This window comes from Pseudarthrobacter sp. CC12 (genome assembly GCF_039907755.1).
In the GTDB taxonomy this organism is placed as follows: domain Bacteria; phylum Actinomycetota; class Actinomycetes; order Actinomycetales; family Micrococcaceae; genus Arthrobacter; species Arthrobacter niigatensis.
Window position 1 is genome coordinate 1 of record NZ_JARDJH010000014.1, and the last position, 57,083, is coordinate 57,083.

A 57,083-nucleotide genomic window follows, 5' to 3' on the forward strand; every position below is an offset into this window, starting at 1 on the left:
CCACTCCACCCGGAGGTCTTCTTCATGTCACCAAACCACGCCGGGCGTCACTAACGTCTGTGGTCAATACAGCTAGCAGGAACCTTCGGCGCCCAAGTGGACCTAATTGAGAAGCATCTTCAGGAGCTATCCGCCGGGTTCCAATGTCCTGTTACCGACCTCAGGAACCCAGACCATGAGGACGCGCACTCGTCCGAATCGCCGTTCCACTCCTGCGAATGCCCAGGAACGTCGGAGGAAACCAGCTGAACAAGGTCGGATCGATTTTTTGAGGATTGCTCTGAAACTTCAAAAATGGAGTCGTCTGTTTCCGGCGCCATAGAGGATGAGAGTGGAGTCGCAAGCTCGCCGGCACGTGCCACCCGACGGTCGAGCGATCATTAGGATGCTCGACCCGCGGCTCGGGCGCCTACTTTGCCACTTAGTACATGCAAGCCCACCGGGCCATTGACGCATCCAAGGACCAGGCAGACAGGACCATGCTTTCAGCGCCGTTACACAGACAGAAATGAATGGCAGGATCTACCAACTGCCTGAAGTACGAAGGCAGGTACAGCTATTGGCGGAGACTTCAGAGGTAGTGCAACCATGACGTGTACCAAGCGGTTCTTGTTTAGTCTAGGAAGTTCACGCGTCCCTGGCGCGTCACATAGGGACTTGAACCGCCAGGCCCCACTTATCGCGGCGAGGCATCCCGGGCATTCCCGGTTATTGCCGCCGCACCTTGATGTCGGGGTGGTTCTCCTCGACCCAGTCGGCCATCCGGTTGCCCCGCAACGCTATGAACTTCAGCGAGGGTTCCCGAACCCTGATGTACTCGTCTTTTGTGACCGGGACGCCGGAGCGCGTGAAGACCTTGTCCTCGTCATCCTCCTCGAGGAAGAAGGCGATCTTCCCCTCCGGCGTCACGAGATCCTGGAAATGGAAGAACTCCACGAACTTCTCGAACGTGCCGAAGAGTTCGAAGAAGTCCCAATAGTTAGTGATGACGTCGGCGAGGGGGCTGTCTGGTTCCTTGGCGTAGTGGCGCCGGATGCACTCCAGCGTCAGGTCCATCCGGTCCGCAATCTTTGCTCGCATTCCCCTGGCGGTGTTGAGGGTGGGCAGGTGTATTCCCCTGACGGGCCAGATCATGGCGCTGCCGATCGTGTACGGCGGGTCGAAATAGCGGCGCTTCTGCTCCTCATTCAACTGGGCCTTAGCCTCGACCAAGGCCTTGGGCTTCACCCACCTGGTGTAGGAGTTCGTGATGGCGTCACTGCCGAACGTGATCGATTTGTCGGGCGTCTGCTCGAACATCAGGTAGTTTTTCCGACGCACCTTGGGAATTTCCGAGACCGCCAGTTCGAACAGCTGGCCCCCGCATAGCTCCTTCGTCCAGAGCAGCTGATGGTCAGCCTTGAGCCGCGGACTATTGGAGTCCGCGTCCGTTCCCGGAGGCGTGGTGTCGAGAAGGTAGTCGAAGGCGCGCATGGAAGGAAGTCTAGGTGGCCGCCTATTGCGAACCGCGGAACCTGCGGCTGAAACAAGCTTGTCTCCCGCGGGCGGTCGCGGATGTCCCTCTGAGGGTAGACGAATTGTTAATTTACTGGCGGAAAGCACGGGCTTCCGATTGTTAAGGTCCGCCCAGAAACCCCGCAAACATAAGGACTGATTGTAAATTTTCGGGCCGAGTGGACTGTTATTATGAGTGTCGTTAAGGTATAGGCGTGGTCTTTAACGCGTCGCTGACAAAAGCTCGGCGCCGACGGACACAACCGGAGAGGTCTGCAGGATCTTGCCTTGTCCCTGCTCCGGTTCGACTCGCGCGTTGGCGGAGTCAGCTCATGTACAGTCGCGAGACCGCCCCTTGCACACGGCGTGCCGCACTGTCCCTTACCTGGGCGATGCTATTCCTGAGGCGACTGAACTGCTCGGCAACCACGGCATCGGTCTGGGCGATCGATTCTTCGTTCCGGAATTCCCACAAGACGCGCTCTCCGCTCATGGGCGGATTCTGGTCTCACACTTCGCGGAAGGGTTCGCAACTCTTTACCGGGCGACTACTCCAGAATCCATTACGTGAACGAGTTGATCGATGTGCTACGCGGCGCCCTCGGCGACACAGATGTGCAAGCGCTTGTGCACGCGGCGACGGCGGGGGGATTCCTTGTGGCAGCCCACACCACTGATACCCGTGATAAACCCAAACGCTACGCTACGAAGCCGAATTTGAAGGCCGCGCACCGGCGGTCACGCCGTGCTCCTAACGGTCACCGCACGCCGGCTGCGGCGACATCCGGCTATGCCGAAGGTGTCGGATATTCTGACCGTAAAAAGGCGAGGTGGGGCAAATTGACGAACAGCAGGCAATAGCGGCCGTAGCGAAGGCATTGAAGAGTATTCCCGAAAAGAATTTCAGCGCGTGGCCGGGCGGGTGGCCTGACCAAATCGGTTTGTCTCTCGTCGATGCCGTGTTCTCCATCCGAGCCGTCTATAAGACGAAGCACCCGGCCAAAGGCGTCCTCGGCAGGGCGAAGTTATTCCGAGACGCCTACCCCGACGCCGCAAACGACCTTGAGTGCTTGCGCAACCTAGGCGAGAAGCGAATAAGGGAGGTCATGGGGAACGGTAAAACCGTCGGACGCTTCAAGAGCGAGTGCATCATCCAAGCGGCCGACAACTTTCTTTCTCTCACTCCCCCAGTTCGCAGCGCGACGCACCTCCATGCACTCGACCCGGACCACAGAAGTGCCTACACGGAGGTAAAGGGCCTCGGCGACGTGACATACGAGTACCTCACCATGCTGCTTGGCCAGCCCGGGATCAAGGCAGACCGAATGATCCGTGGCTTTGTCGATGCCGCACTCAAAGAACAACATCTGGCGCCTGTGAAGGCGGAAACTGCTAGGCGAATTGTCGCCGCCGTGCATGCCGCGGAGCGCCCCGATGTTGAGCTTCAGAAGTTCGACCACGCGATCTGGAAATCACCACATCGGCTTGCCTGTTAGCGCAATGCCAGCTCGACTCGTCCGATTACAGAGTTGCTTAGAACCGCCAAGAGGTCAAAGGTCGTCAGCATTGGAATGGCCTCGGCTCAGCACAGCGATCGGCTAAGGGCCCCCGACAGGATTAAAGGCAGTTCTTCAGGACGCCGACAATGACGTCATGCTCGGGTTGGGTGACCCAAAGCGCGTACTTGGCCTTGACGTCAGTTTGCCGCTCGACATATTCACACCGAAAAGCTTTGTTCGGGGGAAGCCATGTTGCGGCGTCTTTGTCGCCTTTGGCGCTGTTAGTAGGGCCGTCGGCGGCCATGAGGTTCAGTGGGTCGTTCGCGAGCTCTTTGCGCTGATCTGCGCTCAGCTGCTGGGCACCTTTCTGCCACGCGTCGCTAAGCGGGACAATGTGGTCAATTTGGATGTCGGAGCTGGCGTCCTGCCCGCGGACGAAGTTGATCGTGGTGCCCGTGTACTTGTCGGCCAGTGTGCCTGTCGCGACGACGCAGTTGTTGGTACCGGGTTTGAACGTCTCCTCGGTCAGGTCGCGGGCGAGGATGTCATTACGTGTGTCGCAGCCGTTGTGGTCTGTGTCGGCCCAGGCGGGTCCGAACTCATCGCGGGTGTAACCAGTCTTTGGGGCTCGGCCCTTGACCGGGATGGTCTCAAGCTGGACGAGGGCTTGTCCTGCCTCTCGGGCAGCGCCACCGCCCGAAGACTGACCAGCAGAGGTACTTGGAGCGGTTCCGATGCCCTCTATGGCATGGGCGGCAGCGTCACAGCCGGCAAGCGGGCCGACCAGCAAGAGGGCGGCAGCGACTGTCAAGGCTGGGGCAATCGAGCGAATGATTTGAACGGCCCTTCCGTATTGAGGCGAGTTGCTTCACACTAACTTCGGCCACCTTGTGCAAGCGGTAAGAGGACATGTCGTGCCCGCCACACCGGAGCAAGTGTAAGGACTGAACCAGGAAGCCCCTGGCAGGCCGAATCAATTCACCGTGGCCAGGCGGGCCTTGGAACGGGTCCCTATCAGCCGCTGCTTGGTCAGGGGTTGCTCCGTTGATTGCTTGGACTCCGCGCCACCAGGAAGGATCTCGCTCAATCTCGCAATTTCCCGGATGTGCTCTGAGGTAAAGATGATCTTTCCCTTGCCCCAGCAGGCGTGAGGGAACTTTCCGCTGGTCGCGCCGTCACGCAGCCAAGACTCAGTGCAGCGCATCAACGCTGCTGCTTCGGCAGGCTCAAAAAATTCGATATCCACAGCGTCTCCCAGGAATAGGTGCACGTTTCCCAGTTCATGCACCCGGCAGGACTCGCCAACATGACCGAGATCCGTAGTCGCCGGCGCCGACTCCCTTAAGGCTCGCTACAGCCGCTGGAAAGCCGTCACGGACCGCTCAGTGGCGTCGGCACCCACCTGCAATGCCTCAGGCATCAAGTGCCCGTAAACCTGCTCCGTGGTCTTCGTGGAAGCGTGCCCGAGCCGGCGCGAGATAGTGAACAGGGGGACGCCGTCCTGGATCAGCCAGGACGCGTGCGTGTGGCGCAGGTCGTGGATTCGCGGGCTTTTGGTCAAGCCGATTGCCTGGGCCGTGCGAACGGCAGGCACCCAGTAGTCACCCCAGTAGAGCTTGTGGACGATCCGGCCGCCCGTGGGCGTCGTGAACACCAGTTCCTTTCCTGGCCTGCTTGCCACGAGCGGGATCAACAGCTCCACCAACGCCGGGTTCAGCCCTATGGTCCTCTTGCCAGCTCCGGTCTTGGTCGCGCCAACATAGAACTGATTTTGACCATCCCGCTTCCAAGCCTTGTTGATCCGGGCAGTAGGTGGTTTGGAAAGCAGGTCTACATCCGCCACGGTCAAGGCTGTCGCTTCTCCAAAGCGCGTACCGGTCATGACCAAGAAGTCCGTGAAGGCCCTGTACCTCTCCCCCATCCCCTCCATGATGAGTCTGTACTCGGCATGAGTCAGGAACATGGCCTCATCTTCAGCCTTCTCAATGTTCGGCAACTGCACCCCGCGGCAGGGATTGCGGCCGATGTAGCCGAGCATCTCGGCGGTGTTCATCGCAGCCGATATCAGACCATGGATGTTGTGGATTGTCTTGGGTGCCTTGCCCTTAGCCATCATGGACTTCACCCAGTGCGCGATGACGCGGTAGTCGAGCTTGTCCACGGGAACATGACCGATGACTGGCCGGATGTGGAGGTCCAGCATGGTCTGGTACGTCTTGACCGTTCCGCTCGATGGGCGGACTAGCAGGTCGATGTGTTCCTGGATGACTTCCGCCACAGTGGGCGGACGTTTCTCATTCGTCAGGATGGCGTGCTGAGCGATCTCAAAGGACTGGCCGTTGGCGTCCAACAGCCGCTTAAGGGTTTCCGCCTCGGTAAGAGTGGCTACGGTAAGGCCTTGGGCGGTCTTGGACTTCTTGTCCCGCCAGCGAACCATGTAGGACTTCGAACCGTCCTTTTTGGTGCGAGTACTGATGCTGGCCACACACAAAACGGTACGCTCGTGTACACACTTCGGCGGATTTTGTACACGCACATTCCTTCAACAGGCCCTTGACCTGCGGAAACGCTGTGCCCGAGGTGGGACTCGAACCCACACACCTTTCGATACCGCATTTTGAGTGCGGCGCGTCTGCCAATTCCGCCACTCGGGCGCGGATTACGTGAACCGAAAGTAAGCCCACAGCTGACTGTGAGCAACGCGATCGCTTCACGTACGCGGAATTACTCTACATGCAGATAGGCTGAATTCCAGAATCGCGCCGCCGTCGCCGCAAACGAACCCTGCAAGCCAAGTACAGCCGCGGTGGCACCTAAGATAGTGATGTCCCGCCGTACCTTTTCAAGGAGATCCCGTGACTGAACAGACGGAGTCCAAGCCCACGTCCCAGCCGGCGCGCCGCGTCATTGTGGCAGAGGATGAAACCCTCATCCGCCTCGACATCATCGAGATCCTGCGCGGTGAAGGCTATGACGTCGTGGGCGAGGCGGACAACGGCGAGAAGGCCGTCCAGCTCGCCGAGGAACTGAAGCCGGACCTGGTCCTGATGGACGTGAAGATGCCCGTCATGGACGGCATTTCCGCGGCCGAGAAGATCGTCAAGGCCCGCATCGCCCCCGTGGTGCTGCTGACCGCATTCAGTCAGAAGGAGCTGGTGGAGCGTGCCCGCGACGCCGGCGCCATGGCTTACGTGGTCAAGCCCTTCACACCCGCTGACCTCATCCCGGCCCTCGAGATCGCACTCTCCCGCCATGAGGAAATCAAGGCCCTCGAAAGCGAAGTTTCCGACCTCCAGGAGCAGTTCGCCACCCGGAAGCTCGTCGAACGCGCCAAGAGCCTGCTGACCACCAAGATGGGCCTGACGGAACCGGAAGCGTTCCGCTGGATCCAGAAGACTTCCATGGACCGCCGCCTCAGCATGCGCGAGGTCGCCGAAACCATCATCAACCAGGTCAACTAGCGCCCCGGCCGGGCCGGGATAGTACGACGACGGCCCGGCCCCAGGGCTCGAACGGTCACCAAACGGCCAGCACAACGAAAAGGACCCCTGAACGGCGGGTTCTAGCGGTCGTTGCAACACCCAGATCTTTCGGGAGTTGCAACGACCGTGTCGGCTTTAAGGTCAAAATCGGGTCCTTCCTTAAGGGAAAAGTCGAGTTCGTCGAAGGACCGCAGAGCCTACTCGCGGGAGGAGAAGGACGCTTTCTTCTCCGTACTTGACCGGCTTGGAAATGTCACTGCGGCTGCTATCGAGCTTGGCTTGAACCGGAATACCTGTTTCGGCTGGGCACGGAACGCCGGGGTTGCTCCGAGGAAGGCATTGAGCAGACAGGTTCAGAAGCGGAAGTACACCCCGGAAGAGAAAGAGCAGTTCTTCGCCGTGCTCGATCGCGTCGGCAGTGTGACGATGGCTGCCGCGGAGCTCGGGTTGAACCGGATGACGTGTTACCAGTGGGCCTCTAAGGCTGGAATCGCCAACATTCGCCGGGGCGCCGGCAAGCGCGAAGAGTTCCTCCGGCTGCGCAGGAATGGAGAAACCCGGCGCGAGGCGGCCAAGGCCGTGGGCGTCCATCCCCGGACCGCGCAGGAGTGGGATCAGGGCGTCAGGAAGGTCGGCAGCCGACGCATTTACCCCGATGGGCGCATCGTCGATTACAAACGGGGAGTGACTGCCCTGACCAACCCTCCCGGCCTGGCCACGCCAACTGCCGGGGCGCCGCTGGCCATGTCCGCACTGGAGAAGCCAGTGGACCCGAGGTTTCTCTCGCTCCAGGAGCGGGAATCGATCAGGGACATGCGGGCCGCCGGTTCCTCCATGCGGGCGATCGCGGCGTCCCTGGGCAGGCCCGCGTCGACGGTCAGCCGGGAACTCGCGCGGAACAGCCGGCCCGTGCTGGGCTACCAGCCCTACGCCGCCCAACGGAAGGCGGTTGCCCGACGGGCACGGCCCAAGCCCGCCAAGCTCGCTGGCGAGTCCAAGCTGCGGGACTACGTGAAAGCAAAACTCCTCATACGCTGGTCTCCGGAACAGATCAGCAACACCCTGGTCGACGAGTTCCCCGACATACCGGAGATGCGTGTGAGCCCAGAGACGATTTATCAAGCCCTCTACATCCAAGCCCGGGGCGGCCTCAAACGTGAGGTCGCAACCGCACTGCGGACAGGCAGAGCACGCCGCAAACCCCACAAGGATCCACAACAACGCCAGTCACGGTTCGTGGATCCAATGGTCATGATCTCCGAACGCCCGTCCGAAATCGAAGACAGAGCCGTTCCCGGGCACTGGGAAGGCGATCTCATCACCGGGGCGAACAACCAGTCCGCGATCGGGAGGCTCGTGGAACGCACCACCCGCTACGTGATGCTCGTCCATCTGCCCGGTGACCACACGGCCGAAACCGTGCGTGACGGGCTCATCAAAACCATGGCGACCCTGCCGGCGCACCTGCGCGGCTCCCTGACCTGGGACCAGGGCGCCGAAATGGCAGCCCACAAATCGTTCACCCTGGCCACCGACATGCAGGTCTACTTCTGCGACCCCGCCAGCCCCTGGCAACGCGGCTCCAATGAAAACACAAACGGGCTGCGCCAATACTTCCCCAAAGGAACCGACCTGTCCGCCTACGGCCCCGAAGACCTCGAACACGTCGCACAGGAACTCAACGCCCGACCACGCAAAACGCTCGACTGGAATACCCCAGCCGAGCGTCTGCGTGATTTACTACTAACCACCTAACCAACAGGTGTTGCAACGACCCCTAAAATCCGCCAACCGGCAGGGTTCCTTTTCGTTGAAGCCTAGGCCTGGGTGGCCTGGTTCTTCTTCTTCTTTTCCGGCCAGGGGCCGAGCTTCTCACGGTTGCTGCCGGGCTCGCCGCCCTGGCTGCCGGCGTCGGCGAGGTCGCCCACCTTGTGGACCTTCAGCATGTTCGTGGAGCCGGCTTTTCCGGGAGGGGAACCGGCGGCAATGACCACCAGGTCGCCGTCGTCCACCAGGTCCATTTCCAGCAGGCTGCGGTCAACCTGGGACGTCATCTCGTCGGTGTGCCCCACCATGGGGACCAGCACCGGCTGGATGCCCCAGGTCAGCGCCAACTGGTTCCACACGTGCTCCACCGGGGTGAAGGCAAACACGGCCTTGATGGGCCGCAGGCGGGAAAGGCGCCGGGCGGAGTCGCCGGACTGGGTGAAGGTACAGATGTACTTGGCATCCAGCTGGTCGGCAATTTCGACGGCGGCACGCGTGATGGCGCCACCACGCGTCTTGGGCTTCGTCCCCAGCGGAGGAACGCGCTCCAGGCCATGGACCTCGGTGGACTCGATGATCCGGGCCATGGTCTTGACCGTCTCGATGGGGTACTTGCCCACGCTGGTCTCACCCGAAAGCATCACGGCGTCAGCACCGTCCAGCACGGCATTGGCGCAGTCGGATGCCTCTGCACGGGTCGGGCGGGGGTTGTCGATCATGGACTCCAGGACCTGGGTGGCCACGATGACCGGCTTGGCCCAGCGGCGTGCCAGCTCCACGGCGCGCTTCTGGACGATCGGCACTTCCTCCAGCGGCAGTTCCACACCGAGGTCGCCACGCGCCACCATGATGGCGTCGAACGCGTCGATGATCTCGGGCAGCTGCTCCACGGCCTGCGGCTTTTCGATCTTGGCGATGACCGGCACGCGGCGGCCTTCCTCGTCCATGATCTCGTGCACGCGGGTGATGTCCGAGGCATCCCGGACGAATGACAGCGCCACCAGGTCAACGCCGCGGCGGATGGCCCAGCGGAGGTCGTCCTCGTCTTTTTCGCTCAGCGCGGGGACGTTGACTGCCACACCGGGGAGGTTGATGCCCTTGTTGTTGGACACCATGCCGCCGACGGTGACCTCGGCGACCACCTTGACGTCGTCAACCTCGATGGCGCGAAGTGCCACCTTGCCGTCGTCGATCAGCAGGGCGTCGCCCACATTGACGTCCTCGGTGAGGCTCTTCAGTGTGGTGGAGCAGATGTCCTTCGTACCCGGAACGTCCTCGGTGGTGATGGTGAAGATGTCACCAACAGCGAGGGCGTGCGGGCCGTCAACGAAGCGGCCCAGGCGGATCTTGGGGCCCTGCAGGTCGGCCATGATAGCCACTGCCTTGCTCAGGTCGGACGCGGCCTTGCGGACGTTCTCGTAGGTGTTGTCATGCACGGTGTAGTCACCGTGGCTCATGTTCATGCGGGCGACGTCAACGCCGGCTTCCAGCACCGCGAGGGTGTTTTCGTAGCTGGCAATTGCCGGGCCGAACGTAGCCACAATTTTTGCGCGTCTCATATACCTACCCTATTGGTCTCTTGCATTGGTTAAGTTGTCTGCGAGGTGAACCCTCGATGCATCCCCCGGGACAGCGGTCAGAGGACGGCGATGGCGCGGTCCGTTGGCGCTACAGGCGCAGGAAGGATGGTGCTTCCCATCAGGTACTTGTCCACCGCGGCCGCGGCGGCGCGGCCCTCGGCGATGGCCCACACGATCAGGGACTGCCCGCGGCCGGCGTCACCGGCAACGAACACACCTTCGGTGTTGGTCATGTAGTAGCCATCGCGCGCCACGTTTCCGCGGCCGTCGAATTCAGCGCTTACCTGCTCGGTGATTCCGGCCGGTTCAGCGCCGGTGAAGCCGAGGGACAGGAACACCAGGTCGGCGGGAATGATCCGCTCGGTGCCGGCCTTGGGGAGCCGCTTGCCATCCACGAACTCGGTCTCGGCCACCTTCACCCCGGTAAGCCTGCCGTTTTCGCCCACGAACTCGACGGTGGAGGCGAGGTAGGTGCGTTCGCCGCCTTCCTCGTGGGCACTGGCAACCTCGAACAGGGTCGGGAACGTCGGCCACGGCTGGTGGCTGGCCCGCTCAGCCGGGGGCTGCTTGCCAATCGCCAGCGTAGTCACGGACGCGGCGCCATGCCTGTGCGCTGTGCCCAGGCAGTCGGCACCGGTATCGCCGCCACCCAGGATCACCACGTGCTTGCCGTGGGCGTTGATCTGGTTCTCGATGGTTTCCCCGGCCACCGCGCGGTTGGCGGGCACCAGATAATCCATGGCGAAGTGGACGCCGTCCAGGTCGCGGCCCGGGATGGGCAGGTCCCGTGGCACGGTGGCACCCGTGCAGACCACGACGGCGTCGTAGCGCCTGCGCAGCTGCTCCCAGGTGACGTCCGTCCCCACGGACACGCCGGTCCGGAAGCGGGTGCCTTCCGCCTTCATCTGCTCGACCCGGCGGTCCACCTGCTCCTTTTCCATCTTGAAGTCGGGGATGCCGTACCGCAGCAGGCCGCCGATCTTGTCGTCCCGCTCGTAGACGGCAACGGTGTGGCCCACGCGGGTGAGCTGCTGGGCGACGGCCAGGCCGGCAGGACCGGAGCCGACCACCGCAACAGTCTTGCCGGTGAGGCGCGCCGGCGGCAGCGGGTTGACCCAGCCGTTGTCCCAGGCCTCGTCAATGATCGAAACCTCCACCTGCTTGATGGTGACGGCGGGCTGGTTGATTCCCAGCACGCAGGACGCCTCGCAGGGTGCCGGGCAGAGCCGGCCCGTGAACTCGGGGAAGTTGTTCGTGGCGTGCAGGCGCTCGATTGCTTCATCGCCCTTGTCCCGCCACATGAGGTCGTTCCACTCGGGAATAAGGTTTCCCAAGGGGCAGCCCTGGTGGCAGAACGGAACACCACAGTCCATGCAGCGTCCGGCCTGGGCCTTCAGCGTGCCCTTTTCCTGCGCCTCGTAGACCTCTTTCCAGTCCATGATGCGGACGGGAACGGGACGGCGCGGCTGGGTTTCACGCTGGCGTACTTTCAGAAATCCGCGTGGATCAGCCACCGGTAACCTCCAGGATTCGAGACCATACTTCTTCGCCGTCGGGGTCAAGGCCCTCTTCGATGGCGTCGAGACGGGTTTGCAGCACGGCCGCGTAATCGCGCGGCAGCACCTTGGTGATGCGGGCAGCGGTGTCATCGAAGTTTTCGAGGAGGCGTGCCGCCAGCTGGGAGTCAGTTTCTTCCACGTGCTTGACCAGCAGGTTGTGGACGATGTCGCGGTCCTCCGAGTCCAGCTCGCGCAGCTGCAGCTCGCCGGACTCCAGCGCCTGCTTGTTGACGCGGGTGGTCCGCAGGTCCAGGACGTAGGCGGTTCCGCCGGACATGCCCGCACCGAAGTTGCGGCCGGTGCGGCCGATGATCAGCGTCTGGCCGCCGGTCATGTACTCGCAGCCGTGGTCGCCGATGCCTTCGACGACGGCGGTGGCACCGGAGTTGCGGACCAGGAAGCGTTCGCCCACCTGGCCGCGCAGGAACATCTCGCCGCTGGTGGCGCCGTAGCCGATCACGTTGCCGGCGATGACGTTGGTCTCCGCCTTGAACACGTTGGTGCGGTCCGGGCGGACGATGATCCGGCCGCCGGACAGGCCCTTGCCCACGTAGTCGTTCGAGTCGCCGTACAGCCGCAGCGTGATGCCCGCGGGCAGGAAGGCGCCCAGGGACTGGCCGGCGGTGCCGTTGAGCGTCACGTCGATGGTGTCGGTGGCCAGGACGTCGGTACCAAAGGTCTTGGTAACCACGTGGCCCAGCATGGTGCCCACCGAGCGGTCGGTGTTGATGACGTCCACGGTAATCTTGACCGGGCTACGGTCCGTCAGCGCCTCGGTGGCCATGGTGATCAGGCGCTGGTCAAAGTGCTTGTCCAGCTCGTGGTTCTGCCCGGTCATGTTCCGCAGCGGCGCGTCGTCGTCGAACTCCAGGCCATGCAGGATCGGGTCCAGGTCCAGGCCGTCGGCCTTCCAGTGGTCCACCGCGTCGCGGGTGTCCAGGACCTCGGCGTGGCCGATGGCCTCCTCAAGGCTCCGGAACCCAAGCTCAGCCAGGATTTCGCGGACTTCCTCGGCCAGGAACTCGAAGAAGTTGACCACGAACTCCGGCTTGCCGCTGAAGCGGGCCCGCAGTTCGGGGTTCTGTGTGGCGACGCCCACCGGGCAGGTGTCCAGGTGGCAGACGCGCATCATGATGCAGCCTTCCACCACCAGCGGGGCGGTGGCGAAACCGAACTCCTCACCGCCCAGCAGGGCGGCGATGACAACGTCGCGGCCGGTCTTGAGCTGGCCGTCCACCTGGACCACCACGCGGTCGCGCAGGCCATTGAGCATCAGCGTCTGCTGGGTTTCGGCCAGGCCGAGCTCCCACGGAACACCGGCATGCTTGAGCGAATTCAGCGGCGAGGCGCCGGTGCCGCCGTCATGCCCGGAGACCAGTACGACGTCGGCCTTGGCCTTGGTCACGCCGGACGCCACGGTGCCGATCCCCACTTCCGAGACAAGCTTCACGTGCACCCTCGCCGAGGGGTTGGCGCGCTTGGCATCGTAGATGAGCTGCGCCAGGTCCTCGATCGAGTAGATGTCGTGGTGCGGGGGCGGGGAAATCAGGCCGACGCCCGGGGTCGAGTGCCGCGTGCGGGCAACCCACGGGTAGACCTTCTGCGCCATCAGCTGGCCGCCTTCGCCGGGCTTGGCACCCTGCGCCATCTTGATCTGGATGTCGTCTGCGTTGGTCAGGTAGAGGCTGGTCACGCCGAAGCGGCCGGACGCGATCTGCTTGACCGCGGAGCGGCGCTTCGGGTCGAGCAGGCGGTCGACATCCTCGCCGCCCTCACCGGTGTTGGACTTGCCGCCCAGCTGGTTCATGGCGATGGCCAGCGTCTCGTGGGCCTCCTGGGAGATGGAGCCGTAGCTCATCGCACCGGTGGAGAACCGCTTGACGATGCTGGAGACCGGCTCCACTTCCTCAAGGGGAACGGACGGGCGCTCGTTCTTGAACTTGAGCAGGCCGCGGAGGGTCATGAGGTTGGTGGACTGGTCGTCCACTCCCCTGGTGTACGCCTTGAAGATGTCGTAGCGGCGTTCACGCGTGGCGTGCTGCAGCCGGAAGACGGTCTCCGGGTTGAACAGGTGCGGCTCGCCGTCGCGGCGCCACTGGTACTCGCCGCCGCCCAGGAGCGGCCGGTGCGGCTGTTCGATGCCGCCCTCGGGGTAGGCCATCTGGTGGCGGGCGGAGACCTCCGCGGCGATGACGTCCAGGCCCACGCCGCCCAGCTGGGAGTGCGTGCCGGCGAAGAATTCGTCCACCAGGTCCTGGCCCAGGCCCAGTGCCTCGAACGTCTGGGCGCCGGTGTAGGAGGCCACCGTGGAGATGCCCATCTTGGACATGATCTTCAGGACGCCCTTGCCCAGGCCCTTGATGAGGTTGTAGACGCCGTCCTGCGGGGTCACGCCGGTGACGTCCCCGGCCGCGATGAGCTGCTCCACGGATTCCATGGCGAGGTACGGGTTGACGGCGGAGGCGCCGTAGCCGATCAGGACTGCAACGTGGTGCGTCTCGCGGACGTCGCCGGCCTCGACCACCAGGGCGGTCTTGGTGCGGTTGGCGCTGCGCAGCAGGTGGTGGTGCACGGCGCTGACCAGCAGCAGTGACGGGATCGGCGCCCACTGGGCGTTGGAGTCACGGTCGGAGAGCACGATGTACTGCACGCCGCGGTTGATGGCGCCGGAGACCTGCTCGCAGATTTCCGTGAGCCGGGCGCGGAGCGCGTTCTCGCCGCCTTCGGGGCGGTACAGGCCGCGGACCTTCATGGCAACGCGGTTGCCGTCGGCGTCCTCGATGTTGGCGATCTTGGCGAGCTGGTCGTTGTTGATCACCGGGAACGGCAGCTGGACCTGCGGCTGGCGGACCTGCTTGGTGTCCAGGAGGTTGCCGTTGGGTCCGATGGCGCAGGTCAGCGAGGTGACAAGCTCCTCGCGGATGGCATCCAGCGGCGGGTTGGTGACCTGCGCGAAGGACTGCACGAAGTAGTCGAACAGCAGGCGCGGACGCTTGGACAGCACGGCAACGGGGGTATCTGAACCCATGGCGCCGAGGGGCTCGGCGCCGGTCCGGGCCATGGGGCCCAGCAGGATCTTCAGTTCCTCGGTGGTGTAGCCGAAGGTGCGCTGGCGGATGTTCACGGACGCGGCGGTGTGGACCACGTGCTCACGCTCGGGCAGGTCGTTGAGGTCGATCAGGTTGTCCTTGACCCACTCGGCCCACGGGTTGGCCGCAGCGACCTCGGCCTTGACCTCTTCGTCGTCGATGATGCGGCCGGCATCGGTGTCCACCAGGAACATCTTGCCCGGAGACACGCGGCCCTTCTTGACCACCTTGGAGGGTTCGACGTCGATCACGCCCACCTCGGAGGCGAAGACGATCAGTCCGTCCTCGGTAATCCAGAAGCGGCCGGGACGCAGCCCGTTGCGGTCCAGGGTGGCGCCAACCAGGTTGCCGTCGGTGAAGGAGACGGCGGCGGGGCCGTCCCAGGGTTCCATCAGCAGCGAGTGGTACTCGTAGAAGGCACGGCGGGCCGGATCCATCGTGGCGTGGTTTTCCCAGGCCTCCGGGATCATCATCATGATCGAGTGTGTGATGGGGCGGCCGGAGAGCCACAGCAGCTCCGCCACCTCGTCGAAGGATGCGGAGTCGGAGGCGCCGGGGGTGCAGATGGGGTACAGCTCTTCCGGCGACTCACCCAGCAGCGGGTTTGCAAGCTGCGACTGGCGGGCGCGCATCCAGTTCCGGTTGCCCTTGACGGTGTTGATTTCACCGTTGTGGGCGATGGTCCGGAACGGCTGCGCGAGCGGCCAGGACGGGAAGGTGTTGGTGGAGAAGCGCGAGTGCACGATCGCGAGCTTGGTCTTGAACCGCTTGTCGGACAGGTCCGGGTAGAACGGCTCCAGCTGCGCGGTGGTGAGCATGCCCTTGTACACAATGGTGCGGGAGGACAGCGACGGGAAGTACACGCCGAACTTGTTCTGGGCGCGCTTGCGGATCCGCCAGGCGCGGGAGTCCAGCTCGTTGCGGTCCAGTTCCTCGCCGTTGGCGGAAGCCAGGAAGGGCTGGGAGAAGTACGGCATGCACGCACGGGCCATGGCGCCTACCAGGTCGGCAACCACCGGCACTTCACGCCAGCCGAGGACCTTCAGGCCTTCGTCGGCGGCCAGGCCTTCAATGCCTGCCTTGGCGGCGTCGGCCTCCCGCTGCTCGGCAGGAAGGAAGGCGGTACCGGCCACGTACTGGCCGGGAGCCGGCAGCTCGAACTCGGTGACGGCCCGGAAGAACTCGTCGGGGATCTGCATGAGCAGCCCCGCGCCGTCGCCGGTCCCCTCGTCGGCGCCCACGGCGCCGCGGTGCTCAAGGTTGCGCAGCGCGGTCAAGGCGGCATCGACGATGTCGTACCCGGGTTCGCCGCGGAGCGTCGCAATAATGGCGAGTCCGCAGGCGTCCTTCTCCTGTTCCGGGTTGTACAGCCCGGCGGCCTCCGGCATGGCTGCGAAGCGCTTGAACGGCGACACTGCAACCTCAGGCTGATCCGGTCCGGACCAGCTGGGAGTGTTAAGAGTTTGGGTCATGGGAGACGTCCTTCCTCCTGATCGTGCGTATGGAAGGGACACCGTTGGCCCCACTCGTCGGCGCCGTTGCAAGGGCACAACAAAGTGTTGATTACTGGAAATTGTAGGTCAGCGCAGCCTGCTGAACTAACGGTTACGCAGGCACCTGCCCGGGGCAACACCGAACAGCAGCTTCACGCTGTCCGGACGGTGCCCCATGCCACGACATTGTGGTTTCGGGCTCTTCGAGCGGTGGCTCTACTGCCCTGCCTGGACGGCACCCTACTTTCCGGTGCCGGCCTCCGACGCGGATCCCGTGGCTGTGCTGCCGGAATGTCCGGCAGCCGTTGCATCCGTTCCGGGCTTTGAGCCGGCCGGCGCCGCCGCGGCTTCTTCCGTGGGGTCGGAAGCATGCCTGGAACCGCTGTGGTTATCAGGGAGATTACCACGCGAATCACTATCTGAGACAACATTGTCCGGATCCCGGACCTCTGTGACGGTCTCAGAATGTGGGCCGGCCGTGACCGGCTGGTCCGGTTCATGGCCCGCGAGATACACCGTGTCCGGATCCGGGCGCCCCTTGAGCCCCAGGATAACGAAGAACGCCAGGGCTGCCAGGAACACGAAGATGCTGGTCCAGACATTGAGCCGGGTGGTGATGCCCAGGATGCTGATCTGCTCGGCGTCGTCGATCCGCATCGCTTCGATCCAGACGCGGCCCAGCGTGTAGTACATGGCGTACAGCCAGAAAAGCCTGCTCCGCCGGAAACTGAACCGCCGGTCCAGGGCCAGCAGGATCACCACGCCGGCCAGGTTCCACAGCGACTCGTAGAGGAATGTCGGGTGGAAAAGGGTGTCAGCGGGCATTCCGGCGGGAAAGTTGGGGTTGTTGGCGTCGATCTGCAGGCCCCACGGCAGGGTGGTGGGCCCACCGAAGAGTTCCTGGTTGAAGTAGTTGCCCCACCGGCCGATGGCCTGGGCCAGGAGCAGGCCCGGCGCTGCGGCATCGACGAAGGCGCTTAGCTTCACGCCGCTGCGCCGGCAGCCAATCCACGCACCCACGGCACCGAGGACGACGGCGCCCCAGATTCCCAGCCCGCCGCGCTGGATCTGGGGGATCAGGGAGAGGTCTCCGGTGCCGTTGAAGCCGGGGCCGAAGTAAGCGTCCGGGGACGAGACCACGTGGTAGAGCCGGCCCCCGATGATGCCGAAGGGAATGGCCCAGATGACGATGTCCCAGACGCTGCCTTCAGGGGCGCCGCGTTTGGCCCAGCGGACTGACGTCAGCCACAGGCCCACCACAATGCCGGCCAGGATGCACAGCGCATAGGCGTGGATCCGCAGGCTGCCCCAGGGGAGGGGGATGTCGAAGCCGGACCAGTCCGGGCTGGGGATGCTGGCGGACACCAACGTGGGTGCCAGGACGGTTGCCTGAAGGAGCGGCTGCACGGCTACGCCCTGGTTTCCTGCGAAAGGCCGGATTCCCGGGCCAGGCCGGTGGCGAGGTCCTTGGTGAGGGCGCCGACGGCGTCCACTCCCCCGTCCCGAAGCGCTGCTACCAGGGCGGTGCCCACGATGACGCCTTCGGCGTAGGCGGCGATTTCGCGGACCTGGTCAGCGGTGGAGACGCCGAGGCCCACGCAGACGCGTTCTGCGCCGGCTCCGTGTGCGGCTGCCACAACATCCTTGGCGGCCGTGCTGACGGATGTCCGGGCACCTGTGACGCCCATGATGGACACGGCGTAGACGAAGCCGCGGCTTGCGTCCACGGTCCGCTGCATGCGCTCCGCCGTGGAGGACGGAGCCACCAGGAATACCCGGTCCAGCCCGTACTTGTCAGAGGCTGCCATCCATTCGGCGGCCTCGTCCGGGATCAGGTCCGGCGTGATCAGGCCAGCGCCGCCGGCCTCGGAGAGGCGCCGGGAGAATTCATCCACGCCCATGCGGACCACAGGGTTCCAGTAGGTCATGACCAGGACGGCAGCATCGGTCCTGCTGGTAATACCGGCAACGACGTCGAACACCTGGCTGACGTGGAAGCCCTTGGCCAGGGCCTCGGTGGTGGCGGCCTGGATGACCTGGCCGTCCATGACGGGGTCGGAGTAGGGGATGCCGATTTCGATCAGGTCGGCACCGTTCTCCGCGAGGGCAATGCCCGCGGCGATGGTGTCCTCAACGGTGGGGTAGCCGGCGGGGAGGTAACCGATGAGGGCCGAGCGCCCCTGGGCGCGCGCCCTGTCGATGGCTGCTGCCGACTTGCTGGTGGTTCCTGCCTGGCTGGCGATGTCTGCGCTGTTCACAGCTGCTCCCCCTCTTTGCCGATTTCGGATTCGGCGGAATTCTTGTCCAACAGGTCAAACCATTCCGCGGCGGTGGCCACGTCCTTGTCGCCGCGTCCGGACAGGTTGACGATCACGATCTTGTCGCCGGCGGAGGCCGGGTCTTCGGCGGCGAGCCGCTGGCCCACCTTGATGGCTCCTGCCAGCGCGTGCGAGGACTCGATGGCCGGGATAATACCTTCGGTGCGGCAGAGGAGACGGAAGGCTTCCATCGCTTCACCGTCCGTGATGGGCTCGTAGCTGACGCGTCCGATGTCGGCCAGGTAGGAGTGCTCCGGGCCGACGCCCGGGTAGTCGAGTCCGGCGGAGATGGAGTGCGACTCGATGGTCTGCCCGTCGTCGTCCTGCATCAGGTAGGAGCGTGCGCCATGCAGGACACCGGGCTTGCCCAGGGTGATGGTGGCTGCGTGACGGCCGGTCTCCACGCCGTCGCCGCCGGCCTCGAACCCGTAGATCTTCACGCTGGGATCGTCCAGGAACCCGTGGAAGATACCGATGGCGTTGGAGCCGCCGCCGATGCAGGCGCAGACCGCGTCCGGGAGCCGGCCCTCCTGCTCGAGGATCTGGGCGCGGGCCTCCTCGCCGATGACTTCGTGGAAGTAGCGGACCATGGCGGGGAACGGGTGGGCTCCGGCGGCGGTGCCCAGGAGGTAGTGGGTGGTGGAAACGTTGGCTACCCAGTCACGGAGGGCATCGTTGATGGCGTCCTTGAGGGTCTGGGACCCGCTGGTCACGGGAATGACCTTGGCCCCCAGCAGCTCCATCCGGGCAACGTTCAGGGCCTGGCGGCGGCAGTCCTCGGCCCCCATGTACACCACGCACTCCAGGCCCATGAGGGCGGCAGCGGTGGCACTGGCCACGCCGTGCTGGCCGGCGCCGGTTTCGGCGATGATGCGGGTTTTGCCCATGCGCTTGGCGAGCAGTGCCTGGCCCAGGACGTTGTTGATCTTGTGCGAGCCCGTGTGGTTCAGGTCCTCGCGCTTGAGGAACACCCTTACTCCCCCGGCGTGCTGGGAGAACCGCTTGGCTTCCGTGAGCAGGGACGGACGGCCGGAGTAGTTCTTGTTCAGGTCGGCGATCTGCGCCCGGAATTCGGGATCGTCCTTGGCCTTGTTGAAGGTCTCTTCGAGTTCGTCCAGGGCAGCGATGAGCGACTCAGGCATCCATCGCCCGCCGTAGTTGCCGAAGTACGGCCCGGGGGCGTGGCGCAGGGATCCGCCCTGCAGGAATGCTTCCGCGGTCTTGTTGTCAGCGTTTCCCGAGGGTGCGTCAGCCATCAGTCCTGTCCTGTTCGGTTGGTAGTGGTCAAAAGTGTGCGGCTCCGGCCGGAGGCCGGAAATATGTGCCTGCCCTGCCGGCCCGCCAGCGGCCCCGCAGGATGAATGCTGTGTGCCTCAGGCGCGGGCAGCGATCGCGGCGGCACCCGCGGCAGTGAATTCGGCGATCCGCTCCCGGGGGGTCGCGTGGCTCACCAGGGCCTCGCCCACCAGTATGGCGTTGGCACCGCTGGCGGCGTAATGCGTGACGTCGTCAGCGTCCCGGACGCCTGACTCGGCCACCACCACGGCCTCTGCGGGGATCATTCCCGCGAGTGAGGCAAACACGGAACGGTCGACGTCGAGCGTCTTCAGGTTGCGTACGTTGACGCCGATGATCCGGGCGTTGGCCGCCACGGCCCGGTCGATTTCCTCCTCGGTGTGCGTCTCCACCAGGACGTTCATGCCGAGCTCCCGGCTGAGGGCGCTGAACTCGGAGAGCTGGGCGTCCGACAGGGCCGCCACGATGAGCAGGATGAGGTCGGCGCCGTGGGCGCGGGCCTCCCAGACCTGGTACTCGTCGAGCGTGAAGTCCTTGCGCAGCAGCGGGATGTCGACGGCGGCGCGCACGGCATCAAGGTCGGCCAGGGACCCGTTGAAGCGGCGCTGTTCGGTGAGGACGCTGATGACGGAGGCACCGCCGTCGGCGTACTGCCGGGCGAGCGACGCCGGATCCCCGATGCTGGCGAGATCGCCTTTGGAGGGACTGCGGCGCTTGATTTCGGCGATGACTTTCAGCTGTTCCCGCGTTGGGGACGTCCCACCGAGGGCTGCCCAGGCGTCGCGGGCGGGTGCCGCGGCCTGGGCCAGGTCCTTCAGCTCGGCCAGGGTAACAAGGCGCTTCCTGGCGTCCATATCCTCCCTGACACCGGCGTTGATGTCATCGAGAACAGTGGCCATCAGTGGCCGGAGTTCTTCAGCTTGCTGCCCTCGACGCCGTAGCCGGCTTTGCGCATGACGTAACCGAGGATCAGGCCGATCACCATGACAACGGCGCCGCCGATGAAGATGGGGGTGCTGGCGATGACGAAGGCGATGGCTGCGATGAGCGCGCCGACGAGCATGACGATTACGCAGGTCCATGCGGCCGGGCTGTTGCCGTGGCCGAGTTCCTGGCTGTGGTCAATGGCGCCCGGGGCGACCTGGCGGGTGCCGGACTTGGAAACGGACGCAGGTGCTTTGCTCATGGAAAATCTCCTCAGGGTGGATACTGCTTACATTCTGCCATTTTTTGGCCGCCGCCCGCGTACCGCAGGGCTGGACGCCCTTGCCCGGCGGTGGCGGCCGAAGGCCTTAGGTCGGGTCCTCGCCGCGGGAAAGCCGGTCCCAGCTGTCGATCTCGTCCACCGGCCCGGCCGCTGCAGCGGTCCCGGCGGCGTCGGGTGCGTCATATTTCGTCCGTGTCTTCCAGTGGCGGGACGCCGGCAGGATCAGCAGGGCTGCCAGCGCCAGCAGGCAGCCGGCGGCGACGGCGAGTGCCGGGAAGGGGGTGAGCTCAACGTGCGCCTGGCTGCCGGAGATCCCGGTGGCGCCTGCGATGGTGCCCTGCGCGGCCGCGAGCGGGTCCGCCAGGACGATCGCCGCGGCGGTAACAACGCCGGCGGAGGCCAGGACGATGATGGCGGTGATGACCCACCGGGCGATCCTGCCGGCAATGGCAGCGGCAAGTCCGCCGGCCAGGGCCACCAGCGCCAGGGCCGTCACGGTGGTGGCGGCCTTGCTGCCCTGCACCTGGATGACACTTTGCGCGGCGCCGGCCTGCCCTGCCTGGTTGGGGTCGAGGGTGGCTGTCATCCAGGTTTGCGTGGTGCTGCCGAAGGCTGCCAGCGCCAGGACCGTGATCAGCAGCACCAGCGTGGACTTGCGTGCCCACGCGGGCGTGGCGCGGGGCGTCCCGGGTTTGCCGGCACCGCCTGGTGTGCCGGCGTTGCCTGCGGGGTCAACCGTTGCTCCGGAACCCGTCATCAGGAATCGGTCCCGCCGGGGAGGGATTCCGCCGAAATGTTGTGCAGGGATCCGGCGGTGTGGACCGCACGCAGCGGGGCGGCGGCCTTGTTGACGGTTTCCATGGCCTCGGTGGGGTTCACCGAGTCTGCCACGATGCCGCCCCCGGCCTGGACGTAGGCGCGCCCCTCGCGGAGCAGCGCGGACCTGATGGCAATGGCCATGTCCATGTCGCCGGCGAAGTCGAGGTAGCCCACCACGCCGCCGTAGATGCCGCGGCGGTGCGGTTCCAGTTCATCGAGGAGGCGCAGCGCCCTGGGCTTGGGGGCCCCGGAGAGCGTGCCGGCCGGGAACGTGGCCTTGAGGACGTCATAGGCTTTGGCCTGCGGGGCGAGCTGCCCCACCACGGTGGATACCAGGTGCATGATGTGGCTGAAGCGCTCCACCTCCATGAACTGGGTGACATCGACGGTGCCGGCAACGCAGACCTTGGAGAGGTCGTTGCGGGACAGGTCCACCAGCATGAGGTGCTCGGCGCGTTCCTTTTGGTCGGCCAGCAGTTCCTCGGCCAGTGCCTTGTCCGCTTCGACGGTCTTGCCGCGGGGGCGGGAACCGGCGATGGGGTGGGTGATGACTTCCTCGCCGGTGACCGTTACCAGTGCCTCCGGGGAGGACCCGACGATGGAGTATTCGCGGCCCTCGGCGTCTTCAAGGCTGAAGATGTACATGTACGGGCTGGGGTTGGTGTTACGGAGCACGCGGTAGACGTCCAGGGCAGATGCCTTGCACTCCATCTCGAAGCGGCGCGAGATCACCACCTGGAAGACCTCGCCGTCAACGATGGCTTCCTTGCCGCGGTCCAGGGCTGCCAGGTACTCGGCTTCGTCCCAGCGTTCCTGGACACTGGACGCAAAGTCCAGGGCTGCCGGTGCCAGCACGGAGACCGGCTGCACCACGGGCGCGCTGATCCTGGCCAGGAGTTCCTTGACCCGGGCGACGGCGTCATGCCAGGCCTCATCGACCCGCTCGGAGCTGTTGTCGAAGTTGATGGCGTTGGCAATCAGCAGGACCGTGCCGTCAACGTTGTCGTGCACCGCCATGTCCGTGACCAGGTTCAGGGCCATCTCGGGCAGGTGCAGATCGTCCTCCGGCGGACTGACCAGCCGCTCCCAGTGGCGGACAGTTTCCCAGCCGAGGAAGCCCACCAGGCCGGACGTGAAGGGCGGGAGCCCCTCGAACCGGTCCGTGCGCAGGGCCTCGATGGTGTCGCGGATGGCGTCCACCGGGCTGCCGGTGACCGGTACCCCGGCGGGCGGCTCGCCCAGCCAGTGCGCCTGGCCGTCCTTGGTGGTCAGCGTGGCCCGCGACCGGGCACCGATGAAGGAATAGCGCGACCAGGCTCCGCCCACGGCGGCCGATTCCATGAGGAAGGTGCCGGGCTGCCCCTGGGCCAGCTTCCGGTACAGGCCGATGGGGGTTTCGGCGTCGGCGAGCACCTTGAGCCGGACGGGAATGACGCGGCTGTGGCCGGCGAGTTCGCGGAACTCCTCAAGGCTGGGGCTGATGGTTCCGAGGTCCTGCATGGCTGTGCTTGTCCGCCTGTTCTTCGAAAGGCCCGGCAGCGCCGGTTCCTTGGATGTGCTTTGCATGGGATGCCCGCAGCCGGCTGCGGGCCGGCCCGGGCGTGTGTTCCGCCTAGGCCGCCTGGCCTGCGACGACGTCAAGGTCCCTGCCGTCGAAGCAGGTCCGGGTCCCGGTGTGGCACGCGGCACCAACCTGGTCGACGCGCACCAGGAGGGCGTCGCCGTCGCAGTCCATGGCTACGGACTTCACCCACTGGACGTGTCCCGAGGTGTCCCCCTTGCGCCAGTACTCCTGGCGGGAGCGGGAGTAGAACGTCACGCGGCCGGTGGTCATGGTGCGGTGCAGGGCTTCGTCGTCCATCCAGCCGAGCATGAGCACTTCGTTCGTGTCATACTGCTGCACCACGGCGGCCACCAGGCCCGCGCCATCGCGCTTGAGGGCGGCGGCCACCTCCTTGGGAAGCGGGCTCGCCGGTGAGGGGCCGACGGACGACGCCGGCACGTGGGACGCGGCGGATCCTGCGGTTTGGACGGGGGTTGGCTGCTCAGACATCGCCTCAAGTCTAGTGCCTCCGCCGGAGCGTTCTCCTGTTGTGAACAACGGCACGCCACCGGCCGCCGCAGTGCTGCCCATCTCCACACCACTCGTGCTAGTTTCACAAGTGATGCATTTCGTCGAACCGTCCCGAGAAGTCCTTGCCGAAACCCTGCTTGCGGCCGGCCCTGATGCGCCCACGCTGTGCAAGGGCTGGCGCACCAGGGACCTTGCCGCGCACCTTTACCTGCGCGAGCGGAAGGCCGCCGTCGGGCTCGGTTTGATCATCAAGCGCCTGGCAAAGGCCTCTGACCAGGCCACCGCGAAGCTGGCCGCCAAGCTCACCACCAACGAGGACTACGCCCGGCTGGTGAACACCTTCCGCGCCGGGCCGCCTGCCCTCTCTCCGATGAGCATCCCTGCGCTGGACGAGAGCGCAAACCTGATTGAATACTTCGTCCATACGGAGGACGTCCGCCGTGCCGTGGACCGGTGGGCGCCCAGGGCCCTGGACGAGGCCTACTCGGATGCGTTGTGGGACGAACTGGTCAAGCGTGCCGCCATCCTCTACCGCGGCGTGGACCTTGGCATTGTCCTGGTCCGTCCGTCCGGCCCCCGCCACGTCGCCAAGCGGGCACCTGTTTCGGTGGCAATCGTCGGTGAGCCGGGTGAATTGCTCATGCACGCCCATGGCCGCACCCGCCACGCCCTGGTCACCTTCGAAGGCCAGCCCGACGCCGTCGCCCTCCTCCAGTCAGCCGAAGTAGGACTCTAAAGGCTGGGCCAGCGCCCGCAGGGTTCCCTGGCCGAAGCGGGGTGAGGGAGCGGTTGGGGACTACCTGACTTCGAAGCCTGCTTCGCGGATCGCGTCCTTGACCTGGGACATCATGTTGTCCGGTCCCCAGTGGAAGATCGAGGCGGCCAGGACCGCGTCCGCACCGGCCGCGACGGCGGGCGGAAAGTGCGCCGGCTCCCCCGCTCCGCCGGACGCGATGATCGGAACCCTTACAGCGGCGCGGACCAGCTTGATGAGTTCGAGATCGAAGCCGTCCTTGGTGCCGTCCGCGTCGATGGAGTTCAACAGGATCTCCCCCACCCCGCGGTCGGCCGCTTCCCTGGCCCACTCAATGGCGTCGATCCCGGTGCCGGTGCGGCCGCCGTGGGTGGTCACTTCAAACCCCGACGGTGTGGGCTGGGACCCCGGCCGGGTGCGGCGGGCGTCAACGGAAAGGACCAGCACCTGGGAACCGAAGTGCCGGGTGATTTCGTCGATGACGTCGGGCCGGGCCACGGCGGCGGTGTTGATGGAGGCTTTGTCCGCGCCGTAGCGCAGGAGCTTGTCCACCTCTGCCACGCCGCGGACGCCGCCGCCAACGGTGAGCGGAATGAAGACTTCCTCGGCGGTGCGGCGGACGACGTCGAACGTGGTCTCACGGTTGCCTGAGGAGGCCGTGACATCGAGGAAGGTCAGTTCATCGGCGCCGGCGTTGTCGTAGCGGTGGGCGAGCTCCACGGGGTCGCCGGCATCGCGGAGGCCCTCGAAGTTAACGCCCTTGACGACGCGCCCGGCGTCGACGTCGAGGCAGGGAATGACGCGGACTGCTACTGCCATGGGAACTCCTGGATCTTCAGTGCTGCTGGGGGTCGCCGGTGCTCAGATGCGGCAGGCGTGGATGCTGCTGACCAGAATGGCGCGGGCGCCCAGGTCGTACAGTTCGTCCATGATCCGGTTGGTTTCCTTCTTGGGAACCATGGACCGGACCGCCACCCAGTCGGAGTCGCGCAGCGGGGAGACGGTGGGCGATTCAAGGCCCGGGGTCAGGCTGGCGGCCTTCTCCACGAGCTCCTTGCGGATGTCGTAGTCCATCAGCACGTACTGGCGCGCCACCAGGACGCCCTGGAGCCGGCGGATAAGGACGTCGATTTCCTTGGCCGTGCCGTTCGCTTCCCCGCCGGAACCGGTGCGCCGGATAAGGACGGCTTCAGATTTGAGGATGGGTTCGCCGAAGATTTCCATGCCGGCGGCCTTGAGGGTGTTGCCGGTTTCCACGACGTCAGCGATTGCGTCCGCGACGCCGAGGCGTACGGAGGATTCAACGGCGCCGTCGAGCCGGACCACCCTGGCGTTGATGCCGCGTTCGGCCAGGTAGTTGCGCAGCAGGCCGTCGTAGCTGGTGGCCAGGCGCTTGCCTTCGAGTTCGGCGGCCGAACTGAAATCGCCCACCGGGCCGGCGAAGCGGAACGTTGACGCAGCGAATCCCAGTGGCAGGAGCTCTTCGGCTTCCACCTCGGCGTCCAGCAGCAGGTCGCGGCCGGTGATGCCGACGTCGAGCGTTCCGCGGCCCACGTAGACCGCGATGTCGCGGGGGCGGAGGAAGAAGAACTCAATGTCGTTGTCGGGGTCCACCATGACCAGCTCGCGGCTGTCGCGCCGCTGGCGGTATCCGGCTTCGGAGAGCATGGCGGACGCGGCTTCGGACAGGGAGCCCTTGTTGGGGACGGCTACTCGCAGCATGGGAAATTCTTTCTGGGTGGAAGGTCTGGGTTTCAGGCAATGCAGGCCACAGGAAGCCGGCGGCAAAGCGCCGGCCGGTGGCTACAGATGCTTGTAGACGTCTTCCAGGGTCAGGCCTTTTGCGAGCATGAGGACCTGCAGGTGGTACAACAGCTGGGAGATTTCCTCGGCCGCAGCTTCATCGGATTCATATTCGGCAGCCATCCATACTTCGGCTGCTTCCTCAACGACTTTTTTGCCGATGCCGTGAACACCGGACTCCAATTCAGCGACGGTGCGGGAGCCTTCCGGGCGGGTGGCTGCCTTCTCGCTGAGCTCAGCGAACAGCGTCTCGAAATTCTTCACGCCCTCCAGCCTACTTGCTGCGGACGCAGCGGCGCTTCCCGGGCGGTTGCATGACGGGCGCGATGTGAGGGAATACACACCGCGCCCGTGCAGCGCGGTGCCGCTTAGCTGCGGTACTGCTTGAGGACGACGGCGGTGGCCAGCGCCGCGGTGACGGCCTCGTGGCCCTTGTCTTCCTTGGAGCCGGGCAGCCCGGCGCGGTCGAGGCCCTGCTGTTCGTTGTCGCAGGTGAGCACGCCGAAGCCGACCGGCACGCCGGTGGAGACGCTGACGTCGGTGAGTCCCGACGTCGCGGCCTGGCAGACGTAGTCGAAGTGCGGCGTGCCGCCGCGGATCACGACGCCGAGGGCAACCACGGCGTCAAAGTGCGGTGCCAGGCGGGCGGCGGCAACGGGAAGTTCGAAGCTGCCGGGGACCCGCAGCACGGTGGGCTCGGCGATCCCGGCGTCCTTGGCGGCGCGGAGTGCCCCGTCCAGGAGGCCGTCCATGATCTGCGTGTGCCAGCTGGCTGCAATGATGGCCAGCTTCAGCTGCGAGGTTTCAGCCGGGTTGAGGGTGCTGAGGTCGATGTCGGGGGCGCCGTGTCCGCTCATGGGTTTTCAGTGTTCCGTTCGTTCGTGAAGACGTCAGTCTTGTTCGTGGTCGTAGGGGGTTTCGGAAGCCGGGACGGGCACGGGAGCCACCTGGGAGTCCAGCAGCAGCCGGTGTTCCATGCGGTCCTTCTTGGTGCGCAGGTACCGGATGTTCTGTTCACGGGAGGGGACCTCCGTGGGAACCATTTCCACCACCGTCACCCCGGCCTTGGCCAGCCTGTTCTGCTTGTCCGGGTTGTTGCTCAGCAGCCGTACTTCATGCAGGCCCATTTCGGCCAGGATCTGCGCCGCGGCCTTGTAGCAGCGGGCATCAACGGGAAGGCCCAGCTGTTCGTTGGCCTCCACGGTGTCGAAGCCGGCTTCCTGCAGCGCGTAGGCCTTGATCTTGTTGGCAAGGCCGATGCCGCGGCCTTCCTGGCCGCGAAGGTAGAGCAGTGTTCCGCCGTTGTCCCGGATCAGCTCCAGCGCGAAAGCGAGCTGTTCCCCGCAGTCGCACCGGTAGGAGCCAAAGACATCGCCAGTAAGGCACTCGGAGTGCAGCCGGACCAAGGGAGCTTTTCCGTCGGTGGGAGCGTTTGGCGAGCTGACGGCCAGGTGCTCCACACCGGTCACAAGGTCGGTCCACGCCTGCGCCACGAAGTCGCCAAAGGCGGTGGGCAGTTGCACTACAGGTCCTCCGCTGACGGGATGGGGCGCCTCGCCGGACACCGCGTGGGACTTGCGGTGACCGTTGTGCTGGCTGTCGTCGCTGGCTGCCGCTGCCGTCATCGTTTCTCCTTTTCTCCACCCGGGACCACCCGGGCATCCTCATCCGGGGCGCCCCCGGCCCCGGCTTCAAGATACGCCACCAGGTCCTCGATGGAGATGAGGGGGCACCCATGTTCAGCTGCGAACGAACGGAGCCCGTCCAGGCGCATCATTTCGCCGTCGTCGTACACCACTTCCGCGATCACCCCGACAGGCTCAAGGCCCGCAAGGCGGCACAGGTCCACAGCGGCCTCTGTGTGGCCCTGGCGTTCCTGCACACCACCATCAACGGCACGGAGCGGGAAAATATGCCCCGGCCTGGTCACGGACGCCGGTCCGGCCTGCGGGTCGGCCAGGATCCTTGCGGTCAGGGCCCGGTCCGTGGCGGATATTCCCGTGCTGACACCGATGGCCGCATCACAGGAGACGGTGTAGGCGGTGCCTTTAGCGTCCTCGTTGACAGCCGTCATGGGAGGCAGGGCCAGTGCGTCGGCGCGGTCCCCGGTCAGCGGCACGCAGATCACTCCGGAGCTGTACCGGATGGTCCAGCCCATCAGCGCCGGAGTTGCGTGCTGGGCGGCGAAGATGATGTCGCCTTCGTTTTCGCGGTCTTCGTTGTCGACCACCAGCACCGGGCGCCCGGCAGCCATGGCCCGCACGGCGTCCGCGATGGAGTCCAGTCCCCGGGCGGGTCCGGATGACGCCCCGCCCGCGGCGGAGCCACCGGTTACCGGCTGGCTGGTTTGGGGATCGTTCGCGACGGCGGGTTCCAGGCGCACTGCAGCGTTCACCGTGCACCTCCCGCCAGGGCGGCTTCGCCGTTTCCTGCCGGTGAGCCGGCGCCGCGGAAAGCAAGCAGCCGTTCGGTGTATTTGGCCAGGACGTCCACTTCGAGGTTCACGCGGCTGCCGGTGGTCTTGGTGCCCAGGCCGGTTTCGGCGAGGGTGGTGGGGATCAGGCCCACTTCGAACCAGGGTTCCTGCTCCGCGGCCGGGCTGACGGCTGTCACGGTGAGGGAGACGCCGTCGATGGCGATGGAGCCTTTCTCGGCAATGTAGCGGGCCAGGTTGGCGGGAACGCCGAAGCGCAGCCGCTCCCAGTTGCCTTGGGCTTCCCGTTCCAGCAGGACACCCACGCCGTCCACATGGCCTTGCACCACGTGGCCATCCAGGCGGCCGCCTGCGGGAACGCACCGCTCCAGGTTGACGGAGTCGCCTGCGGTGAGCTCGCCGATGGTACTCCGCACCAGGGTCTCCCCCATGACGTCGACGCTGAAGTCCTTGCCGTCAATCGCTGTTGCCGTGAGGCAGACACCGTTGACGGCGATGGAGCCCCCAAGTGCCAGGCCCTCGGTGGAGGCGGGCGCATGCAGCCGGACGGTGGCGCTGGTGTTGCCGTCCCGCTCGACGGACAGCACCTGCCCCTGCTCGGCAATAATTCCGGTAAACATCAGTAGCCTCCCTGGGCTGGCTCCGCGGCTGCGCGGGTTGGTGGGTGGTCAAGTGCAACATGCCGTTGCGGTCTGAGGTGGAGCCTGAGGTCCCGGCCCAGCGTCCGTACCGCGCCGCCGTCGGACGCGTCCCATTCCCATTGCTGGGCGTCGGGAAGGCTGGTGATGCCCAGCCCGTTCAGTGCAGGGGTGCCGGATCCCAGCAGTGTGGGCGCCAGGTACACGATGAGTTCATCCACCAGGCCGGCCGCCAGGAAGGAGCTCAGGATGCTGGACCCGCCCTCCACCATGACGTGCCGGATGCCGGACGAATACAGCATTGACAGGGCTTCGTGCGGATCACGGGTGGGAAGGTGGACGGCCAGGCCGTCGTCCCCATGGATTGCGGCGTCCTCCGGGATGGCACGCAGGCCCATGACCGCACGAACGGGTTGTTTGGATGCCGGGTTGCCGGCGGCATCCCGGGCGGTCAGCCGCGGGTTGTCCACCATCACGGTCTGGGTGCCCACCAGGATGGCATCGATGCGGCCGCGGATCCCGTGGTTGTCCGCCAGGGACTCCGGGCTGGAGATCCACTGGCTGGTGCCGTCTTCGGCAGCGATGCGGGCGTCAAGGGTCTGCGCGATGTGGAGGGTGACGAAGGGCCGCTTGGCAGCCACTGCCTCGAACCACTGGCGGTTCAGGTCCAGGGCTTCATCGGCGCCCAGTCCGCTGCGGACCCGGATGCCTGCTGCACGCAGTGTCGCCGCGCCCCCGGCAGCAGGGTCATGGGGGTCGTCCACGGCGTACACCACGTCCGTGATCCCGGCGGCGATGATCGCTTCCGTGCAGGGACCCGTGCGGCCCACGTGGTTGCAGGGTTCGAGCGTGACCACCATGGTGCAGCCGGACAGATCCAGTCCGACGGCGGCGGCCTGGGCTATCGCGTCGGCCTCGGCATGTGCGGTCCCGGCACCGCGGTGGTGGCCGGAAACCAGCTGCCGGCCGTCAGGCCCGATGACGACCGCCCCCACGAGGGGATTCGCGCCGCGGGGGCCTTCCAGTGCTGCCTTAAGGGCGTCTTCCATGGCGCCCGTTTCGGCGGCACTGAAGGCTGTGACCACGCCGGCGTCCGGCTGGAGCTTCGCGGCGCCCGTCATGCGGCTGCCGATGCGGAGTAGTTGCCTGCCTTGGAAGCGGCAGGACTTGCGGCGTTTAAGAGCCATCGCTGGGGGTTCATTGTGCGTCGTTCCTTCCCTGTCGAACCGCGATGGCTCCGGGGATACGACAGCAGAACGCCGCGGAGCCCAAAGGCTGCGCAGATACAGCTGTACGTGCTTCTCTCATCCAGACTTTAACTGTCGGTACCGGAATTCCACCGGTTCAACCGTCTGCCGGAATCCTCCTGGGAGGACACCGGCTCGCGGGTCGCGGACTGTCACCGCCGGTTCGGACTTACACCGACCCCGGAGCACGTATGTGTGTTGTTATTGTGCCACAACCCGGATGGCCTCCCGGTTATTCCGTCGCGGCACGTAATGTCCGGCTGCCCTTGGCGCGCAGCAGGTCGATCGCAGCGGACGGATCCTCGGCGCCATACACAGCGGAACCGGCCACAAAGACGTTCGCCCCGGCTTCGGCGGCGCGGGCAATGGTCTCTTCGGTAATGCCGCCATCCACCTGGATCGCAACCCCCAGCCCGGAACCCTCCACGGCCGCCCGGGCCCTGCGGATCTTGGGCAGGGTGATGTCCAGGAACGCCTGGCCGCCGAAGCCCGGTTCCACGGTCATGATGAGCAGCATGTCCAGTTCCACCAGCATGTCCAGGTACGGTTCCACAGCCGTCGCGGGGCGCAGGGCCATCCCTGCTTTGGCTCCCCTGCTGCGCAGTTCCCGCGCCAGCTTGATAGGCGCAACTGATGCTTCCGCGTGGAACGTCACGGAAGCCAGGCCGGCGTCCGCGAACCCTGGCGCCCAGCGGTCCGCGTCCGCGATCATCAGGTGCGCATCGAGCGGTACGGGGCTGACGGCCTGGATCCGCTGCACCACGGGCAACCCGATGGTCAGGTTGGGTACGAAGTGGTTGTCCATGACATCGACGTGCACGGCATCGGCATTGCTGATCCGCTGCAGTTCAGCCTCAAGGTTGACGAAGTCGGCGGAGAGGATGCTCGGGTTGATGCAGCACTGCGTCACGGAAATGCCTTTCGCTGGTTGTTCTGGTCCCACGGCATGGACCACGCCGTGGCTGCTGGGTGTCGCGCCGTTCCTGATGGTCAGGCTTTCTTCCTGATCAGGGCAAGGAACATCGCGTCGGTGTGATGGATGTGGGGCCAGAGCTGGGCAGTCAGCTCGTGGCCGGCACCAAGGGACCCGGTCAGGCTGACCGCGTCCAGGGCGGCCCCGGCGTCAAGGAGTTCAAGGTCGGTGCGCTTGCGCAGGACGTCTGATACCACCGCTGTTGTCTCCGCCGGATGCGGTGAGCAGGTCACGTAGGCCACCACTCCCCCTGGCCGGACGGCGGCCAGGGCCGAGGCCAGCAGTTCGCGCTGCAATGGCCCGAGGTCCGCGATGTCCTTGGGCGAGCGACGCCACCGGGACTCCGGCCTGCGGCGAAGCGCGCCCAGGCCGGTACAGGGAACGTCAACCAGGACACGGTCATAACGCTCCGGCTGCTCACCGCCCACTTCACGGCCGTCGCCGGTGCGGACTTGCCAGCTGCCATGCGGCACGGCGGACAATGCCTGGCTGACCAGCTTGGCCCGGTGCGGCGCCGGTTCGTTCGCCAGCAGGGTGGCGCCCCGCTGGTGCGCCAGCGCACCGAGGAGCGCCGCCTTCCCGCCCGGACCGGCACAAAGATCGAGCCACGCTTCAGCGTCGCCGTCCACCGCTGGAGCGCTGACGGCCGCGTTTCCGTCCGCCGGTCCGCCAAGGTCCACCGCGGCCAGGGCCCTGGCCACCAGCTGGGAACCGACATCCTGTACACGGGTGGTGCCGGCGCGGACGGAAGCCAGCCGGCCAAGGTCGCCGCCACTGGAAAGCGCTGAGCCTTCAACAAGCTCCCCGGGAGCGGCGCCACTTTCCAGTGCTTCGTCCAGGCTGCCCAGGCCGGGCAGCGCAACGAGGTTGACCACCGGGGCGGCGTTGTCAGCTTCCAACAGCTCGTCGATCTCCGCCGCGGAGCGGCCGTGGGCCACGAGGGACTGGCGCATGGCGCGCACGATCCACTCGGGGTGCGCGTACTTCACCGCTGCTACCTTCGTAGCGTCGGTTTCGCCTTCCACCAACAGGTCCAGCCACTCCTCGAGGCTCCGGGCGGCGACCTTGCGCAGGACGGCGTTGATCAGTGTTGACGGTCCGGCGCCGATCACCGCGCGGGCGAGCCCCACGGTCTGGTCCAGGGCAGCGTGGGCCGGGACCCGCATGGCAAGCAGTTGGTGGGCACCGATGCGGAGCGCATCAAGGATGGCCGGGTCCAGTTGGGCCAGGGGACGGTCCACGCACCGTGCCAGGATGGCGTCATAGGTGCCTTGGTTGCGGAGTGCGCCATAGCTCAGTTCGGTGGCGAACCCGGCGTCCCGCTTGTCCAGGTGGTGGTGCCGGATCCGGGCCGGCAGCACGAGGTTGGCGTAGGCGTCCTCCGCCGCGACGGCGCGGAGCACCTCGAAGGCCACGAGGCGGGCGGGATCCGCGCGCCTGGTGCGCTGGGACGGAGCCTGCCCGGTGAAGCTCCGCTGCGGCCCGCGGTTGCGTTCGCGGCCCTTGGCGTTCCGCCGGCTGGCGTCCCGGGGACCGCCATTGCCACGGCGGCCGCCGGCAGGTCCGCCGCTGCCGCCCTGTCCGCCTTTCCCGCCGCTGCCCCGTCCGCCTGTATTGCCTCCGGACCCGGTCATTCGAACACCACGCTCTCCAGTGAAGCCAAACCGCGCGCCCAGTCGGGGGCGGCCATCATCTTTTTCCCGGCAGGCTGGATACGCGTCAGTTCCACCGCGTGCGACCCCGTTCCCACCAGCACGGCCTTGCCGTTCAGTTCCACGGCTCCCGGGGCCAGCCCGGAAACATCCGGCCGCAGCCGGACCGGCTCGAGCTTGACCCGCTGCCCGTTGAGCAGGGTCCAGGCACCGGGCTCGGGGGTGACGCCGCGCGCCTGCCTGCTGATGGCCAGGGCCGGATGCGCCCAGTTCAGGTGGCCGTCCTCCAACGTCAATTTTGGCGCGAGCGACACATCGCCGGCCTGTGCCTGCGGCGCTGCTTTTCCGGCGTCGATGGCGGACAGGGTTTGGGCCAGCAGGACCGCGCCGCTGTGGGACAGCCGTTCCAGGAGGTCACCGGCGGTGTCCTGGGGCTTGACGGCCTCGGTCAGGGTGCCGAAGACGGGACCGGTGTCCAGGCCTTCCTCCAGCTGGAACGTCACGGCGCCGGTGACGTCGTCTCCGGCCATGATGGATCGCTGGACCGGCGCCGCTCCGCGCCAGGCTGGCAGCAGGGAAAAGTGCAGGTTGACCCAGCCGTGCCGCGGGATGCCCAGGGCATCAGGGGGAACCAGTCCGCCATAGGCGACGATGGCCGCGACGTCCGGCTGCACGGTGGAAATGCCGGCTATGGCATCGGCGTCGACGCGCGCCGCACGGATGACCTCGATGCCCAGTTCCGCAGCCCGCTGGGCAACGGGCGACGGCGTCAGCACGCGCTTGCGGCCCAGCGGCGCGTCGGGCCGGGTCAGGACGGCAACGACGTTGAAGCCGGCGTTGACCAGCGCGTCCAGGGATGGGACTGCGACGGCGGGTGTCCCCGCGAAGAGGACCCTCACCCGGCTGCCCCGAAGCTGGAGCCGGGGGTGCTGGTTCCACCAAAGCTGGCGCCGCCGAAGCTTGACCCGACACTCCTGGCGCGTTTGGCTGTGGTGCGTCCGGCGACGGCGTCGTAATTGGCGTTGCGGATGGACCTGAGCGCCGCCTTCCTGTCCTCGCCCTCGAGGCGGTCGGTGTAGAGGATGCCGTCCAGGTGGTCGTTTTCGTGCTGGAAGCAGCGCGCCAGCATCCCTTCACCGTCAATGGCGACCGGGTTGCCGTCCATGTCAACACCGGTGACGCGGGTGGCGCGGAAACGGCGCACCGGGAAGCCGAGGCCCGGGATGGAGAGGCAGCCCTCCACATGGTCCGGCTGGTAGTCCTCGCTGTTTTCCAGGACAGGATTGATGATGTGGCCCTCGACGCCGTCGATCCGGTACGTGAAGATGCGCTTGCTGACGCCGATCTGGGGAGCGGCGAGGCCGGCGCCTTCGACGTCCTCCATGGTTTCGGTCATGTCGGCGACCAGTTTGGCAAGGTCGGGTCCGAATTCCGTCACGGGATCGGCGACTGTGCGCAGCACAGGATCGCCGATGATGCGGATATTCAGAATAGCCATGCGCTGTGTGTCCTCACGGTTGGCGGCAAAAAGGGAACCTGTCCAGTTTAGGTGCAGTCTCTCCACGTGCACCGTTCCGTTAGGCGGTGCGGGCCAGGGGTGGAGGCGCGATGGGCAACAGCGCGGTGCCGGCGCTGAGGGTGTCTGCGGAGAGCTCCCAGACGCGGCGCAGGGCGCAGAACTTCCACCAGTGGTGCTTAAGGACTTCCGGGTTGGCGCGGACCGGGCGGACTTCCGTCTCGCCGATGGCCACGGCCAGCAGGACCGGGTCCTCGCCGTACTTCCAGGGTTCCCAGGTTCCCGCTTCCGGGTCCACGAGGCTCTCTTCCGCCTTCATGCCGGCCACCAGCTGCATGACCACTTTGTCGTCCAGCGGCTTGACCTGCCCGTCCCGCGTTGTTCCCTTGGTCTTGTAGTCGATCAGGCAGATGCGCCCGTTGATCCTGGCCACGAGGTCAAGGGTGCCGGCGTATCCCACTGAGTCGTTCCAGACAGTGATTTCCGGAGCGATGGGCTCCACGCGGAAGAGCTCCCACCACTCGTCGAACCGAACAGCGAAGGCTTCCTCACCGTTGGCGGCCAGCGCCTCGCGGGCTTCCTTCATGGCATGGGGGCGGCCCAGTGCCCTTAGTGCCACCTGTTCGCAGTAGTTGTGGACACGGTCTCCGCGGCGTGCGGCGTCATCACGGTAGGTTTCGGCGGCTTTGGCTGCACGGTTGATGGCCTGCTTGATCTTGGCAGGGCTCCCCAGGCAGTCGGACAGCAGCGGATCGTTGGCCAGGCTGCTGGCGCCCATGTAGCCGAACCAGCCGTCGAGCCCATGCGGCTGCTGGCTGATTACCGTGGTGATGGAGGGCACCGAGAACTGCTCAGACGTTGACCGTGCGTACATCCGGCCGTATTCGGTGGCGTGGGCGAGAAGCGGATCAGTCATACAAAAGACTCTTTCACAGGGGGCAGACAAAAGCTCCGGGGTCCGGAGCCGCACACAAAAAAGGTCCGTTTCCGCTGTTGATGAGCGGAAACGGACCTCTGCGGTGGGCGATACTGGGTTCGAACCAGTGACCTCTTCGGTGTGAACGAAGCGCGCTACCACTGCGCCAATCGCCCCGATGCATTTGAATGCTAGCCCACGTCTGCCCCAATTCAAAAATCGGTGATGCCGCAGCCCGGAGCGCTCCTTCCCCCGGCCTGCCGGACGCGGCACCTTCCAATGCCTTGACCCGGGAAGCCAACCGCCGCCGTCGGAAATTACACGCCTGTAACTCGACAAAATCCGCGTGGACGCTGGGAAGGACGGCGGTTGGCAGCTACGCGGCTCCCTCCGATTTGGAGTTTCCCGGAACCTCCTATATTGTTTTTACTCGTTGGAACGCGAGGAAATGCCGGAAACGGCAATGAATCAAGCCTCCAAAATGCGGACGTAGCTCAGCTGGTAGAGCACCACCTTGCCAAGGTGGATGTCGCGAGTTCGAATCTCGTCGTCCGCTCGCAGGACACTGTCACGGCAAACATTCTTCGGAATCGGCGCCAGCACGGTGGGTTGGCCGAGAGGCGAGGCAGCGGCCTGCAAAGCCGTATACACGGGTTCGAATCCCGTACCCACCTCGGTGAAAACCAGGGTTTCCGGAGTTCCGGATGCAATGGGCGATTGGCGCAGCGGTAGCGCGCTTCCCTGACACGGAAGAGGTCACTGGTTCGATCCCAGTATCGCCCACTCGGCAAGGCAACTTGCCGGCAGTACCACCGGATCCTCCGGAATAACCTGCACAAATGCGGACGTAGCTCAGCTGGTAGAGCACCACCTTGCCAAGGTGGATGTCGCGAGTTCGAATCTCGTCGTCCGCTCTCTTACATCCCACAGCCGGTCTTCCGGTTTCGGGGCGATTGGCGCAGCGGTAGCGCGCTTCCCTGACACGGAAGAGGTCACTGGTTCGATCCCAGTATCGCCCACACACGAACAGCAGCTCTCCGGAGCTGCTTTTTTCGTTTCCGGGTATCCGCTGCAGGCGAACGGCATTCCCTTGGCACGCCTCCCGCGCCCGGCTAGGATCGAATGCGCGAGGAGCGACCTGGCTCCGCGATAGAAGGGAGGTGTCCGTGGGTTTGATTGACGATCTAAAGGGCAAGGCTCAGGGTCTCATCCGCGGCAACGAGCAGGCTATCAAGGACGGCATTACCAAAGCCGGCGATTTCGTCGACACCAAGACCGGCGGCAAGTACGCAGGCCACGTCGACAAGATCCAGGATGGCGCTTCCAAGCTTGTTGACCAGAACGGCACCCCGGGGCACGCACCTGCCACCGAGCAGGTTCCCCCGGCAGATCCTGGTAATCCGGTTCCGCCGGTAGACAGGGCTCCGTAAAGGATTCGGCCAGGGCTCTTGCCCGGCACGTCAAGGAGGTGCGGGTCCCGCCGGGAGGCGGCACCCGCACCTTTGGCTTTTAACGGCTTCTTCCGGAGCTCCCGATTGCCGGTTGGGAAACCTGCGCCGGTACCCTGCCGGTATGCCCAAGTCCCCCGCGCCCGCCACATCCGCCGGTCCCGGCCTGGTCCGGACCGATTCCAGGCCGGTCATCGCCGGGATCGTCACCGCACTGGTCGGATTCACCTCATCGTTTGCTGTTGTCCTGGCCGGCCTCACGGCGGTGGGTGCCAATCCCGCCCAGGCGGCGTCCGGCCTGCTGGCGGTGACGCTCACTGTTGGCCTCGGCGTACTCTTCCTCTCGTGGCGTTCCCGGGTCCCGGTAACCCTGGCCTGGTCCACACCGGGCGCAGCGCTGCTTGCTGCATCGGGAGTGCCCGACGGCGGGTGGCCGGCCGCCGTCGGAGGCTTCCTTGGGACGGGGCTGCTGCTGGCGCTGACCGGCCTGGTGCCTGCGCTCGGCAGGCTGATGGCCCGCATCCCGCCATCCCTGGCCCAGGCCATGCTGGCCGGTGTCCTGCTCCAGCTCTGCCTGGCACCGTTCAAGGCCCTTGGTTCGGTGCCCCTCTTCGTGGCACCGGTGATCCTGTGCTGGCTGCTGATGATGAAGTCCGCCCCGCGGTGGGCGGTGCCCGCCGCCCTGCTGGTTGCATTGGGCGTCATCGGAGTGTCGCTGGCGTCGGCAGGAACGCCCGTTGCACCTGCCGCTTTGGTCCCGGCACTGGCGTGGACCATGCCTACATTCAGCGTGCAGGCCATGGCCGGAATCGCAGTACCGCTGTTCGTGGTGACCATGGCCTCCCAAAACATTCCAGGGGTGGCCGTCCTCAGGTCCTTTGGCTACGAAACACCGTGGCGGCCGGCCATGCTCGTTACCGGGGCAGGGACCCTCGCCGGTGCACCCTTCGGCGGCCACGCCATCAATCTCGCCGCACTCAGCGCCGCCCTTGCGGCCGGGGAGGAAGCGGGCGCGGACCGCAGCCGCAGATGGATCGCGGGCTTCACGTCCGGCGCGGCGTACCTGGTGCTGGCAGCCTTCTCGGCGGCCCTGGTATCGCTGGTCAGCAAGGCACCGGCCGGGATGCTTGAAGCCGTTGCCGGGCTGGCACTGCTGGGAACCCTGGCCTCGGCCGCCTCGGCGGCGCTGGCGGACGCCGAGGACCGGATTGCCCCCGCCGTCATGTTCCTGATGGCCGCCTCCGGCCTGGTATTCGGCGGGATCGGATCGGCCTTTTGGGCGCTCCTGGCGGGCCTGGTGGTCCGGCTGGTGCTGCAACCCCGGCCTGGTGGCCGGGCCGGCAGGAAGTCCGCCTAGGAAGGCTCGTGGTTCTGGCCTTCGCGGGCCAGGGCGGTCAGGCGGGACACGGCGCGGAAGTACTTCTTCATGTACCCGCCGGCCATCATTTCCTCCGTGAACAGCTGATCGAAGGGGACGCCGCTGGCCAGGATGGGCACGTCCTTGTCGTAGAGCCGGTCGGCAAGGACAACGAACCGCAGTGCCACGGCCTGCTCCGTGATGGTCTCCACGTTGCGCCACACCACGCCGTCGATGCCGTCGACCAGTTGGCGGTAGCGGCTGGGGTGGACGCCGGCCAGGTGGTGGATGAGGGTGGAGAACTCGTCCTGGGCCACCGTCTTCCCGTCGAACTCCGCCTTCATGTGCGCATTGAGTTCGCTGTTCTTCAACGGTGCCGGTGCGGCAGGGAGGCCGCGGTGCCGGAAGTCCTCGCCGTCGATGCGGATGACGTCGAACTGGTCCGCCAGGACCTGGATCTCACGCTGGAAGTCCACGGCGGCGAAGCGGCCGTCGCCCAGGGAACCGGGCAGCGTGTTGGACGTGGCGGCAAGCTTGACGCCGGCGTCTGCCAGTTCACGCATGAGACGGGACATCAGGACGGTGTCGCCCGGATCGTCCAGTTCGAATTCGTCGATGCACACCAGCTGGTAGCTGCTCAGGGCATCGACGGTTTTGCGGAAGGAGAGGGCACCCACCAGGTTGGTGTACTCGACGAATGTACCGAAGGCCTTGGGTCCCGGTGATGCGTGCCAGAGGGACGCCAGCAGGTGGGTCTTGCCCACACCAAAACCGCCGTCCAGGTAGATTCCCGCCCTGGATTCGTCCTTCTTGCCGAACAGCTTCTTGAACAGGCCGCCCCCGTTACCTGACCCCACGCCGTCGGCAAATCCCTCAAGGGCACGCACGGCGGCGGCCTGGCTGGGCTGCTTGGGGTCCGGGCGGTAGCTGGAAAAGGAAACCTTTCCGAACCGGGGCGACGGGTAGAAGCCCTTGAGGAGTTCATCCACCGAAACTGCCGGAGTGCGGGCGGCAAGCTGTTCGATCTGTACCAAGGTGGTCCGTTCTGCTGGTGGTTGGTCCCCAGAAAGGATACCGGCAATGCGGGCCGTACCCGGTTGGAACGCCGCCCATCCGCCCCGGAGCGTGACGAAGGCAACATTTCGCCCTATTAACGGAATACGGACAACCCTTCAGGCGCTGGCTAGGGTGGGAACAGGTTCCAATGCATGTTCCACGGTTTCCCGTGCTCTTACTGAAAGGCCAAGCCATGCCATACCCGGTTGAACAGAATGAGAAGTTCGCAGCCTACGCCCACCCGGAGCGGCTCGTTTCCACCGACTGGCTCGCGGCCGCCATCAGCAGCGGCGCAGTGGCCAACGGCGACCTCATCGTGGTCGAATCCGACGAAGACGTTCTCCTGTACGAAACCGGCCACATTCCAGGCGCGGTGAAGATCGACTGGCACACGGACCTGAACGACGAAGTTTCCCGGGACTATGTGGACGGCGCGGCCTTCGCCGAACTCGCGGCGTCGAAAGGTATTTCCCGCGACAGCACCGTGGTGATCTACGGCGACAAGTCCAACTGGTGGGCCGCCTACGCCCTCTGGGTCTTCACCCTGTTCGGCCACCAGGACGTCAGGCTGCTGGACGGCGGCCGCGACAAGTGGGTTGCCGAAGGCCGCGAACTGACCAAGGACCGGCCTGCTCCGGCTCCCGGAAACTACCCCGTGGTGGAGCGCAACGACGCCCCGATCCGCGCCTTCAAGGACGACGTCCTGGCACACCTGGGCAACGGCCCGCTGATCGATGTCCGCTCCCCCGAGGAATACACCGGACAGCGCACCCACATGCCGGCCTACCCGGAGGAGGGCGCCCTGCGTGGCGGCCACATCCCGACGGCAGCGTCCATCCCCTGGGCCCGCGCGGCCGCCGGGGATGGCACCTTCCGCAGCCGGGAAGAGCTGGCCGCCATCTACCTGGGCGAGGCCGGCCTGGCCGAGGGCGACGACGTGGTGGCCTACTGCCGCATCGGCGAGAGGTCCAGCCACACCTGGTTCGCCCTGAAGTACCTCCTGGGCTTCGAGACCGTCCGCAACTATGACGGATCGTGGACCGAATGGGGGAACGCCGTCCGTGTGCCGATCGTGAAGGGCGCCGAGCGGGGTTCCGTTCCGGTCGCCGTCGGAGCCTGACCACGCCCCCCGCGTAGACTTGGAACGATGACTACTCAAGCTTTGCCTTCCGCCCTGGCGGCAATCGTGGACGACTTCCAGTCCGTGTCCGAACCCGAGAGGCTGCAGCTGCTGCTGGAGTTCTCAGAGGGACTTCCGGAACTTCCGGACCGGCTGAAAGACCACCCTGAGCTCCTTGAGCAGGTTGTGGAGTGCCAGTCGCCGCTGTTCCTCACCATTGAGACGGGAACCAACGACGACGGCGCGGTCCGCCTGTTCTTCAAGGCGCCGCCCGAGGCACCCACCACCCGTGGTTTTGCCGGTGTGCTGCACGAGGGGCTGGATGGCCTGACGGCGGCGGAGATCCTGTCCGTGCCCGACGACATGCCGGAACTGCTGGGCCTCACCCGCGCCATTACCCCCCTGCGCATGCGGGGAATGACGGCCATGCTGGGCCGGATCAAGCGCAAGGTCGCCGCAGCATCCAGCAGCCGGGCCTGACTACGCTGCATGGCACGCAGGAACAACTCCCAGGGAACCCCGGCCACAGCGGCACTGACCGCGGCCGGGGTTCCCTTTGTGCTGCATCCGTATACCCATGACCCCTCGGCAGCGAGCTATGGCACGGAGGCCGCCGAAGCCCTGGGGATCGACCCGTCCCGGGTCTTCAAGACCCTGGTGGTGGACGTGGAGGGCAGGCTCGCGGTGGGCATCGTCCCGGTGAGCGGCACCCTTGACCTGAAGGCCATGGCGGCGGCGCTGGGCGCCAAGAGGGCCGCCATGGCCGATCCTGCGGCGGCCCAGCGGCGCACCGGCTACGTACTGGGCGGGATTTCCCCTCTCGGCCAGAGGCAGCCCTCCCCCACTGTCCTGGATTCCAGCGCCGCGGCACTGGACACCCTGTTGGTGTCCGGAGGCCGCCGCGGCCTGGATATTGAGCTGGCCCCGGCTGACCTGGCCAGGCTGACGGGCGCCGTCACCGCGCCCATCAGCTCCCTGGCCGCCGGCAATCCCCGGTCATGACCACCCGGTCCTGGTACGGGCAGCTACTTGATGGTGTAGCGCTGCATCATGTCGTTGTCCTCGTGCTCCAGGATGTGGCAGTGCCACACATAGTCGCCCTTGAACGATGAGCCAATCGCCAGGGGCTTTCCGCCTGCCGCCCCCGCACCGAAGGGAACCCGGATCCTGGTGACTTCGCCCGGGAGCGCCACCACGGTGTCCTTCCAGCCCTGCTCGTTGGCGGCCGCGTCCCTGGGCCGGCCAATAAGGAAACGCTCGACTTCCACCGCTTTGCCCCGTCCCGGCGTGACCAGGCCGGTGGCGGGATCAATATAGCCGGTCTCCTCCAGGTAGGCGTCCGCATGGAATTTTTGCCGGTTGAGCACCTGGAACTGGGTGAAGTGCAGGTGGATCGGGTGGGCGTCCTCGGTGGTGTTGATGAGCTCCCACTGTTCCAGCGTGTCGCTCTCCACCTCGGTGGTGTCCGGGCTGTCGAACATCCTGTTGTTCAGCAGGGCCATCACAGGAACGCCGTCCGGGTTGGCTACTTCCACGAGCGCCATCCGACGGATTTTCGCCGGCGCTGCCTCCCGAAGGCTGGTGACTTCCCCGCCCTTGTCCCGCAGCCGGGCAGGCAGGGGCACGGTATAGCCGGTCCGGGACGTGACGGTGAACTGCATGACCTGCGGGAGCGGGATGGCGCCGCCCGCCACGGATTCCGGCCCGTCCGGGTACGGCACCCGGGCGCTGTTGCGCAGGACCACCCGCGATCCGGCCCGGAGCCCGGCAAAGTCCACTACGAGATCCGCCCGTTCCCCCGGGCCAATCACCAGCCGGTCCAGCCGGACGGGCGCGTTGAGGAGCCCGCCGTCGGACCCGATCTGGTAGAAGGCCAGTGCCGGGCCGCCGGCGTCGAACGTGAAGTCGTAGAACCGGGCGTTGGAGCCGTTGAAGACGCGGAAGCGGTACCGGCCTCGGGCGACGTCGAGGTTCGGCCGGACTTTGCCGTTGACCGTCGCCACGTCCCCGAAGAACTCGGGCGCCCAAGGGCGCGGGGCCCCGTCCGGGCCCTTGAGGTCCGGGTTTGGCGGGTAGGCGAGCGTACCGTCGGGGTTGAACATCTTGTCCTGGATGATCAGCGGCACCTCGTACGGCGGTGGCGGAAGCTGCGTGCCGTCCCCGGTGTCGATCCCGTCCCTGAGCAGGTAGCTGCCGGCAAGTCCTGCGTAGACGTTTAATCTGGTCATTCCAAGCGCGTGGTCGTGGTACCAAAGCCCGGCAGCATCCTGGTTGTTGCCATAGTGGTACGTGTAGGAGTCGCCGGGCGCAAAGGCCTGGTCCGGGCCGCCGTCCGACTGCGGGCTGACGTTGCCGCCGTGCAGGTGTACTGACGTCCGCGGCCGCTTCGCATCGTTGCTGCCGCGGGGGACCAGCTCGCTGTCGATGGCGGAAGCCAGGGGATGGCATTCGGCTGCGTTGCGGACCTTCAGCTCAAAGGGAACTCCTTTCCTGGCGATGATGACGGGCCCAAGGTAGGTCCTCGACGAGCCGGCCTCCTGGTAGGCCAGGGTATTCGCCGGGCCCATGTTTTCCTGGAACCGGTGGGAGGCGTTTCGGACCCACAGCGCGGTACGGCCCCCACCCCGCATGTCCAGGACGCCCAGCTCGGCCAGGGTGGGCAGTTGCTGGGTGAACATGGCCTGCTGGCCGGCCGCAGGACCGCGCGCCGCGGCTGCAGATATGCCGGGCGGGGCCAGGAGTCCCGCCCCGGCCACAGCGCCGGCCTGTAACAGTTGTCGTCTTGTCATGCGCATTTCGGGGCCCCATTTCTTCGCAGGTTTCCCCCCTTGAGCAGCAGGATAGACCTCTGCGCCGGCCTGTCACAGGGTCACGGGCCCCCGCAGAAAGCTGCGGGCCTACCCCGAATGTCCTCCGGTCCGGCCCGGGGCGCGGCCGGTGAAGTGGTCCATGGTCCGGTTGACTCCCAGGACGTCCATGAGCCGGTCAAAGACGCCGACCGGAAGCACCCGCAGGACCGGGAGCAGGTTCACGAGGGGCGGCAGGACCAGCTTCCGGTGCCCGGCCTCGATCGCGTCGAGGACCCTGGCTGCCACGTCCTCTTCCTCGAGGATGGGGAGCAGGAGGGGCCAGCGGGTCCGGACGCCGTCGAACATCCCGGTGTTGATGTAAAAAGGGCACACCACCAGCGTGTTGACGTCCGCGCGGTCCGCCCGGAGCTCCGCGCGGAGTGACTCGTTAAAGCCGACGGCGGCGAACTTGCTGGCGGAGTAGTCCGTCTGCCGGGCGACTCCCACCAGGCCGGCGGCACTGGCGACGGTGACCACGGTGCCGCGCCGGCGCTCCACCATCCCGCCCAGGAACGCGCGCGTGACCCAGTACAGGGCCAGGACGTTGACGTTCATGGTCCGTTCGATGGCGTCTTCCGTGGCATCGAGGAGCCGCTGTCCGCTGACTACGCCCGCATTGTTGACCACCACATCCACCGTGCCTGCCTCTGCCGCGGCAGTTTTCACCGCGTCCCGGTCAGTCACGTCCACGTACTGCGCGTCGGCCTGGCCGCCGGCCGCCCGGATCTCGTCGCGAACCGCCGCGCCCGCTGCCGCATCCACGTCCCAGATCACCACCCGGCTCCCGCGCCTGGCGGCGCCGAGCGCCATGCGGCGGCCCAGCCCGCTTCCGCCTCCAGTGACCAGCAGCGTTGCGCCGGCAAGTCGGATTCCTTTGGCCATCCCAGTTCTCCTTGGGTTTTCTTCTGACTGTGTCAGCGGTTTCGGGGAAAGCGGCCCATCAGCGTGATGGCGCCTTTCATGATCCGCGCGTAGGCGTGGTTGGACATTCCCGGGGCGGGGGCTACCGGGAGCAGCCGCTGCACGGAGATGGTCTGCGGTTCCGTGTATTTGAGGATGCCCTCCCGGCCGTGGCGGCGGCCGGCACCGGAGTCCTTCATGCCCCCGATCGGAGCATCATGGGATGCCCAGGTGGCGGCGTAGCCTTCGTTGACGTTGACAGTCCCGGTCAGCAGCTTTCGGGCCACCTCTTCGCCGTGGCCGGCGGACCAGACGCTGGCGTTGAGCCCGAATTCCGAATCGTTGGCCTGGGCGACTGCTGCATTGTCGTCTGCGGCACGGTAGACGGCGACCACAGGCCCGAAGGTCTCTTCCCTGGCCAGGAGCATGTCATCCGTGATGCCCGTCAGGACGGTCGGCTCATAGAACAACGGGCCCAGGTCCGGCCGGCGCCGTCCGCCTGTGAGCAGCTGCGCGCCTTTGGCGAGCGCATCCTGGACATGGCGGTCCACCCGCTCCACCTGTGCCGCGCTGATGAGGGACCCCATGCCAATCTCCCAGTCCGGCCCGGCGCCCATGCGGATCCCCTCCACCTTGGCGGTGAACGCCGCAAGGAACCTGTCATGGACGTCGGCGTGCACGTAGATCCGCTCGATGCTGACGCAAAGCTGCCCCGAGTTGGAGAAGCAGGCGTACACGGCACCGGCTGCTGCCTTGGCTATGTCGGCGTCCGCCAGTACCAGCATGGGGTTCTTCCCGCCCAGTTCGGCGGAGAAGCCGATCAGCCGTTCCGCGCACTGCCTGGCGACGGTCTTTCCGGTCTGGGAGGATCCGGTGAACATCAGGAAGTCCACCCGCCCGATCAGGGCAGGGCCTATGGAGGTTCCCGGCCCGGTGACGATCCGGAACAGGTCCTCCGGAAGGCCTGCCTCCCGGAGGAGTTTGAGCATCAGCAGCGCCGTGAAGGGCGTCTGTGAGTCAGGTTTCAGGACGATGCCGTTGCCCGCGAGCAGGGCCGGGATGGCGTCCGAAACGGCAAGGGTCAGTGGATAGTTCCAGGGGCTGATGACCCCTACCACCCCCTTCGGAATGCGGTATTCGGTGGTGCGGGTCAGGACCGGAGCCGCGCCCTTCCGCCGGCGTGGGCCCAGGTGCCGCCCGGCGGTGCGTTCGTAATAGCGGGCTGTGAGGATGACGTCCGCGAACTCCTCGAAGGCGCTAAGCCGGGACTTGCCGCTCTCTGCCTGCACCAGGTCAAGGATGTCCTGCTCCCTGTCCAGCAGCAGCGCCACGAACCGCGCCACCACGGCACGGCGTGCGGCCAGGGAGCAGCCCGCCCAGAGCTGCTGCGCCGTCCGTGCAGTGTCGACGGCGGCACGGACGTCTTCGGGCGTGCTGACGGGCACTTCGCCCAGCAGGGTGCCGTCGAAGGGGGCGTGTGAGGCCTGGACGGGCCGGCCAGGGGATGACGCCACCAGGGCCGCCAGGCTTGCGGCCAGTTCCCTGCCGCGGTCGGTTACAGCTCCTGCCGGGCGTTTTTTGGGCATCTCACGCTCCCGCAGGCGTCGGCCTGGCCGGCGTGTCGGCAGAGAGGCCCGGGTCCGGGCCGGATCCCGGGTTGAGGCGCGGCGCGAGCTGCTGACGCAGCCACGCCTTCACCAGCCGCTCCCAGCGCTCGGGGTCCACGTTCCATTCCTTGGTGTGGCGGGCGTGGTTGAACGTCTCGAACGTGACCATCTCCGGGTTCCGTTCGGCCAGCAGTGCCGAGGGTCCGTACGGCACGTACTCGTCGTCGACGCTGTGGATGATCAGGCTGGGCGTCCTCAGCTCCACGGCGCGGGAGACCCAGTCCATGACTTTGAGGTCCACTGGCGCCGAGAGACCCGTGAGCCGCCGTCCCAGCGGGTGGCCCAGCATCAGCTGCCCATACTTGCCCACCAGGGACGGAATCCGGTTCAACTGCGCATGGTGCGCCAGCACCGTCACCCAGTCAATGACCGGCGCGTCCAGCACCATCGCCCGGATCAGGTGGCGATAGCGGGAGAGATCGGCGGTCTGCAGGCAGATGGCCCCTCCCATGGACCAGCCGAACAGGACAACTTCCTCGGCACCGTTGGCCAGGGCATACCCGATGGCGGCTTCAATGTCCTGCCACTCAGTGGACCCCAGGCCGTACCGTCCGTCGTCCGCCGAGGGCGCCAGCCCGTCATTCCGGTAGGACACCAGCAGGCTTGTCAGGCCCAGTTCCAGGGCCGGCCCCACCGCCCGGAGCGCTTCCTGGCGGGTTGCCCCGCGACCGTGCACCATGATGGCCCAGGTCCGCGCGGTTCCCTTGGCCCGGACCAGCCAGGCGGGGGCTTCACCACGTTCAACGGGGACAAGGACGTCCTCGGCCGGAATTCCGGCGGCGGCCGGGTCCGGGTAGGTGGCCCCGCTCCACCAGCCCCAGCGTGCAGTGGAAAGATCCCCGCTGTAGACGGCTTCCACCTCGCGCAGCACCGTCCGGTCCGCCGGCGAGTAGGAAACGATGCGGCCGATGCGCGCATGCCCCTTCCCGCCGTCGAAAAAGAATCCATAGACCCCGTCCACCGTGGTGTCCTCATTGGCGGCCAGGATCACCTGCTGCTTTTGCCCGTCGCGGATCACGGCCAGGACTTCCTTGTCCGCCGTCCGCTGACGGGCAGGGGTGATGACCCGGCGCGCGAAGTACACGGCGAGCGCCGAGGAGCCGGCCCCCAGCAGGCTCGCCACCGAGCCCCCGGCGATGGCTCCCCCAATGGCCCACTTGGCTCCCGGCGACACGCCGCCGGTATCCCTGGAAGGTGCAGTCATTGCAGGGCGCGCTCGCCGGAAAGGTGCCATGTGACTATTGTTACCGGCACCGCCGCAGATGCCTGCATTCGGGAACCGGACGGGAACGGCGCGGCAAGGTCAAGGCGGAACCGGAAGTGGGCCGGAACCGGACGGGAACGGCGCGGCAAGGTCAAGGCGGAACCGGAAGTGGGCCGGAACCGGCGGAATGGCCAGTCAGTGCATGTGGCACGCGGGCGGGACTAGGCTAAGGCCATGAGTGATCCCATCGTCATCCTGACTGAAGAACCCCTCGGCGCGGACGACCGCCTGAACATTGAACGGCTGGTGGACGGCGCGGACAGCCGCCTGGTGGTCCTGGTGCCGGCGAACACAGAGCGCCACCTGCTGGTGGACTTCCTCGAGAACCTGTCCATGCTGGACGTTGCCAAGGCTTTCCGCGAACTGGCGGCACGCAACCCGGACGCCGCCGCAGAGCGGGCCCAGGCCGGCGAGACCCTGGCCGCTTCGCTCGCAGCGCTGCAGGGACTGGGCTCGGACGTGACCGGCCAGGTGGTGGACGGAAAGGCAGTGGACGCCCTGGTGGCCAAGGTCCGGAAAACGGGCGCCTCGCAGGCAGTGGTGATCACCAGGCCGCACGCCGTGGCCGACACCTTCCACACCGACTGGGCCAACAAGGCCCAGGACCAGCTCGGAGTGCCCGTGCTCCACCTCTATGCAGGTTCGGGATTTATCGGCGACTCCTAGGCGTTGGTAAAACTATGAGCATCTTTGGAAACAGCATCTTCGGCAACAAGGCACCGGGCGTCGACGGCGGGACACGGCAGGGCACCGCGCAGGAGGCTGCGGCCCAAGCCGGGTCCGTCGCGAAAAGCGATACCCAGTGGCGTGAGGAACTGACCCCGGAGGAATACCACGTCCTGCGGCAGGCCGGCACGGAACGGCCCTACACGGGAGAGTACTGGGATACGCACACGGAGGGCACGTACCAGTGCCGCGCCTGCGGCGCTGAGTTGTTCACGAGCAACGAGAAGTTCGATTCCCATTGTGGCTGGCCGTCCTTCTGGGCTCCCCTGGCCGAGGGCAAGGTCCGCTACATCCATGACCGGACCCTCGGCATGGAAAGGATCGAAGTCCGGTGCGCCTCGTGCGACTCGCACCTGGGCCACGTATTCGAAGGCGAGGGTTACGGCACCCCCACGGACCAGCGCTACTGCATTAACTCCGTCTCCCTCCGGCTCGTCACCAAGGATGAGACGGAAAACCAGGGGGCAGACCATGGGGCGCAGGGCTAACGGGGCGTAGCCCTGGATCCACGGATCCCACAGCCAAAGCACGGTCTCGATCCAGCAGGCAACGGCACTAGGCTAAGTTCTGCTTATGCAAAGGCCGCCCGGGCATAAGTCCTACTGGTTGCTTGCTACGCTCGCCAGAGAAGCAAGCAACCAGAAAGGCAGCCGACGATGACAGAGACCCTGACCACCGCCGTTACCGGTATTTCCGCGCAGAACCAGGACTGGCTGCGGCTCAAAGGCGCAGCCACCGCCCTCCAGGCCCTCCAGGTCCAGGACGGATCAATTCCCGAGGCGGCCGACCACGCGACAGCTGCACGCCACGTGGAAACCATCGTGGACGCCGTCACGGCCCTCTCCCCTGCCTTTCCGCACGATGCCGCCTACCTCGAGGCCGCGTGCGCTGATTTCCGGGCATGGGCCGCGGGCGGATTCGCCGTTCCGGACTTCCTGTCCTCGCTGCTGGCGTTCCAGCCACAGGAACAGCGCCGCGACGGCCTGCAGCACCTGGTGGTGTTCCCCATGTACACCCAGAACGGCAGCAGCAGCCGGCTGGTGGAGGCCGTGCTGGTGGAGGTGATCTGGCCGGAGTTCATCGCGGGCCTGGAAGCCGGCGGGTACTCCAACAAACTGTTCGTCCCCATCCGCTTCGTGGACTTCACCCCGGGCTACGACACCAACTCGGCCGTGCTCTTCCCCGAGACCGTGGCTGTCAGCCGGACCCCCACTTTCACGTGGGGTGCCATCCTTGCCGACCGGGAAGCTGCCCGGTTCCGCCGGGTACTCAAGGCCGCCGCGGAGATCACCTCCCTGGAACTCCCGGCGGGCGCCGCGGAACTGCTCGTTGACCAGGACCTCACCGAAGCGACCTTCGTCATGTGGGACCTGATCCACGACCGGACGCACATGCGCGGCGACCTGCCCTTCGATCCCTTCATGATCAAGCAGCGGATGCCCTATTTCCTGTACTCGCTGGAGGAACTGCGCTGCGACCTCACCGCCTTCCGCGAATCCGTCCGGATCGAAAAAGACGATGACGCCGACCCCGAAGCCCGCCGGCACGCCAAGCTGGTCCAGTACGCCATCATCTTTGACCGCATTTTCCGCTTTGCCATCACCGGCAGCCGCGTCCGCAACTACGACGGCCTCGGTGGCCAGCTCCTGTTCGCCTGGCTGCACCAGCAGCATGTGCTGCACTGGACGGACACACGGCTTACCATCGATTGGGATGAGGTGGCCGACGCCGTGATCGCCCTCGGAGCCGGCATCGACGATCTGTACTGGCGCTCCATCGACCGGCCCAAGACCGCCCACTGGCTGGCGGCCTACCAGCTGGTATCGGCCACCGTCACCCCCAACCCGGCCTCCGTGTGGGCCAAGGGCCCGGACGCGCTGCCGCTGGCGGGGACGCCCCGCGGCCTCACGGACCAGGTCCTGGACGATGAATTCCCGTTGTCCATGTTCTACGAAGCATTGGAGAAGAAGATGCGCCCCGTCATCGAGTCGACCGCCGGCATCACCGGCCACTCCGCCCTGTGACCGGCCCCGGCGCTGCCCGCGTCCTGGTCACCGGCGGCAGCGGCCCGTCCGGCGTCGCCGTTGCGCGTGCCCTCGCTGCCGCGGGCCACCGCGTGGCCACCGTGGGATCGGACCAGGCCCGGATCGCGGCGGCGGCGGAGAAGGCGGGCGACGGCGTCGCCCCCTTCACGTGCGACCTCGCGGATTTCGACGGCGTCCGGCAGCTCCGGGAGCAGCTCGGCGGAACCTTCGGGCCGGTTGACGCGGTGATCCACCTGGTGGGCGGCTGGCGCGGAGCCAAGGGCATCGCCGACCAGTCCGACGAAGACTGGGACTTCCTGGAACGCGGGGCGGTCACCACGCTCCGGAATGTCTCACGCGTCTTTTTTGAACACATCGCCGCGTCGCCTGCCGGCAGGTTCGCCATGGTGTCCTCCACCGCACTGGACAAACCCACCGCGGCGGTGGCCAGCTATGTGGCAGCCAAGGCGGCCGCGGAGGCCTGGACCATGGCCATGGCGGACGGCTTCCGCCGCGCCTCCGGGGACGGCGGGAGCCTTGCCGCTGCCACCATCCTGGTGGTCAAGGCACTGGTTGACGACGAACTGCGCCGCGCCCACCCCGAGCGGAAGTTCCCCGGGGCCACGGACGTGGCTGACTTGGCTGCCGCCGTCGTCCGGCTCTTCGATACCCCGGCGGCCGGACTCAACGGCGCCCGGCTCCGGCTGGCCGACTGAGCGCGGCCGTGACTGTACCTAGACTGAAAGCGTGAACAACCCCATGACCACCACAGCAGAAACAGGCTCTGCGCTCCGGCTGCACGATCCGAACGTGCGCGGCTTTGCCTCCGACAACTACTCCGGCGTCCACCCCGAGGTGCTGGCAGCCCTGGCCGCCGCCAACGAGGGCCACCAGGTGTCCTACGGCGAGGACGACTACACCGCGCGGCTCCAGGAACTCATGGTGGACCACTTCGGCCCGGGCATCGAATGCTTCCCTGTCTTCAACGGTACCGGGGCCAACGTCCTGTCCCTGCAGTCCCTGCTCCCCCGCTGGGGCGCCGTGGTATGTGCGTCCACCGCGCACATCAACATGGATGAAAACGGGGCACCCGAGCGCATCGGCGGCATGAAGCTGCTGCAGGTCCCCACCCCGGACGGCAAGCTGACCCCGGAGCTGATCGACCGGGAGGCCTGGGGCTGGGGCGACGAGCACCGCGCCCAGCCGCTGGCAGTGTCCATCACCCAGACGACGGAACTGGGCACGTGCTACACCCCGGAGGAAGTGCGCGCCATCGCCGACCACATCCATACCAAGGGCATGAAGCTGCACATGGACGGTGCCCGGCTCGCCAACGCGGCCGCCCACCTGGGCGTTCCCCTGCGGGCCTTCACCAAGGACGCCGGTGTGGACATCCTCTCCTTCGGCGGCACCAAGAACGGCCTCCTGTTCGGCGAAGTGGTGGTGGCCCTTAATCCCGAGGCAGCCCACGGCCTGGTCTACCTCCGCAAGATGAATATGCAGCTGGCGTCCAAGATGCGTTTCATGTCTGCCCAGTTCATCGCCCTGCTCGAAGGGGGCCTCTGGCTGCGCTCCGCTTCGCACGCGAACGCCATGGCAGCCCGGCTGCGTGCCGCCGTCGACACCATCGAGGGCGTCCGCCCCACCCAGAAAACCGAATCCAACGGCGTCTTCGTCATCCTTCCGCCCGGCGTGGCGGACAGGCTGCGCACTTCCTTCAGGTTCTACGACTGGGATGAGGCAGCAGGGGAGGTCCGCTGGATGTGCTCCTTTGACACCACGGAGGAGGATGTTGATGCGTTCGCCGCTGCCATCCGCCGTGAGCTGCGGGATTACCGGGACGGCCGGGCAGGGTGACCGGCCGTTGACGGCGAGCCTTCCTCCCCTGCCGCGCCCCGCCCCGTAATCTGCCAAGGTGAACGCACTTGACCAGGTTCCCCCGGATTTTCTCCACGCCTTGGGAACCCTCAGGAAAGCCCGGTGCCGGAAGGAACTGCGCCTGGCCGAGATCCCTGCCCCCGCGCGGCTGGCCCCCTTCGCCGTCGCGCTGGGCGCTGAAGTCATGGCGCCCGGCACCGGTGCCCCTTCGACGCCGGTCCACGGGCCGGCGGCCCTGGCTTTCGCCGCGGCCGGCGGTCCAGCCGGGGCCGGAACTGCGGACGAGGACGGGACCGAACTCGCCACCGGACGTTTCATCCTCCTGCATGACCCGGACGGCTCAGCGGTCTGGGACGGCGAGTTCCGCATCGTGACCTACATCCGGGCCGAGCTGGAACCGGAAATGGGCAACGACCAAATGCTGGGCACCGTGGCATGGACGTGGCTGGTGGAAGCGCTGGAAAACCACAAGGCCCCGTACCGGGCGGCCGGTGGCACGGCCACCCGCGTCCTGTCCGAAAGCTTCGGCACCCTGGCCGGCCGGCCAGGGTCCATCGACATCGAGCTCCGGGCCTCCTGGACGCCGGGTTCCTCCGATGTGCAGGCGCACCTGGAAGCGTGGTCCGACATGGTGTGCACGTTCGCGGGCCTGCCGCCGCTGCCCGACGGCGTCACGGCCCTGCCGCCCCGGCGGCGGGGCCAGCCGAACGGTTTCGGGGCAGCCCGGTAAACTGGGGGCATCATGACCCCAAACATTCCGGAAAACACCACAGCCGGCGTCCCGGCTGCTGCTGCCGCGCCCCACATCACGGTGGAGGGCTTTGACAGTCCCATCCCCGAAATCATCGATCTCGACGCACCCCGGGACGGCGTTCCCCTGGTCATCGAAACCCAGTCTGGCCTGGAACGCTGCGCCGCCGCCATCGCCGCCGGCACCGGGCCGGCCGGTGTTGACGCCGAACGCGCCTCCGGGTTCCGCTACGGCCAGCGCGCCTTCCTGGTCCAGATCCGGCGCGAGGGCGCAGGCACCTGGCTGATCGACCCCGAACCGTTCGGGAACCTGGACATCATCAACGACGCCCTGCGCGGGGTCGAATGGATCCTGCACGCTGCCAGCCAGGACCTCCCCTGCCTGTCCGAACTCGGGATGTGGCCGGACAAGCTTTTCGATACCGAACTCGCCGCGCGCCTGGCCGGGCTGCCCCGGGTGGGCCTGGCGGCGGTCATCGAACAGCTCCTGGGATTCGGGCTTGCCAAGGAGCACTCAGCGGCCGACTGGTCCACCCGCCCCCTGCCCGAACCGTGGCTCCGGTACGCCGCCCTGGACGTCGAGGTCCTCACCGAGCTGCGTGAGGAACTCATTGAGCTGCTCCAGGCCGACGGGAAGCTGGAATACGCCGAGCAGGAGTTTGCCGCCATCCTCGAAGCCGGCATCGCTCCGCCCCGGGTGGACCCCTGGCGGAAAACCTCCGGCCTGCACCAGATCCGGGACCGCCGCCAACTGGCTGCGGTCCGCGAATTGTGGCTGGAACGGGACTCCCTGGCGCAAAAACGCGACGTGGCGCCTGGCCGCCTCATTCCCGATTCGGCCCTGGTGGCTGCCGCGAAGGCGATGCCGGCCACTGTCCCGCAGCTTCTGGGCACCAAGGGATTCCATGGACGCGCCGCCCAGCGTGAGGCTCCGCGCTGGCTGCGCTGCATCGCCGCAGCACGGGACATGCAGGAACTCCCACCGCTGCACCTGGCCACCAACGCCCCACCGCCGCCGAGGGTCTGGGCAGACCGCGATCCGGAGGCGGCTGCCCGCCTGGGCACGGCCAGGCCCCTGCTGCAGGCAAAAGCCGAGGAGCTGAACCTGCCGCTGGAGAACCTGCTGACGCCCGATTACCTGCGGCGGGTGGCGTGGCGGCCTCCTGCAGATGTCAGCGAGGACTCGATTGCTGCTGAGCTGCGTGCCCTCGGTGCGCGCAAGTGGCAGGTGGAACTCACCGCCCCGCTGATCTCCAGCGCCTTCCTGAACCCGCAGCCATTGCCACCCAAGGAACCCAAACCCGTCGCAGTTGCCGGCGGCCAGTAACCTTCCTGGACCAGGCCCTTGCAGGCTAAGTTACTCACGAGTAACATCGGTGTGACCGACGCTTGGCTGCTGCCGCACTCCGGCATGCACCCGGCGCGCCACATCTCGATGAGGAGTTACACGTGAGCCAGCACGGAAGCGGCGCATCTACGCGCACTGTCCGCGACGTCGTCTTTGTGGACGGCATCCGCACACCCTTCGGCAGGGCCGGTGAGAAAGGGATTTACGCCGGGACCCGGGCCGATGACCTGATCGTGAAATGCATCCGCGGCCTGCTGCGCCGCAACCCGTCGCTGCCCGCCGGGCGGATCGACGAGGTGGCCATCGCCGCGACCACCCAAACAGGTGACCAAGGCCTTACCCTCGGCAGGACCGCCGCACTCCTGGCCGGCCTTCCACGGACTGTTCCCGGCTTCGCCATCGACCGCATGTGCGCCGGCGCGATGACCGCTGTCACCACCACGGCCGGCGGCATCGGCTTCGGCGCCTACGACGTGGTGGTTGCCGGCGGAGTGGAACATATGGGACACCACCCCATGGGCTCCGGCGCCGATCCAAACCCCCGGTTCATGTCCGAACGGCTGGTGGACCCGGCAGCCCTGAACATGGGCAACACCGCGGAGAACCTCCACGACCGGTTCCCCGCCATCACCAAGGAACGCACGGACGCCTACGCCGTGGCCTCGCAGGACAAGCTGGCCGCCGCCTACCAGGACGGCCGGATCCAGCCGGACCTGGTTCCCGTTGCCGCCCGCAGGCCCGGAGAGGGCTGGACGGTCCACAGCAAGGACGAACCGCCCCGGCCCGGCACCACCCTGGCCGACCTCGCCGGCCTCCGCACGCCCTTCCGCGCCCACGGCCGGGTCACCGCCGGAAACGCCGCCGGCTTGAACGATGGCGCAACCGCTGCCGTCCTGGCCTCCGCTGATGCGGCCGCCGAACTTGGCCTGCCGGTCAAGATGAGGCTGGTCAGCTACGCTTACGCAGGAGTGGAGCCGGAGGTCATGGGCATCGGACCTGTGCCGGCCACCGAAAAAGCCCTGAGGAATGCCGGACTGACCATCGATGACATTGGCCTGTTCGAAATCAACGAGGCCTTCGCCGTCCAGGTCCTCAGTTTCCTGGACCACTACGGCATCTCCGACGACGACCCCCGGGTTAACCGCTACGGCGGGGCCATCGCCGTAGGCCACCCCCTGGCGTCCTCCGGCGTCCGGCTGATGATCCAGCTGGCCCGCCAGTTCGAGGAAGACCCATCGGTCCGCTACGGGATCACCACCATGTGCGTGGGCCTTGGCATGGGCGGCACTGTGATCTGGGAGAACCCGCACCACCCCGACTACAGTGGGACTCCCGCCGGGGAGACCGCTGCTACCGCTTCCGAAGGAGCCATGGCATGAGCGCCGCAGATTACCGCACGTTGGCGGACCTCTTCCCCAACGAAACCGTGACCCACTCCTACGTCCAGGACATCGCCCTGCCGGGAACTGCAGGGAAGCCCAGCCCGGGAACCTTTGCCCTGGTCACCCTCGACAACGGCCTGGACCACACCAAGCCCACCACCCTTGGCCCCAACACCCTCGTGGAGCTCGGCACGGCGCTTGAAGGCCTGCGGGAACGCGCAGCCGGCGGCGAAATCGTGGGCGTGGGCGTCACCGGCAAGCCGCACTACCTCGTGGCCGGGGCGGACCTCTCCGCCGTGAAGTCGCTCGAAAAGCGCGAACACGGACTGTGGATGGCGCAGCTGGGCCACGACGTCTACGCCACCCTTGCCAACCTGGGCGTCCCGAGCTTCGCCTTCATTAACGGCGTCGCACTGGGCGGCGGCCTGGAGATCGCGCTGCAGTCCACGTACCGAACGGTCTCCACGGGGGCGGGCGCCCTGGCCCTGCCGGAAGGCTTCCTGGGCCTGGTTCCGGGCTGGGGCGGCGTGTACATCCTCCCCCGCCTGGTGGGTCCGGAAAACGCGGTCAAGGTCATGATCGAGAACCCGCTGAGCAACAACCGGACACTGACCGGTGCACAGGCATTCGGCATGGGAATCGCCGACGCCGTCTTCGAGCCTGCCGACTTCCTCGAGCAGTCGCTGGCCTGGGCCGCGGGAGTCATCTCCGGCGACGTGGTCCCGGAGCGGCCCAACGCCGTCGACCCCGCCTCACCGGAGGCTGCCGCCCGCTGGACCGCCGCCGTGGCCGCGGGGCGGAAGTTCGTGGAGGGCAAGACCTCCAACGCCTCTCCGGCCCCCGCCAAGGTCCTGGACATTCTCGAAGCCAACCGCACCATGACCGCGGCGGAATCCGCGGCCCTGGAATGCGAAACCCTGGCCGACCTGATGCAGACCGATGAGTTCCGGTCCACCGTCTACGCGTTCCTCGACCTGGTGCAGAAGCGCGGCAAGCGGCCCGCCGGCGCTCCGGACCGAAAACTGGCCCGGCCTGTCACCAAGGTGGGCGTGGTGGGCGCGGGCCTGATGGCCGGCCAGCTGGCACTGCTCTTCGCGCGGCAGCTGAAAGTACCGGTGGTCCTGACCGACATCGACCAGGCCCGGGTGGACAAGGGTGTGGCCTACGTCCATGGCGAGGTGGACAAACTCCTGGCGAAGAAGCGCGTCAGCCCGGACGCCGCCAACCGCACCAAGGCGCTGGTGACCGGCTCGGTGTCAAAGGAAGCCTTCGCGGACGCCGACTTCGTGATCGAGGCCGTCTTCGAGGAACTGCACATCAAGAAGCAGGTCTTCGCCGAACTGGAGGCCATCGTGTCGCCGGAGTGCATCCTGGCCACCAACACGTCATCGCTCTCGGTGACGGAGATGGCCGCGGACCTCAAGCACCCGGAGCGCCTGGTGGGCTTCCACTTCTTCAATCCGGTGGCCGTCATGCCGCTGCTGGAGATTGTCCGTGCCCCGCGGACCGACGACGCCGTGCTCGCGACCGCCTTCGAGCTGGCCAAGGCCCTGAAGAAGACCGGTGTGCTGGTCAAGGATGCGGCCGCCTTCGTGGTCAACCGCATCCTGCTGAGGCTCATGGGCGAAGTGACGGCGGCCTTCGACGAGGGCACCCCGGCGGAGGTTGCGGACGCCGCGTTGCGGCCCATGGGGCTGCCCATGA

53 protein-coding genes, 7 tRNA genes and 1 riboswitch (1 of these 61 running past the window's edge) are annotated in these 57,083 nt (G+C 66.4%); of the genes, 24 read left to right on the top strand and 36 right to left on the bottom strand.

What is annotated here, in order from left to right:
* Positions 1–708: 708 nt before the first annotated feature.
* Both PV772_RS11510 and PV772_RS11515 read right to left on the bottom strand, forming a co-directional pair.
* Positions 709–1,473: a hypothetical protein gene (locus tag PV772_RS11510; RefSeq protein ID WP_347886241.1), complete on the bottom strand. Its 765-nt coding sequence runs from the start codon at positions 1,471–1,473 to the stop codon at positions 709–711.
* 346 nt (positions 1,474–1,819) lie between these two features.
* Complete coding sequence (locus tag PV772_RS11515; protein ID WP_165838089.1) at positions 1,820–1,987, bottom strand: hypothetical protein; 168 nt, start codon at positions 1,985–1,987, stop codon at positions 1,820–1,822.
* A gap of 337 nt (positions 1,988–2,324) precedes the next feature.
* On the opposite strand from PV772_RS11515, the gene PV772_RS11520 reads away from it, so the two are divergent.
* Entirely contained in the window at positions 2,325–2,990 is a 666-nt protein-coding gene (locus tag PV772_RS11520) for a hypothetical protein (RefSeq protein WP_134164339.1), read from the top strand.
* Between the two features lie 121 nt (positions 2,991–3,111).
* Here the strand turns inward: PV772_RS11520 and PV772_RS11525 are convergent, their stop codons facing one another.
* The 4 genes from PV772_RS11525 to PV772_RS11540 form a co-directional block, all read right to left on the bottom strand.
* The gene (locus PV772_RS11525; RefSeq protein ID WP_109863995.1) at positions 3,112–3,804 is read right to left on the bottom strand and encodes an HNH endonuclease family protein; all 693 of its coding nucleotides are present in this window, start codon (positions 3,802–3,804) and stop codon (positions 3,112–3,114) included.
* Positions 3,805–3,966: 162 nt separating this feature from the next.
* Positions 3,967–4,239, bottom strand: coding sequence for a hypothetical protein (locus PV772_RS11530; RefSeq protein ID WP_133247110.1), 273 nt, complete (start codon positions 4,237–4,239; stop codon positions 3,967–3,969).
* 105 nt (positions 4,240–4,344) lie between these two features.
* Complete coding sequence (locus PV772_RS11535; protein WP_347886242.1) at positions 4,345–5,478, bottom strand: tyrosine-type recombinase/integrase; 1,134 nt, start codon at positions 5,476–5,478, stop codon at positions 4,345–4,347.
* 87 nt (positions 5,479–5,565) lie between these two features.
* Positions 5,566–5,647 (bottom strand) — tRNA-Leu (locus PV772_RS11540).
* Positions 5,648–5,848: 201 nt separating this feature from the next.
* On the opposite strand from PV772_RS11540, the gene PV772_RS11545 reads away from it, so the two are divergent.
* Entirely contained in the window at positions 5,849–6,454 is a 606-nt protein-coding gene (locus tag PV772_RS11545) for a response regulator (RefSeq protein WP_009358190.1), read from the top strand.
* 765 nt (positions 6,455–7,219) lie between these two features.
* Positions 7,220–8,230, top strand: coding sequence for an IS30 family transposase (locus tag PV772_RS11550; protein WP_347886275.1), 1,011 nt, complete (start codon positions 7,220–7,222; stop codon positions 8,228–8,230).
* Positions 8,231–8,292: 62 nt separating this feature from the next.
* Here PV772_RS11550 and pyk read toward each other — a convergent pair whose 3' ends face one another.
* The 11 genes from pyk to hisI form a co-directional block, all read right to left on the bottom strand.
* A complete protein-coding gene (gene pyk, locus PV772_RS11555; RefSeq protein WP_141160734.1) occupies positions 8,293–9,801 on the bottom strand; it encodes a pyruvate kinase in 1,509 nt (502 codons plus the stop codon).
* A gap of 77 nt (positions 9,802–9,878) precedes the next feature.
* Positions 9,879–11,336 (bottom strand): glutamate synthase subunit beta, encoded by a 1,458-nt coding sequence (locus tag PV772_RS11560; protein WP_141181317.1) that lies wholly within the window; start codon positions 11,334–11,336, stop codon positions 9,879–9,881.
* The gene (gltB, locus tag PV772_RS11565) at positions 11,329–15,942 is read right to left on the bottom strand and encodes a glutamate synthase large subunit (RefSeq protein WP_347886243.1); all 4,614 of its coding nucleotides are present in this window, start codon (positions 15,940–15,942) and stop codon (positions 11,329–11,331) included. Before gltB ends, PV772_RS11560 begins: the two co-directional genes overlap by 8 nt.
* Positions 15,943–16,203: 261 nt before the next feature.
* Positions 16,204–17,370 (bottom strand): prolipoprotein diacylglyceryl transferase, encoded by a 1,167-nt coding sequence (gene lgt / locus PV772_RS11570; protein WP_347886244.1) that lies wholly within the window; start codon positions 17,368–17,370, stop codon positions 16,204–16,206.
* Positions 17,371–17,372: 2 nt separating this feature from the next.
* The gene (gene trpA, locus PV772_RS11575; protein WP_347886245.1) at positions 17,373–18,221 is read right to left on the bottom strand and encodes a tryptophan synthase subunit alpha; all 849 of its coding nucleotides are present in this window, start codon (positions 18,219–18,221) and stop codon (positions 17,373–17,375) included.
* Complete coding sequence (gene trpB / locus PV772_RS11580; RefSeq protein ID WP_141160739.1) at positions 18,218–19,537, bottom strand: tryptophan synthase subunit beta; 1,320 nt, start codon at positions 19,535–19,537, stop codon at positions 18,218–18,220. The genes trpA and trpB overlap by 4 nt, the downstream gene beginning before the upstream one ends.
* 117 nt (positions 19,538–19,654) lie before the next feature.
* The gene (trpC, locus tag PV772_RS11585) at positions 19,655–20,476 is read right to left on the bottom strand and encodes an indole-3-glycerol phosphate synthase TrpC (RefSeq protein ID WP_141181313.1); all 822 of its coding nucleotides are present in this window, start codon (positions 20,474–20,476) and stop codon (positions 19,655–19,657) included.
* Positions 20,476–20,763, bottom strand: coding sequence for an HGxxPAAW family protein (locus tag PV772_RS11590; protein WP_141160741.1), 288 nt, complete (start codon positions 20,761–20,763; stop codon positions 20,476–20,478). The genes trpC and PV772_RS11590 overlap by 1 nt, the downstream gene beginning before the upstream one ends.
* A gap of 106 nt (positions 20,764–20,869) precedes the next feature.
* Complete coding sequence (locus PV772_RS11595) at positions 20,870–21,541, bottom strand: Trp biosynthesis-associated membrane protein (protein WP_347886246.1); 672 nt, start codon at positions 21,539–21,541, stop codon at positions 20,870–20,872.
* Positions 21,541–23,103: an anthranilate synthase component I gene (locus PV772_RS11600; RefSeq protein WP_347886247.1), complete on the bottom strand. Its 1,563-nt coding sequence runs from the start codon at positions 23,101–23,103 to the stop codon at positions 21,541–21,543. The genes PV772_RS11595 and PV772_RS11600 overlap by 1 nt, the downstream gene beginning before the upstream one ends.
* Before the next feature lie 112 nt (positions 23,104–23,215).
* Complete coding sequence (gene hisI / locus PV772_RS11605; protein ID WP_347886248.1) at positions 23,216–23,656, bottom strand: phosphoribosyl-AMP cyclohydrolase; 441 nt, start codon at positions 23,654–23,656, stop codon at positions 23,216–23,218.
* Positions 23,657–23,768: 112 nt separating this feature from the next.
* On the opposite strand from hisI, the gene PV772_RS11610 reads away from it, so the two are divergent.
* Positions 23,769–24,413: a TIGR03085 family metal-binding protein gene (locus PV772_RS11610; RefSeq protein WP_141160744.1), complete on the top strand. Its 645-nt coding sequence runs from the start codon at positions 23,769–23,771 to the stop codon at positions 24,411–24,413.
* A gap of 60 nt (positions 24,414–24,473) precedes the next feature.
* Here PV772_RS11610 and hisF read toward each other — a convergent pair whose 3' ends face one another.
* The 14 genes from hisF to PV772_RS11680 all read right to left on the bottom strand — a co-directional run bounded on the left by hisF (position 24,474) and on the right by PV772_RS11680 (position 35,786).
* The gene (hisF, locus tag PV772_RS11615) at positions 24,474–25,250 is read right to left on the bottom strand and encodes an imidazole glycerol phosphate synthase subunit HisF (RefSeq protein WP_141160745.1); all 777 of its coding nucleotides are present in this window, start codon (positions 25,248–25,250) and stop codon (positions 24,474–24,476) included.
* Between the two features lie 42 nt (positions 25,251–25,292).
* Positions 25,293–26,153 (bottom strand): ATP phosphoribosyltransferase, encoded by an 861-nt coding sequence (gene hisG / locus PV772_RS11620; RefSeq protein WP_141160746.1) that lies wholly within the window; start codon positions 26,151–26,153, stop codon positions 25,293–25,295.
* An 81-nt stretch (positions 26,154–26,234) separates the two neighbouring features.
* A complete protein-coding gene (locus tag PV772_RS11625; RefSeq protein WP_009358176.1) occupies positions 26,235–26,498 on the bottom strand; it encodes a phosphoribosyl-ATP diphosphatase in 264 nt (87 codons plus the stop codon).
* A 104-nt stretch (positions 26,499–26,602) separates the two neighbouring features.
* Positions 26,603–27,091: a 6,7-dimethyl-8-ribityllumazine synthase gene (gene ribH, locus PV772_RS11630; RefSeq protein WP_018770776.1), complete on the bottom strand. Its 489-nt coding sequence runs from the start codon at positions 27,089–27,091 to the stop codon at positions 26,603–26,605.
* A gap of 33 nt (positions 27,092–27,124) precedes the next feature.
* On the bottom strand, positions 27,125–27,859 hold the full coding sequence (gene ribA, locus PV772_RS11635; RefSeq protein WP_141160748.1) for a GTP cyclohydrolase II: 735 nt from the start codon (positions 27,857–27,859) through the stop codon (positions 27,125–27,127).
* Entirely contained in the window at positions 27,856–28,518 is a 663-nt protein-coding gene (gene ribB, locus PV772_RS11640; protein WP_347886276.1) for a 3,4-dihydroxy-2-butanone-4-phosphate synthase, read from the bottom strand. Before ribB ends, ribA begins: the two co-directional genes overlap by 4 nt.
* Positions 28,519–28,625: 107 nt before the next feature.
* Entirely contained in the window at positions 28,626–29,288 is a 663-nt protein-coding gene (locus PV772_RS11645; RefSeq protein WP_141181306.1) for a riboflavin synthase, read from the bottom strand.
* Positions 29,288–30,427, bottom strand: coding sequence for a bifunctional diaminohydroxyphosphoribosylaminopyrimidine deaminase/5-amino-6-(5-phosphoribosylamino)uracil reductase RibD (gene ribD, locus PV772_RS11650; RefSeq protein WP_347886277.1), 1,140 nt, complete (start codon positions 30,425–30,427; stop codon positions 29,288–29,290). Before ribD ends, PV772_RS11645 begins: the two co-directional genes overlap by 1 nt.
* A gap of 170 nt (positions 30,428–30,597) precedes the next feature.
* Positions 30,598–30,746, bottom strand: a riboswitch (FMN riboswitch).
* Between the two features lie 39 nt (positions 30,747–30,785).
* Positions 30,786–31,463, bottom strand: coding sequence for a ribulose-phosphate 3-epimerase (gene rpe / locus PV772_RS11655; protein WP_307362076.1), 678 nt, complete (start codon positions 31,461–31,463; stop codon positions 30,786–30,788).
* Positions 31,464–31,543: 80 nt separating this feature from the next.
* Positions 31,544–33,160, bottom strand: coding sequence for a transcription antitermination factor NusB (locus PV772_RS11660; RefSeq protein WP_347886249.1), 1,617 nt, complete (start codon positions 33,158–33,160; stop codon positions 31,544–31,546).
* Positions 33,157–34,077, bottom strand: a complete 921-nt coding sequence (gene fmt, locus PV772_RS11665) for a methionyl-tRNA formyltransferase (protein WP_347886250.1) — start codon at positions 34,075–34,077, stop codon at positions 33,157–33,159. Before fmt ends, PV772_RS11660 begins: the two co-directional genes overlap by 4 nt.
* The gene (gene def / locus PV772_RS11670) at positions 34,074–34,676 is read right to left on the bottom strand and encodes a peptide deformylase (protein WP_347886251.1); all 603 of its coding nucleotides are present in this window, start codon (positions 34,674–34,676) and stop codon (positions 34,074–34,076) included. Before def ends, fmt begins: the two co-directional genes overlap by 4 nt.
* A 79-nt stretch (positions 34,677–34,755) precedes the next feature.
* Positions 34,756–35,610 (bottom strand): cytochrome, encoded by an 855-nt coding sequence (locus tag PV772_RS11675; RefSeq protein WP_141160755.1) that lies wholly within the window; start codon positions 35,608–35,610, stop codon positions 34,756–34,758.
* A gap of 104 nt (positions 35,611–35,714) precedes the next feature.
* Positions 35,715–35,786: transfer RNA gene (locus PV772_RS11680), tRNA-Val, on the bottom strand.
* A 307-nt stretch (positions 35,787–36,093) separates the two neighbouring features.
* Between PV772_RS11680 and PV772_RS11685 the strand changes: the two genes are divergently transcribed.
* The 7 genes from PV772_RS11685 (at position 36,094) to PV772_RS11715 (ending at position 38,415) form a co-directional block, all read left to right on the top strand.
* A tRNA-Gly gene (locus PV772_RS11685) sits at positions 36,094–36,166 on the top strand.
* Positions 36,167–36,213: 47 nt separating this feature from the next.
* Positions 36,214–36,284, top strand: a tRNA-Cys gene (locus tag PV772_RS11690).
* A 37-nt stretch (positions 36,285–36,321) separates the two neighbouring features.
* Positions 36,322–36,393, top strand: a tRNA-Val gene (locus tag PV772_RS11695).
* Between the two features lie 58 nt (positions 36,394–36,451).
* Positions 36,452–36,524 (top strand) — tRNA-Gly (locus tag PV772_RS11700).
* A 33-nt stretch (positions 36,525–36,557) separates the two neighbouring features.
* Positions 36,558–36,629, top strand: a tRNA-Val gene (locus PV772_RS11705).
* 147 nt (positions 36,630–36,776) lie between these two features.
* The gene (locus tag PV772_RS11710; protein WP_347886252.1) at positions 36,777–37,040 is read left to right on the top strand and encodes an antitoxin; all 264 of its coding nucleotides are present in this window, start codon (positions 36,777–36,779) and stop codon (positions 37,038–37,040) included.
* A 142-nt stretch (positions 37,041–37,182) separates the two neighbouring features.
* The gene (locus PV772_RS11715) at positions 37,183–38,415 is read left to right on the top strand and encodes a benzoate/H(+) symporter BenE family transporter (protein WP_347886253.1); all 1,233 of its coding nucleotides are present in this window, start codon (positions 37,183–37,185) and stop codon (positions 38,413–38,415) included.
* On the opposite strand, the gene zapE is transcribed toward PV772_RS11715, so the two are convergent.
* Positions 38,412–39,449 carry a cell division protein ZapE gene (gene zapE / locus PV772_RS11720; protein WP_141181302.1) on the bottom strand — a complete coding sequence of 346 codons (1,038 nt, stop codon included), beginning with the start codon at positions 39,447–39,449 and terminating at the stop codon, positions 38,412–38,414. The two genes, PV772_RS11715 and zapE, sit on opposite strands and share 4 nt — an antisense overlap.
* A gap of 215 nt (positions 39,450–39,664) precedes the next feature.
* Here zapE and PV772_RS11725 point away from each other — a divergent pair, with 215 nt between their 5' ends.
* Genes PV772_RS11725 through ybaK form a run of 3 tightly spaced genes read left to right on the top strand, consistent with a single transcriptional unit; the run spans position 39,665 to position 41,593 of the window.
* Positions 39,665–40,591 (top strand): sulfurtransferase, encoded by a 927-nt coding sequence (locus PV772_RS11725; RefSeq protein ID WP_141181301.1) that lies wholly within the window; start codon positions 39,665–39,667, stop codon positions 40,589–40,591.
* Between the two features lie 27 nt (positions 40,592–40,618).
* Positions 40,619–41,071 carry a SufE family protein gene (locus PV772_RS11730; protein WP_141181300.1) on the top strand — a complete coding sequence of 151 codons (453 nt, stop codon included), beginning with the start codon at positions 40,619–40,621 and terminating at the stop codon, positions 41,069–41,071.
* Between the two features lie 9 nt (positions 41,072–41,080).
* Positions 41,081–41,593: a Cys-tRNA(Pro) deacylase gene (ybaK, locus tag PV772_RS11735; RefSeq protein ID WP_141181299.1), complete on the top strand. Its 513-nt coding sequence runs from the start codon at positions 41,081–41,083 to the stop codon at positions 41,591–41,593.
* A 23-nt stretch (positions 41,594–41,616) separates the two neighbouring features.
* Here ybaK and PV772_RS11740 read toward each other — a convergent pair whose 3' ends face one another.
* The 4 genes from PV772_RS11740 to PV772_RS11755 form a co-directional block, all read right to left on the bottom strand.
* Positions 41,617–43,380, bottom strand: coding sequence for a multicopper oxidase domain-containing protein (locus tag PV772_RS11740; protein WP_347886254.1), 1,764 nt, complete (start codon positions 43,378–43,380; stop codon positions 41,617–41,619).
* A gap of 108 nt (positions 43,381–43,488) precedes the next feature.
* Entirely contained in the window at positions 43,489–44,322 is an 834-nt protein-coding gene (locus PV772_RS11745; RefSeq protein WP_347886255.1) for an SDR family oxidoreductase, read from the bottom strand.
* A 32-nt stretch (positions 44,323–44,354) separates the two neighbouring features.
* A complete protein-coding gene (locus tag PV772_RS11750; RefSeq protein ID WP_347886256.1) occupies positions 44,355–45,926 on the bottom strand; it encodes a succinic semialdehyde dehydrogenase in 1,572 nt (523 codons plus the stop codon).
* Position 45,927: 1 nt separating this feature from the next.
* On the bottom strand, positions 45,928–47,211 hold the full coding sequence (locus PV772_RS11755) for an alpha/beta fold hydrolase (protein WP_347886257.1): 1,284 nt from the start codon (positions 47,209–47,211) through the stop codon (positions 45,928–45,930).
* A 30-nt stretch (positions 47,212–47,241) separates the two neighbouring features.
* Between PV772_RS11755 and PV772_RS11760 the strand changes: the two genes are divergently transcribed.
* The 10 genes from PV772_RS11760 to PV772_RS11805 all read left to right on the top strand — a co-directional run.
* The gene (locus PV772_RS11760) at positions 47,242–47,436 is read left to right on the top strand and encodes a hypothetical protein (protein WP_347886258.1); all 195 of its coding nucleotides are present in this window, start codon (positions 47,242–47,244) and stop codon (positions 47,434–47,436) included.
* A 9-nt stretch (positions 47,437–47,445) separates the two neighbouring features.
* The gene (locus PV772_RS11765; protein WP_347886259.1) at positions 47,446–47,937 is read left to right on the top strand and encodes a hypothetical protein; all 492 of its coding nucleotides are present in this window, start codon (positions 47,446–47,448) and stop codon (positions 47,935–47,937) included.
* Positions 47,938–47,951: 14 nt separating this feature from the next.
* Positions 47,952–48,485, top strand: a complete 534-nt coding sequence (msrB, locus tag PV772_RS11770; RefSeq protein ID WP_141181294.1) for a peptide-methionine (R)-S-oxide reductase MsrB — start codon at positions 47,952–47,954, stop codon at positions 48,483–48,485.
* Between the two features lie 168 nt (positions 48,486–48,653).
* The gene (locus PV772_RS11775; RefSeq protein WP_347886260.1) at positions 48,654–50,021 is read left to right on the top strand and encodes a DUF6421 family protein; all 1,368 of its coding nucleotides are present in this window, start codon (positions 48,654–48,656) and stop codon (positions 50,019–50,021) included.
* On the top strand, positions 50,018–50,737 hold the full coding sequence (locus tag PV772_RS11780; protein ID WP_347886261.1) for an SDR family NAD(P)-dependent oxidoreductase: 720 nt from the start codon (positions 50,018–50,020) through the stop codon (positions 50,735–50,737). Before PV772_RS11775 ends, PV772_RS11780 begins: the two co-directional genes overlap by 4 nt.
* Positions 50,738–50,780: 43 nt before the next feature.
* Entirely contained in the window at positions 50,781–51,878 is a 1,098-nt protein-coding gene (locus PV772_RS11785) for a low specificity L-threonine aldolase (RefSeq protein ID WP_307362155.1), read from the top strand.
* Positions 51,879–51,936: 58 nt separating this feature from the next.
* Positions 51,937–52,629, top strand: a complete 693-nt coding sequence (locus tag PV772_RS11790) for a DUF3000 domain-containing protein (RefSeq protein ID WP_307362106.1) — start codon at positions 51,937–51,939, stop codon at positions 52,627–52,629.
* A 12-nt stretch (positions 52,630–52,641) separates the two neighbouring features.
* Entirely contained in the window at positions 52,642–53,976 is a 1,335-nt protein-coding gene (locus tag PV772_RS11795; protein WP_141160770.1) for an HRDC domain-containing protein, read from the top strand.
* A 122-nt stretch (positions 53,977–54,098) separates the two neighbouring features.
* Positions 54,099–55,376: an acetyl-CoA C-acyltransferase gene (locus tag PV772_RS11800; protein ID WP_141181290.1), complete on the top strand. Its 1,278-nt coding sequence runs from the start codon at positions 54,099–54,101 to the stop codon at positions 55,374–55,376.
* On the top strand, positions 55,373–57,083 hold the 5' portion of the coding sequence (locus PV772_RS11805) for a 3-hydroxyacyl-CoA dehydrogenase NAD-binding domain-containing protein (protein ID WP_347886262.1). 455 nt of this gene lie beyond the right edge of the window; 1,711 of the gene's 2,166 nt are visible here — the first part of the coding sequence; the start codon lies at positions 55,373–55,375; the stop codon falls past the right edge of the window. Before PV772_RS11800 ends, PV772_RS11805 begins: the two co-directional genes overlap by 4 nt.

Coding starts and splice junctions, on each gene's coding strand:
- PV772_RS11550 (WP_347886275.1), top strand. CDS start 7,220: ATGTCCGCACTGGAGAAGCCAGTGGACCCGAGGTTTCTCTCGCTCCAG.
- ribD (WP_347886277.1), bottom strand. CDS start 30,427: ATGACGGGCGCCGCGAAGCTCCAGCCGGACGCCGGCGTGGTCACAGCC.
- hisF (WP_141160745.1), bottom strand. CDS start 25,250: ATGGCAGTAGCAGTCCGCGTCATTCCCTGCCTCGACGTCGACGCCGGG.
- PV772_RS11610 (WP_141160744.1), top strand. CDS start 23,769: ATGCATTTCGTCGAACCGTCCCGAGAAGTCCTTGCCGAAACCCTGCTT.
- PV772_RS11740 (WP_347886254.1), bottom strand. CDS start 43,380: ATGACAAGACGACAACTGTTACAGGCCGGCGCTGTGGCCGGGGCGGGA.
- PV772_RS11600 (WP_347886247.1), bottom strand. CDS start 23,103: ATGCAGGACCTCGGAACCATCAGCCCCAGCCTTGAGGAGTTCCGCGAA.
- PV772_RS11775 (WP_347886260.1), top strand. CDS start 48,654: ATGACAGAGACCCTGACCACCGCCGTTACCGGTATTTCCGCGCAGAAC.
- PV772_RS11515 (WP_165838089.1), bottom strand. CDS start 1,987: ATGAGCGGAGAGCGCGTCTTGTGGGAATTCCGGAACGAAGAATCGATC.
- hisI (WP_347886248.1), bottom strand. CDS start 23,656: ATGTCTGAGCAGCCAACCCCCGTCCAAACCGCAGGATCCGCCGCGTCC.
- PV772_RS11745 (WP_347886255.1), bottom strand. CDS start 44,322: ATGGCCAAAGGAATCCGACTTGCCGGCGCAACGCTGCTGGTCACTGGA.
- PV772_RS11730 (WP_141181300.1), top strand. CDS start 40,619: ATGACTACTCAAGCTTTGCCTTCCGCCCTGGCGGCAATCGTGGACGAC.
- PV772_RS11595 (WP_347886246.1), bottom strand. CDS start 21,541: ATGACGGGTTCCGGAGCAACGGTTGACCCCGCAGGCAACGCCGGCACA.
- pyk (WP_141160734.1), bottom strand. CDS start 9,801: ATGAGACGCGCAAAAATTGTGGCTACGTTCGGCCCGGCAATTGCCAGC.
- ribA (WP_141160748.1), bottom strand. CDS start 27,859: ATGACGGCAGCGGCAGCCAGCGACGACAGCCAGCACAACGGTCACCGC.
- msrB (WP_141181294.1), top strand. CDS start 47,952: ATGAGCATCTTTGGAAACAGCATCTTCGGCAACAAGGCACCGGGCGTC.
- PV772_RS11795 (WP_141160770.1), top strand. CDS start 52,642: ATGACCCCAAACATTCCGGAAAACACCACAGCCGGCGTCCCGGCTGCT.
- trpC (WP_141181313.1), bottom strand. CDS start 20,476: ATGGCCACTGTTCTCGATGACATCAACGCCGGTGTCAGGGAGGATATG.
- PV772_RS11785 (WP_307362155.1), top strand. CDS start 50,781: ATGACCACCACAGCAGAAACAGGCTCTGCGCTCCGGCTGCACGATCCG.
- PV772_RS11590 (WP_141160741.1), bottom strand. CDS start 20,763: ATGAGCAAAGCACCTGCGTCCGTTTCCAAGTCCGGCACCCGCCAGGTC.
- ybaK (WP_141181299.1), top strand. CDS start 41,081: ATGGCACGCAGGAACAACTCCCAGGGAACCCCGGCCACAGCGGCACTG.
- ribH (WP_018770776.1), bottom strand. CDS start 27,091: ATGAGCGGACACGGCGCCCCCGACATCGACCTCAGCACCCTCAACCCG.
- PV772_RS11510 (WP_347886241.1), bottom strand. CDS start 1,473: ATGCGCGCCTTCGACTACCTTCTCGACACCACGCCTCCGGGAACGGAC.
- PV772_RS11645 (WP_141181306.1), bottom strand. CDS start 29,288: ATGTTTACCGGAATTATTGCCGAGCAGGGGCAGGTGCTGTCCGTCGAG.
- gltB (WP_347886243.1), bottom strand. CDS start 15,942: ATGACCCAAACTCTTAACACTCCCAGCTGGTCCGGACCGGATCAGCCT.
- hisG (WP_141160746.1), bottom strand. CDS start 26,153: ATGCTGCGAGTAGCCGTCCCCAACAAGGGCTCCCTGTCCGAAGCCGCG.
- PV772_RS11755 (WP_347886257.1), bottom strand. CDS start 47,211: ATGACTGCACCTTCCAGGGATACCGGCGGCGTGTCGCCGGGAGCCAAG.
- PV772_RS11750 (WP_347886256.1), bottom strand. CDS start 45,926: ATGCCCAAAAAACGCCCGGCAGGAGCTGTAACCGACCGCGGCAGGGAA.
- PV772_RS11675 (WP_141160755.1), bottom strand. CDS start 35,610: ATGACTGATCCGCTTCTCGCCCACGCCACCGAATACGGCCGGATGTAC.
- PV772_RS11715 (WP_347886253.1), top strand. CDS start 37,183: ATGCCCAAGTCCCCCGCGCCCGCCACATCCGCCGGTCCCGGCCTGGTC.
- trpB (WP_141160739.1), bottom strand. CDS start 19,537: ATGGCTGACGCACCCTCGGGAAACGCTGACAACAAGACCGCGGAAGCA.
- PV772_RS11660 (WP_347886249.1), bottom strand. CDS start 33,160: ATGACCGGGTCCGGAGGCAATACAGGCGGACGGGGCAGCGGCGGGAAA.
- PV772_RS11765 (WP_347886259.1), top strand. CDS start 47,446: ATGAGTGATCCCATCGTCATCCTGACTGAAGAACCCCTCGGCGCGGAC.
- PV772_RS11725 (WP_141181301.1), top strand. CDS start 39,665: ATGCCATACCCGGTTGAACAGAATGAGAAGTTCGCAGCCTACGCCCAC.
- def (WP_347886251.1), bottom strand. CDS start 34,676: ATGGCTATTCTGAATATCCGCATCATCGGCGATCCTGTGCTGCGCACA.